Annotated in this window: 53 protein-coding genes, 1 tRNA gene and 2 pseudogenes (2 of these 56 running past the window's edge); 28 read left to right on the top strand and 28 right to left on the bottom strand. The window is 68.7% G+C overall.

Features of this window, described 5'->3' with window-relative positions; all coding sequences use genetic code 11:
- Positions 1-88, top strand: partial view of a TetR family transcriptional regulator gene (locus tag ACGFNP_RS21790; RefSeq protein WP_358339890.1) — the final stretch only. Its footprint begins 509 nt before the window's first position; the window shows 88 of its 597 coding nt (coding positions 510-597); its start codon lies beyond the left edge, outside the window; it ends in the stop codon at positions 86-88.
- Here ACGFNP_RS21790 and ACGFNP_RS21785 read toward each other — a convergent pair.
- Both ACGFNP_RS21785 and ACGFNP_RS21780 read right to left on the bottom strand, forming a co-directional pair.
- Positions 62-604, bottom strand: a complete 543-nt coding sequence (locus tag ACGFNP_RS21785; protein WP_358339889.1) for a hypothetical protein — start codon at positions 602-604, stop codon at positions 62-64. The two genes, ACGFNP_RS21790 and ACGFNP_RS21785, sit on opposite strands and share 27 nt — an antisense overlap.
- A gap of 98 nt (positions 605-702) precedes the next feature.
- On the bottom strand, positions 703-1545 hold the full coding sequence (locus ACGFNP_RS21780) for an NAD(P)H-binding protein (protein WP_393321227.1): 843 nt from the start codon (positions 1543-1545) through the stop codon (positions 703-705).
- Positions 1546-1630: 85 nt separating this feature from the next.
- On the opposite strand from ACGFNP_RS21780, the gene ACGFNP_RS21775 reads away from it, so the two are divergent.
- Positions 1631-2581, top strand: a complete 951-nt coding sequence (locus ACGFNP_RS21775; RefSeq protein WP_393321223.1) for an Lrp/AsnC family transcriptional regulator — start codon at positions 1631-1633, stop codon at positions 2579-2581.
- A gap of 5 nt (positions 2582-2586) precedes the next feature.
- On the opposite strand, the gene ACGFNP_RS21770 is transcribed toward ACGFNP_RS21775, so the two are convergent.
- Complete coding sequence (locus ACGFNP_RS21770) at positions 2587-3942, bottom strand: dipeptidase (protein ID WP_358339886.1); 1356 nt, start codon at positions 3940-3942, stop codon at positions 2587-2589.
- A gap of 248 nt (positions 3943-4190) precedes the next feature.
- Here ACGFNP_RS21770 and ACGFNP_RS21765 point away from each other — a divergent pair, with 248 nt between their 5' ends.
- Positions 4191-5573: an aspartate aminotransferase family protein gene (locus ACGFNP_RS21765; RefSeq protein ID WP_358339885.1), complete on the top strand. Its 1383-nt coding sequence runs from the start codon at positions 4191-4193 to the stop codon at positions 5571-5573.
- Positions 5574-5600: 27 nt separating this feature from the next.
- A complete protein-coding gene (gene ald, locus ACGFNP_RS21760) occupies positions 5601-6716 on the top strand; it encodes an alanine dehydrogenase (protein ID WP_358339884.1) in 1116 nt (371 codons plus the stop codon).
- A 35-nt stretch (positions 6717-6751) separates the two neighbouring features.
- Here the strand turns inward: ald and ACGFNP_RS21755 are convergent, their stop codons facing one another.
- The 6 genes from ACGFNP_RS21755 to ACGFNP_RS21730 form a co-directional block, all read right to left on the bottom strand.
- Positions 6752-8140: a tetratricopeptide repeat protein gene (locus tag ACGFNP_RS21755; protein WP_393321218.1), complete on the bottom strand. Its 1389-nt coding sequence runs from the start codon at positions 8138-8140 to the stop codon at positions 6752-6754.
- A 50-nt stretch (positions 8141-8190) separates the two neighbouring features.
- A complete protein-coding gene (locus ACGFNP_RS21750; protein ID WP_393321215.1) occupies positions 8191-9093 on the bottom strand; it encodes a sulfite exporter TauE/SafE family protein in 903 nt (300 codons plus the stop codon).
- Positions 9094-9227: 134 nt separating this feature from the next.
- Complete coding sequence (locus ACGFNP_RS21745) at positions 9228-9464, bottom strand: SHOCT domain-containing protein (RefSeq protein ID WP_358339881.1); 237 nt, start codon at positions 9462-9464, stop codon at positions 9228-9230.
- 113 nt (positions 9465-9577) lie between these two features.
- Positions 9578-10324 (bottom strand): class I SAM-dependent methyltransferase, encoded by a 747-nt coding sequence (locus tag ACGFNP_RS21740; RefSeq protein WP_393321211.1) that lies wholly within the window; start codon positions 10322-10324, stop codon positions 9578-9580.
- Positions 10325-10385: 61 nt separating this feature from the next.
- Entirely contained in the window at positions 10386-10853 is a 468-nt protein-coding gene (locus tag ACGFNP_RS21735; protein ID WP_393321208.1) for a Clp protease N-terminal domain-containing protein, read from the bottom strand.
- Positions 10854-10860: 7 nt separating this feature from the next.
- A complete protein-coding gene (locus ACGFNP_RS21730; protein WP_214633670.1) occupies positions 10861-11058 on the bottom strand; it encodes a helix-turn-helix domain-containing protein in 198 nt (65 codons plus the stop codon).
- Positions 11059-11115: 57 nt separating this feature from the next.
- On the opposite strand from ACGFNP_RS21730, the gene ACGFNP_RS21725 reads away from it, so the two are divergent.
- Positions 11116-12657, top strand: coding sequence for an FAD-dependent monooxygenase (locus ACGFNP_RS21725; RefSeq protein WP_393321204.1), 1542 nt, complete (start codon positions 11116-11118; stop codon positions 12655-12657).
- Between the two features lie 46 nt (positions 12658-12703).
- Here ACGFNP_RS21725 and ACGFNP_RS21720 read toward each other — a convergent pair whose 3' ends face one another.
- A complete protein-coding gene (locus ACGFNP_RS21720) occupies positions 12704-13333 on the bottom strand; it encodes an NADPH-dependent F420 reductase (protein ID WP_393321201.1) in 630 nt (209 codons plus the stop codon).
- Between the two features lie 116 nt (positions 13334-13449).
- On the opposite strand from ACGFNP_RS21720, the gene ACGFNP_RS21715 reads away from it, so the two are divergent.
- On the top strand, positions 13450-13851 hold the full coding sequence (locus ACGFNP_RS21715; protein WP_393321198.1) for a winged helix-turn-helix transcriptional regulator: 402 nt from the start codon (positions 13450-13452) through the stop codon (positions 13849-13851).
- Between the two features lie 25 nt (positions 13852-13876).
- Here ACGFNP_RS21715 and ACGFNP_RS21710 read toward each other — a convergent pair whose 3' ends face one another.
- Positions 13877-14824 carry a zinc-binding alcohol dehydrogenase family protein gene (locus tag ACGFNP_RS21710; RefSeq protein ID WP_393321195.1) on the bottom strand — a complete coding sequence of 316 codons (948 nt, stop codon included), beginning with the start codon at positions 14822-14824 and terminating at the stop codon, positions 13877-13879.
- A gap of 83 nt (positions 14825-14907) precedes the next feature.
- Between ACGFNP_RS21710 and ACGFNP_RS21705 the strand changes: the two genes are divergently transcribed.
- Positions 14908-15396: a MarR family winged helix-turn-helix transcriptional regulator gene (locus ACGFNP_RS21705; protein ID WP_393321192.1), complete on the top strand. Its 489-nt coding sequence runs from the start codon at positions 14908-14910 to the stop codon at positions 15394-15396.
- Between the two features lie 55 nt (positions 15397-15451).
- Here the strand turns inward: ACGFNP_RS21705 and ACGFNP_RS21700 are convergent, their stop codons facing one another.
- The gene (locus tag ACGFNP_RS21700; protein WP_393321189.1) at positions 15452-15799 is read right to left on the bottom strand and encodes an Lrp/AsnC family transcriptional regulator; all 348 of its coding nucleotides are present in this window, start codon (positions 15797-15799) and stop codon (positions 15452-15454) included.
- 57 nt (positions 15800-15856) lie between these two features.
- Between ACGFNP_RS21700 and ACGFNP_RS21695 the strand changes: the two genes are divergently transcribed.
- From ACGFNP_RS21695 to ACGFNP_RS21685, 3 genes and pseudogenes are all read left to right on the top strand, one after another.
- Positions 15857-16135, top strand: a complete 279-nt coding sequence (locus ACGFNP_RS21695; RefSeq protein WP_393321186.1) for an FAD-dependent monooxygenase — start codon at positions 15857-15859, stop codon at positions 16133-16135.
- A pseudogene (locus ACGFNP_RS21690) lies at positions 16072-16478 on the top strand (hypothetical protein). Before ACGFNP_RS21695 ends, ACGFNP_RS21690 begins: the two are co-directional and overlap by 64 nt.
- A 96-nt stretch (positions 16479-16574) precedes the next feature.
- Positions 16575-17162 (top strand): Uma2 family endonuclease, encoded by a 588-nt coding sequence (locus ACGFNP_RS21685; protein ID WP_393321183.1) that lies wholly within the window; start codon positions 16575-16577, stop codon positions 17160-17162.
- Positions 17163-17185: 23 nt separating this feature from the next.
- Here the strand turns inward: ACGFNP_RS21685 and ACGFNP_RS21680 are convergent, their stop codons facing one another.
- From ACGFNP_RS21680 to ACGFNP_RS21670, 3 genes are all read right to left on the bottom strand, one after another.
- A complete protein-coding gene (locus ACGFNP_RS21680; RefSeq protein WP_393321180.1) occupies positions 17186-17644 on the bottom strand; it encodes a MarR family winged helix-turn-helix transcriptional regulator in 459 nt (152 codons plus the stop codon).
- On the bottom strand, positions 17631-18536 hold the full coding sequence (locus ACGFNP_RS21675; RefSeq protein ID WP_393321177.1) for an N-acyl homoserine lactonase family protein: 906 nt from the start codon (positions 18534-18536) through the stop codon (positions 17631-17633). Before ACGFNP_RS21675 ends, ACGFNP_RS21680 begins: the two co-directional genes overlap by 14 nt.
- Positions 18537-18651: 115 nt before the next feature.
- The gene (locus ACGFNP_RS21670; RefSeq protein ID WP_393321174.1) at positions 18652-20508 is read right to left on the bottom strand and encodes a cellulose binding domain-containing protein; all 1857 of its coding nucleotides are present in this window, start codon (positions 20506-20508) and stop codon (positions 18652-18654) included.
- A 265-nt stretch (positions 20509-20773) separates the two neighbouring features.
- On the opposite strand from ACGFNP_RS21670, the pseudogene ACGFNP_RS21665 reads away from it, so the two are divergent.
- Positions 20774-21142: pseudogene (locus tag ACGFNP_RS21665) on the top strand (hypothetical protein); the annotation flags it as partial.
- Between the two features lie 62 nt (positions 21143-21204).
- Here the strand turns inward: ACGFNP_RS21665 and ACGFNP_RS21660 are convergent.
- Positions 21205-21999 (bottom strand): ArsR/SmtB family transcription factor, encoded by a 795-nt coding sequence (locus ACGFNP_RS21660; RefSeq protein ID WP_393321171.1) that lies wholly within the window; start codon positions 21997-21999, stop codon positions 21205-21207.
- Positions 22000-22286: 287 nt separating this feature from the next.
- Between ACGFNP_RS21660 and ACGFNP_RS21655 the strand changes: the two genes are divergently transcribed.
- Positions 22287-22994: an FAD-dependent monooxygenase gene (locus tag ACGFNP_RS21655; RefSeq protein WP_393321168.1), complete on the top strand. Its 708-nt coding sequence runs from the start codon at positions 22287-22289 to the stop codon at positions 22992-22994.
- Positions 22995-23174: 180 nt separating this feature from the next.
- Here ACGFNP_RS21655 and ACGFNP_RS21650 read toward each other — a convergent pair whose 3' ends face one another.
- Positions 23175-23849, bottom strand: coding sequence for a DUF998 domain-containing protein (locus tag ACGFNP_RS21650; protein ID WP_358339863.1), 675 nt, complete (start codon positions 23847-23849; stop codon positions 23175-23177).
- Between the two features lie 89 nt (positions 23850-23938).
- On the opposite strand from ACGFNP_RS21650, the gene ACGFNP_RS21645 reads away from it, so the two are divergent.
- Positions 23939-24829 (top strand): alpha/beta fold hydrolase, encoded by an 891-nt coding sequence (locus ACGFNP_RS21645; RefSeq protein ID WP_393321164.1) that lies wholly within the window; start codon positions 23939-23941, stop codon positions 24827-24829.
- On the top strand, positions 24826-25479 hold the full coding sequence (locus ACGFNP_RS21640) for a TetR/AcrR family transcriptional regulator C-terminal domain-containing protein (RefSeq protein ID WP_393321161.1): 654 nt from the start codon (positions 24826-24828) through the stop codon (positions 25477-25479). The genes ACGFNP_RS21645 and ACGFNP_RS21640 overlap by 4 nt, the downstream gene beginning before the upstream one ends.
- A gap of 788 nt (positions 25480-26267) precedes the next feature.
- Here ACGFNP_RS21640 and ACGFNP_RS21635 read toward each other — a convergent pair.
- Both ACGFNP_RS21635 and ACGFNP_RS21630 read right to left on the bottom strand, forming a co-directional pair.
- Positions 26268-26915, bottom strand: coding sequence for a response regulator transcription factor (locus ACGFNP_RS21635; protein WP_214633688.1), 648 nt, complete (start codon positions 26913-26915; stop codon positions 26268-26270).
- 46 nt (positions 26916-26961) lie between these two features.
- The gene (locus ACGFNP_RS21630; RefSeq protein WP_393321157.1) at positions 26962-28074 is read right to left on the bottom strand and encodes a sensor histidine kinase; all 1113 of its coding nucleotides are present in this window, start codon (positions 28072-28074) and stop codon (positions 26962-26964) included.
- A 95-nt stretch (positions 28075-28169) separates the two neighbouring features.
- Between ACGFNP_RS21630 and ggt the strand changes: the two genes are divergently transcribed.
- A complete protein-coding gene (gene ggt / locus ACGFNP_RS21625) occupies positions 28170-29900 on the top strand; it encodes a gamma-glutamyltransferase (RefSeq protein ID WP_393321154.1) in 1731 nt (576 codons plus the stop codon).
- Here ggt and ACGFNP_RS21620 read toward each other — a convergent pair.
- Together ACGFNP_RS21620 and ACGFNP_RS21615 are read right to left on the bottom strand one after the other, a co-directional pair.
- Complete coding sequence (locus tag ACGFNP_RS21620; RefSeq protein WP_393321151.1) at positions 29897-31351, bottom strand: flavin-containing monooxygenase; 1455 nt, start codon at positions 31349-31351, stop codon at positions 29897-29899. The genes ggt and ACGFNP_RS21620 overlap by 4 nt on opposite strands.
- A gap of 161 nt (positions 31352-31512) precedes the next feature.
- Positions 31513-31683 (bottom strand): hypothetical protein, encoded by a 171-nt coding sequence (locus tag ACGFNP_RS21615; RefSeq protein WP_358339852.1) that lies wholly within the window; start codon positions 31681-31683, stop codon positions 31513-31515.
- 105 nt (positions 31684-31788) lie between these two features.
- On the opposite strand from ACGFNP_RS21615, the gene ACGFNP_RS21610 reads away from it, so the two are divergent.
- Both ACGFNP_RS21610 and ACGFNP_RS21605 read left to right on the top strand, forming a co-directional pair.
- Entirely contained in the window at positions 31789-32574 is a 786-nt protein-coding gene (locus ACGFNP_RS21610) for an SURF1 family protein (protein ID WP_358339850.1), read from the top strand.
- Positions 32575-32576: 2 nt separating this feature from the next.
- Positions 32577-32888, top strand: a complete 312-nt coding sequence (locus ACGFNP_RS21605; RefSeq protein WP_393321147.1) for a DUF3817 domain-containing protein — start codon at positions 32577-32579, stop codon at positions 32886-32888.
- A gap of 20 nt (positions 32889-32908) precedes the next feature.
- Here ACGFNP_RS21605 and ACGFNP_RS21600 read toward each other — a convergent pair whose 3' ends face one another.
- The 3 genes from ACGFNP_RS21600 to ACGFNP_RS21590 form a co-directional block, all read right to left on the bottom strand.
- Positions 32909-33103, bottom strand: a complete 195-nt coding sequence (locus ACGFNP_RS21600; RefSeq protein ID WP_358339848.1) for a hypothetical protein — start codon at positions 33101-33103, stop codon at positions 32909-32911.
- Between the two features lie 103 nt (positions 33104-33206).
- Complete coding sequence (locus tag ACGFNP_RS21595; protein ID WP_393321143.1) at positions 33207-34310, bottom strand: protein kinase; 1104 nt, start codon at positions 34308-34310, stop codon at positions 33207-33209.
- A gap of 43 nt (positions 34311-34353) precedes the next feature.
- On the bottom strand, positions 34354-35211 hold the full coding sequence (locus tag ACGFNP_RS21590) for an arylamine N-acetyltransferase (protein ID WP_358339844.1): 858 nt from the start codon (positions 35209-35211) through the stop codon (positions 34354-34356).
- A 72-nt stretch (positions 35212-35283) separates the two neighbouring features.
- Here ACGFNP_RS21590 and ACGFNP_RS21585 point away from each other — a divergent pair, with 72 nt between their 5' ends.
- From ACGFNP_RS21585 to ACGFNP_RS21555, 7 genes are all read left to right on the top strand, one after another.
- A complete protein-coding gene (locus ACGFNP_RS21585; protein ID WP_308127352.1) occupies positions 35284-35967 on the top strand; it encodes a response regulator transcription factor in 684 nt (227 codons plus the stop codon).
- Entirely contained in the window at positions 35964-39248 is a 3285-nt protein-coding gene (locus tag ACGFNP_RS21580; RefSeq protein ID WP_393321139.1) for a DUF4153 domain-containing protein, read from the top strand. Before ACGFNP_RS21585 ends, ACGFNP_RS21580 begins: the two co-directional genes overlap by 4 nt.
- Before the next feature lie 349 nt (positions 39249-39597).
- The gene (locus ACGFNP_RS21575) at positions 39598-41172 is read left to right on the top strand and encodes an amidohydrolase family protein (RefSeq protein ID WP_393321136.1); all 1575 of its coding nucleotides are present in this window, start codon (positions 39598-39600) and stop codon (positions 41170-41172) included.
- Between the two features lie 163 nt (positions 41173-41335).
- On the top strand, positions 41336-41977 hold the full coding sequence (locus ACGFNP_RS21570) for a class IV adenylate cyclase (RefSeq protein ID WP_393321133.1): 642 nt from the start codon (positions 41336-41338) through the stop codon (positions 41975-41977).
- 185 nt (positions 41978-42162) lie between these two features.
- Entirely contained in the window at positions 42163-43245 is a 1083-nt protein-coding gene (locus ACGFNP_RS21565; protein WP_393321130.1) for an alanine racemase, read from the top strand.
- A 9-nt stretch (positions 43246-43254) separates the two neighbouring features.
- The gene (locus ACGFNP_RS21560) at positions 43255-43638 is read left to right on the top strand and encodes a Rid family detoxifying hydrolase (protein WP_358339834.1); all 384 of its coding nucleotides are present in this window, start codon (positions 43255-43257) and stop codon (positions 43636-43638) included.
- Between the two features lie 9 nt (positions 43639-43647).
- Entirely contained in the window at positions 43648-44844 is a 1197-nt protein-coding gene (locus tag ACGFNP_RS21555; protein ID WP_358339832.1) for a hypothetical protein, read from the top strand.
- Between the two features lie 66 nt (positions 44845-44910).
- On the opposite strand, the gene ACGFNP_RS21550 is transcribed toward ACGFNP_RS21555, so the two are convergent.
- Both ACGFNP_RS21550 and ACGFNP_RS21545 read right to left on the bottom strand, forming a co-directional pair.
- Complete coding sequence (locus tag ACGFNP_RS21550) at positions 44911-45456, bottom strand: TetR/AcrR family transcriptional regulator (RefSeq protein WP_358339830.1); 546 nt, start codon at positions 45454-45456, stop codon at positions 44911-44913.
- A 4-nt stretch (positions 45457-45460) separates the two neighbouring features.
- On the bottom strand, positions 45461-46078 hold the full coding sequence (locus tag ACGFNP_RS21545) for a LysE family translocator (protein ID WP_358339828.1): 618 nt from the start codon (positions 46076-46078) through the stop codon (positions 45461-45463).
- A gap of 102 nt (positions 46079-46180) precedes the next feature.
- Here ACGFNP_RS21545 and ACGFNP_RS21540 point away from each other — a divergent pair, with 102 nt between their 5' ends.
- Complete coding sequence (locus tag ACGFNP_RS21540; protein ID WP_393321124.1) at positions 46181-48916, top strand: AAA family ATPase; 2736 nt, start codon at positions 46181-46183, stop codon at positions 48914-48916.
- A 230-nt stretch (positions 48917-49146) separates the two neighbouring features.
- Here the strand turns inward: ACGFNP_RS21540 and ACGFNP_RS21535 are convergent, their stop codons facing one another.
- On the bottom strand, positions 49147-49533 hold the full coding sequence (locus ACGFNP_RS21535) for a response regulator transcription factor (RefSeq protein ID WP_393321121.1): 387 nt from the start codon (positions 49531-49533) through the stop codon (positions 49147-49149).
- A gap of 116 nt (positions 49534-49649) precedes the next feature.
- Here ACGFNP_RS21535 and ACGFNP_RS21530 point away from each other — a divergent pair.
- Positions 49650-49721: transfer RNA gene (locus ACGFNP_RS21530), tRNA-Arg, on the top strand.
- A 385-nt stretch (positions 49722-50106) separates the two neighbouring features.
- Here ACGFNP_RS21530 and ACGFNP_RS21525 read toward each other — a convergent pair.
- Positions 50107-51231 (bottom strand): IS30 family transposase, encoded by a 1125-nt coding sequence (locus tag ACGFNP_RS21525; protein WP_393321118.1) that lies wholly within the window; start codon positions 51229-51231, stop codon positions 50107-50109.
- Between the two features lie 710 nt (positions 51232-51941).
- Here ACGFNP_RS21525 and ACGFNP_RS21520 point away from each other — a divergent pair.
- Together ACGFNP_RS21520 and ACGFNP_RS21515 are read left to right on the top strand one after the other, a co-directional pair.
- Positions 51942-55502 (top strand): NB-ARC domain-containing protein, encoded by a 3561-nt coding sequence (locus tag ACGFNP_RS21520; RefSeq protein WP_393321115.1) that lies wholly within the window; start codon positions 51942-51944, stop codon positions 55500-55502.
- A 415-nt stretch (positions 55503-55917) separates the two neighbouring features.
- Positions 55918-56459, top strand: partial view of an HAD family hydrolase gene (locus ACGFNP_RS21515; RefSeq protein WP_393321112.1) — the 5' portion only. It continues 181 nt past the right edge of the window; only the first 542 of its 723 coding nucleotides appear in the window; the start codon lies at positions 55918-55920; the stop codon falls past the right edge of the window.

Here is a 56459-nt window from a genome sequence, read left to right as displayed (position 1 = left end):
GCCCGACCTGGCCGAGGCCGACCTCGACGACGTCCTCCGCCTGGCCGTACCCCTCATCCGCTCACTCCTCGACGCCGACACCGACTGACCGCGGATCCCGGGACAGGTCGGGCCGGTGCCGGCGGATCCGGTCGCCCATCGGACCGTCCTCCCACAGCGGGTCGACGACGCCAAGCGGGATGCCCAGTCTCGGTAGCCCGGTGACCGGATCGACCGGCAGCCGATCCAGATGGGATATCAACCAGCCGGGGGCGCGGGGAGAAATCTCGTATTCGCCCCAGCCGACCACACCGACACATTTCCTGGTTCCGGTCCGGATATGAGTTCCGTCGGCCCTGATGACCGTGCGAGGGCTAGGTACCCGGCTGTCCACGACATCGATGCCCTCAATGTGCCGCCAGGCCAGACGCACGCGTGACCCGTACGCGTCTTCCATCTCCACACCTTGAGCCGAGAAGCGTACGACCGTGTCAGCGGCCAACTGCCAGTATCTGGCCAGCCGCACGCCAACGGCGATCATCGTGGCCGCGGCGGCTATGACCCCCACCTCGATATCAGAGCCCGGGATGGACCTCAGCAGCAGAAATACCGGGATCAGCAGCACGAGAGGGCTGCATAAGCGGGCAGCGGCCGAGAGAGAGAATTCGCGTACTATGCGAAATTCATCCATAAACCCAAAGTGCGGCCTAGGTCATACACCTGTCAATGCGGCAACTGACCGCCCCGGTCCGTGAAGTCGGCCGCGTGGTCGGCGGCCCATTGGCGCAGTGATCGGGCCGGGGCGCCGGTGACGTCCTGGACGGTGGTGGTCAGGGTGGGCGGCGGCCCGGCGAGCATGGCGGCGTAACCGTCGAGCAGCACATCGACGAAGGAGTCGGGGAACGACTCGTCGGCCAGCAGTCGCCGGCGGGCCTCCCCACGGGTGAGCTCCCGCCAGCGCAGCGGCCGGCCCAGCGCCTCGCCGATGACGCGGACCTGGTCGGCCTGAGTGAGCACCTCGGGGCCGGTCAGGGTGTAGGTGGCGCCGTCGTGCCCCGGCTCGGTGAGGGCACGGACCGCGACGGCGGCCAGGTCGGCCTCGTGGATCAGGGACATCGGCAGCGCGCCGTAGGCCCCTTCGACGACGTCGCCCGCCCGGATCTGGTCGGCCCACCACAGCGTGTTCACCGCGAAGGTGCTCGGCCTGATCATGGTGGACTCGATTCCGCAGCCGTGGACGAGCCGCTCCTGCTCGTCGAAACCGAGGTCGGGGACGCCGCCCGTACCCAGGAAGACCACCCGGCGGGCCCGCCGCGCGACGACCTCCAGCACGGCGGGCAACTGCTTGCCGGTGTGCAGCGGCCAGAGCAGGAACACCGCGTCGATGCCGTCCAGGCAGGCCGCGATGGTGTCCGGTTCGGACAGGTCGCCGCGCACCACCTCGACGTCGGCGGGGAAACGGGCGGTGTGCGGATCGCGGGTGACCGCCCGCACGGTGTGGCCGGTCAGCTGGGAGATGATCTGGCCGCCGACGTTGCCGGTGGCGGCGAGGATGAGCATGTTCATGCCATGAGCGTCGTCTACGACCCCGTAGTCCGCCCAACCAGACGGCTAGGATCGCCGGAAACCGTCACTACACCGGGATTCATGGATGGATACTGTCGACCGCGGTCTGGTTCACGCGCTGCAGATCGACGGCCGGGCCTCGTTCAGAGCGATCGCCGACGTGCTCGAGGTCTCGGAGAACACCGTGGCCCGCCGCTATCGGCGGCTGCGCGGCCAGGGCGTGCTGCGGGTGGTGGGCCTGGTCAACGGCGGACGGCTGGGGCACACGCAGTGGACCATCCGGCTGCGCTGCACCCCGGACGCGGCCGGACCGGTCGCCAAGGCGCTGGCCGCCCGTGACGACACCTCGTTCGTGTACCTGCTGTCCGGCGGCACCGAGGTCTCCTGCACCGTGCAGACCCGCGGCACCCAGGACCAGGACGCCCTGCTGCTGGGCAGACTGCCCCGCACCAGCGGGGTCGTCTCGGTCTCCGCCCACCTGCTGCTGCGGGGGTTCGTCCTGCCGGACGGCTGGCAAGGGCTCGCCTGGCTGGCACCCGAGCAGGCCGACCGGCTGCGACCGCCGCCGGTCGAGGCCGGCGACGGCCCGATCGAGCTGGACGAGGGCGACAAGGCGCTGCTCCGGGCGCTCAACCTGGACGGCCGCGCGCCCTACGCCGAGCTGGCCGCCGCGACCGGCTGGTCGGAGACCACGGTGAAACGCCGCCTGTACGCGCTACGCAGCCAGGGAATCGTCAGCTACCAGCTCGACATACCGCCTTCGGCGGTCGGATTCGGCACCCAGGCCCGGCTGTGGATCGCCGCCCGCCCGGCCAAGGCGGTCGAGGTCGGTGAGGCACTGGCGCGGCATCCAGAGATCGCCTTCGCGTCCCTCACCACCGGCCCCACCAACCTGCTCGCGGCCCTGAACTGCCGCGACCCACTGGACCTGGGCCACTACCTCACCGAACGACTCACCCCGCTGGAAGCGATCACCACCATGGAGACCGCTCCCATCATCCGCACCGTCAAACGCGCCGGGCCGCTGCTGCTGTAGCGGAATCAGACACCGAGGGCGGAGGGCAGGCTGAGCTCCCGCAGGAACAGCGCCTCGGCGGTGGCGATGCGGCGCAGCTCCTCGAGGTCCACCCGCTCGTTGGGCGCGTGGATGGCCGCGTCCTCGTCCTCGGCCCCGAACAGCAGGATCTCCGCCGCGGGGAACTGCTTCAGCAGCGTGTTCACCAGCGGAATGGACCCGCCGGCGCCCACGTCACGCGGCGGACGTCCGAAGGCGCGCTCCATCGCCCGGTTGAGCGCCGCGCGGGCCTTGCCGCCCGAGTCGGCCTGGAAGCCCGACCCCACGGTGAAGTCGCCGAACGAGACCTGCGCGCCCCACGGCGTGACCTGCCGGAGGAATTCGACCACCGCGTTCACGGTCGTCTTGGGGTCGCCCGAAGGGGGAATGCGGACGGTGACGCGGGCGCGGGCCACGGGCTGCACGGCGTTGATGGCGCCCGACACCGGAGGCGCGTCGATACCGGTCACGGTGATGGCGTACGACGCCCACAGCCGGTCCGCCAAAGAGCCGGAGCCGACCAGCGAGGCGCCGTCCAGCAACCCGGCGGTCTTGCGGAACTCCTCCTCCGACGGTCCCTGACCGAGGAAGGCGCCCCGGGGCAGGCCCGGCACCCGGATGTCGCCGTTGTCGTCGTGCAGCGAGGTCAGCATCCGCATGAGCGCCGCGAGCGCGTCGGGGGTGGCACCGCCGAAGGAGCCGCTGTGCACCGGCTCGCGCAGGGTACGGACCTCGATGGTGAAGGCGGCCATGCCGCGCAGCGAGGTGGTGACCGCGGGGTCGCCGATCCGCGGGTTGCCGGTGTCGGCCACCACGATGGCGTCGGCCCGCAGCAGGTCGGGGTTGCGCTCGACGAACGCCTCCAGGCGCTCCCCGGCATACTCCTCCTGGCCCTCGATGAGGACCTTCACCCCGACGGGGAACTGCCGCTGGAACACGCGCAGAGCGGTGACGTGCGAGATGATGCCCGACTTGTCGTCCGCGGTGCCCCGGCCGTACAACTGGCCGTCGATCAGGGTCGGCTCGAACGGTGAAGTACGCCAGGCGGCGGGGTCACCGGCGGGCTGCACGTCGTAGTGCGCGTAGAGCAGCACCGTGGGCGCGCCGGGCGGTGCGGCCACCTCCCCGTACACCGCGGGGAAACTGCCCTCGACGGGCACCCGCTGCACGTGCGACAGCCCGGTGCTGCGCAGTAGTTCCTCGGTCAGGGCCGCGGCGGCGAGTACGGGCTCCTCGGGATGCCCGGGGAAAGCCACGGACGGGATGGCGGCGAGCCGCCTGAGGTCCTCGACGGCCTGCGGCATCGCGGCCGCGACGGCGCTCTCGATCTGTTCAGGAGTCACGGACGGTCCCCCGGGGTCTTTCTCGGTAGTTGTCGCTTTCGACAGTTAACGTCTCATTGGATCACAGAAGGCTCCACAGCGCGTGAAACAGGCATGACCCGCGCGCCAATCTACCTGCGGATTTCGTGGCTGTTACATACCGTTCCTGCGGATCTCGGATTTCTTGCATACTGTTGCGACGCTTTCGCTTGGCAAACCCGAGGTGAACATGCAGACTGTGGGGAGATCGGACACGAGGGAAGATAATCATGACGCAGCCGGAAAACGAGATTCTCAAGGCCGCGCAGGACCACCTGTGGTTGCACTTCACGAGGCACAGTGCGTACCAGCAGGCAGAGATCCCGACCATCGTTCGCGGTGAGGGCTCCTATATCTACGACATCCACGGCAAGCGCTACCTGGACGGCCTGGCCGGACTCTTCGTGGTCCAGGCCGGTCACGGCCGGAGCGAGCTGGCCGAGGCGGCCGCCAAGCAGGCGCAGGAGCTGGCCTTCTTCCCGCTGTGGTCCTACGCGCACCCGAAGGCGGCCGAGCTGGCCGAGCGGCTGGCGAGCCTGACCCCGGGCGACCTCAACAGGGTCTTCTTCACCACCGGCGGCGGCGAGGCGGTCGAGTCCGCCTGGAAGCTGGCCAAGCAGTACTACAAGCTGGTCGGCAAGCCGCTCAAGCACAAGGTCATCAGCCGCAACATCGCCTACCACGGCACCCCGCAGGGCGCCCTGTCGATCACCGGCATCCCGGCGTTCAAGCAGATGTTCGAGCCGCTCGTGCCCGGCTCGGTGCGGGTGCCGAACACGAATTACTACCGCGCCGACGAGATCACCGGCGTCAAGGGGATGAGCCCGGAGGAGTACGGCATCTGGGCCGCCGACCGGGTCGCCCGCGCGATCGAGATGGAGGGCCCCGACACGGTGGCCGCCGTCTTCGCCGAGCCGGTGCAGAACGCCGGCGGCTGCTTCCCGCCCCCGGCCGGCTACTGGCAGCGGCTGCGCGAGATCTGCGACGAGTACGACGTGCTGCTCGTCTCCGACGAGGTCATCTGCGCCTTCGGCCGGCTCGGCACGATGTTCGGCGGCCAGAAGTTCGACTACGTGCCCGACATCATCACCTGCGCCAAGGGCCTGACCAGCGGCTACTCGCCCATCGGGGCGATGATCGTGCACGACCGGCTGTTCGAGCCGTTCAAGAGCGGCGACGAGATGTTCGCGCACGGCTACACCTTCGGCGGCCACCCGGTCTCCGCGGCCGTGGCGCTGGCCAACCTCGACATCTTCGAGCGCGAGGACCTGCTCGGCCACGTCACCAAGAACGAGCCGCTCTTCCAGGCCACCCTCGACGGGCTCAAGGACCTGCCGATCGTCGGCGACGTCCGGGGCGCCGGCTACTTCTGGGGCATCGAGCTGGTCAAGGACAAGGCCACCAAGGAGACGTTCACGGCCGAGGAGTCGGAGCGGCTGCTGCGCGGGTTCCTGTCGAAGGCGCTGTTCGACGCCGGGCTCTACTGCCGCGCCGACGACCGCGGCGACCCCGTCATCCAGCTCGCGCCGCCGCTCATCGCGGGGCCGAAGGAGTTCGACGAGATCGGGTCGATCCTCCGCAACGTGCTCACCGAAGCGTGGGCTCGCCTCTAACGCTTTAAAGGAACGAAAGGATTCGCGATGAAGATCGGCGTGCCTGCCGAGGTCAAGAACCACGAATACCGAGTCGCCGTAACCCCGGCAGGCGTGCACGAGCTGGTCCGCCACGGCCACGACGTCACCGTGCAGCGAAGCGCGGGCTTGGGTTCGCACATCCCGGACGAGGAATACCTGGCCGCGGGCGCGAAGATCATCGACAGCGCCGACGCCGTGTGGGGCGAGGCGGAGATGGTGCTCAAGGTCAAGGAGCCGATCGCCGAGGAGTACCACCGGCTGCGCGAGGGCCTGGTGCTGTTCACCTACCTGCACCTGGCCGCCTCCCGGCCGTGCACCGACGCGCTGCTCGGCGCGCGGACGACCGGCATCGCGTACGAGACCGTGCAGGTCGGCAACACGCTGCCGCTGCTCGCCCCGATGTCCGAGGTCGCCGGCCGGCTGGCCCCGCAGGTGGGGGCGTACAACCTGATGCGCTTCAACGGCGGGCGCGGCGTGCTGCCGGGCGGCGTGCCCGGCGTGGCCCCGGCCAAGGTGGTCGTGATCGGCGGCGGCGTCTCCGGGCTGAACGCCGCCCAGATCGCCGTCGGCATGGGCGCGGACGTCACCGTGCTCGACACGAACGTCGACCGCCTGCGCTTCATCGACGCCATCTACCAGGGCCGGCTCAAGACGCTGGTCTCGACGTCGTACGCGATCGAGCAGGAGGTGCTGAACGCCGACCTGGTCATCGGCGCGGTCCTGATCCCGGGCGCCAAGGCTCCGACGCTGGTCTCGAACGAGCTGGTCTCGCGCATGAAGAAGGGTTCGGTGCTCGTCGACATCGCCATCGACCAGGGCGGCTGCTTCGAGGACTCGCGCCCGACCACGCACGCCGCGCCGACCTACACCGTGCACGGCTCGATCTTCTACTGCGTGGCGAACATGCCGGGCTCGGTGGCCAACACCTCCACCTACGCCCTGACCAACGCGACACTCCCGTACGCCGTCAAGCTGGCCGACCAGGGCTGGCGCGAGGCGCTCAAGGCCGACGCGGGCCTGGCGGGCGGGCTCAACACCCACGACGGGCTGCTCACCAACGGCCCGGTCGCGCAGGCGCTCGAACTACCGTTCACGCCGGTGGCCGAAGTCCTCGCCGCCTGAAACCCTGGCTTGGGCGTCCGATAGCGCGAGTGGCGCTATCGGACGCCGAGCCGTTGCCGCAGGTCGCGGGCCGTGGCCAGGACATGGTCGATCTCGCCGGGGCTGGGCCAGGGCGCGCTGCCCGGACGCAGCAGCGTGCCGCGTACCGACGCCAGGTACTCGATCGCGCTGGAGTGCAGGCCGCTACGCCGCACCAGCCAGCCCAGCACGTCCGCGTGGTCGTGCAGCGGCCTGGTCGCCAGGTCCCAGGTGCCGAGGATCTCGGCCAGCTCGGGTACGCCCAGCGAGAGGCCGCCCCTGCGGCCGGTGGCCGCCGCGGCCAGCTCGGCACGCGCGGCCAGCTCGGGCTCGGCCAGCCGGTTCCATGCCGGGGGCGGCGGGGCGGCCAGCCACCGCGCGGCCTCGTCCGTATCCCCGGACGCCGACAGCAGCCCGGCCAGCTCGATGGCCGCCTGGTGATGCCCGGCCAGCGCGGCCTGGCGGAACCAGTGCCGCCCGCCCGCCAGATCACCGAACTCGGCGATGAGCAGCAACCCGAAGTGGAAGGCGGACTCGGCGTCGCCGCTGGCCGCCGCCCGGCCGAACCAGTGTCCGGCCCCCGCGGGGTCGCCGAGCTCGACGCAGACGAACCCGGCCATCCGCTGATCCGCCAACCGGCCCGCGTTGGCGGCCCGCTCGAACCAGGCGCGGGCCGTACGCAGATCCCCGTGGCCCAGCGCGATGCCGCCGAGCTGCGAGGCGGCGCCCGGATGCTCGCTCCTGGCGGCCAGCCGGTAGTACGCCTCGGCACCCTCGGGGTCGCGGCTGGCCTGGAGGAACAGGCCGAGACAGTAGGCCGACTCGGCATGGCCCTCGCGCGCGGCGTACTCCCACCAGTGCAGGGTCTCCTCGTCCTCGCCCGCCGCGTACGCCAGGAAGCCCAGGTCGTGCGCGGAGGCCGCGTCGCCGTCGGCGGCCGCCCTGCGGTGCCACTCGCGCGCCGCCGCGACCTCGCCGCCGTCCTCGCAGATCAGCGCCAGTCGCCGGGCGGCCGTCCTGGAGCCCTCGCGGGCCGCGGTCTCGAACCACCTTCTGGCGGCCTCGACGTCTCCGCGCTGCTCCAGCAGCAGCGTCGCCAGGTTGACCGCGGCCTCGACGTCACCGGTGGCGGCGGCCAGTTTGTACCAGGAGACGGCCTCCTCCAGGCTGCCGTGCTTCTCGTGCCAGACACCCAGGTTGTAGGCGCTGTCGATGTTGCCGCCCGCCGCCGCCCGTTCCCACCACTCCTTGGCCGCCGAGCGATCGCCGCGCTGCGCGCAGAGCCGGCCGAGCCGGTGCGCCGCCTGCGGGTCGCCCGCCTGCGCGGCCATGAGCAGCTCAGGCTCGTCTCCCACGCGTGGCGCCGGAACGGCCGGCGCCGCCACCTCCTCTTGCCACCACGCCATGGGCACAGGGTGCCAGGTAATCGAGAGAATGCGAACAGTAATCGCCGACGCTAGGAGAAGTTGATGTACCCGCTGTACATCCCCATCCCGCATACGTAGCGAAGTGACCCTGGGCGCTGTGGCGGCAGCCGTACCGTCGTGGGCAGGGCGAAGTCCCGTCCGGCGATGGTGACCGTCCGGGTGCAGCCCTGATCGGCCAGCTTGAAGATGATGTCGACGGACACTCCGGCACGCGCGGTCACGATCCCGGGCCGGTAGCCGTCGCGCGTCGCCCAGACGGTGACCGTTTGGGCGCCCTGCCCGGCGGCGGCTGTGGATTCGGCGGCGGCCGATCCCGGTGGCGCGAGCCAGCCGCCCAGGCTGACCCCCGAGCCGACCGTCCACAGGCCGGCCACGAGCGCCGCCACCCCCGCCAGCCTGGCGAGCCTGGTCCGCGAGACCCGCCGCAGGACCCAGCCGAGCAGCGCGAAGGCGGGCGCGGTGCCGAGGACGAACCCGGCCATCACCGCCGCGCCACCCAGCGGCGAGCCACTGGAGACCGCGACCATCTCCATGCCGAGCGTCACTCCACAGGGGATGAGGATGGTCGCCGCGCCCAGCAGAGGCGCGCTGCGGGCCACGCGCCGGGGGATTTCGTCACAGCCGGACCGCCGGTGGAGCAGCCTGATCGCGTACGCGATGACCGTGATGCCCGCCGCCACCAGCAGCAGCGCCCGCACCTCCGGGGGCAGGCTGACGGCCGAACCGGCCAGGCCGAGCAGCACCCCGGCGACCGAGTAGGAGACCATACGGCCCGCGAGGAACCAGGCCACGAGCACCGGATCGCGCGACGGCCGCTCGCAGCCGCCCGAGGTGAGGCCCACGAGCAGGCCACCCTGCACCGCCGTACAGGACGCGGTCCCCGCCACGAGCCCGGCGACGAGTCCACTGGCGAGGAGGGCGAAAGGCTGCACGCTCAGCAGCTGCTCTGGCCGCAGAACCGGGCGATCGACTGCATACGAGCCCCCACTTCTCGACAGTCCCTAGAAGCAACTTAAGGTTGCGAACCGGATGCGGCCAGCAACAGTTTTTTCACCCACCGGGACGGTTAGCTCTTGAGTACCGACATGCGCTCGAAGTACTCGTCGTCGGTCATCTCGCCGCGAGCGTACCGCTCGGCGAGGATCCGCTCCGCCGACCCCGTCGCTCTGACCTCGGTACGCCATCGACCCTTCTGCCAGGCCCGGGCGCCCAGGGCGACGAGGGCCACCCAGAACAGACCCCAGAGAACCGGAATGATCGGCCAGAAGCCAGCGCCCCAGCCCCAATGCGTCATCGTGTTCATGCCTTCCAGGGTCGCCGCCGGATGAGCCCGGCACATCAGACCCTCGGCGCGTCCTGAGCTTCACCCAGGGGAGTGTTCGGCCTCGTTCGTCGTACACCCGAGGTGGTAGCCGGCTAGGCCCTGGCCTCGATCAGGAAACGGGTGGAGTGGGCGACGAACGGCCCGTCCTCCTGGATGCGTTCGTGCAGCTCGCGCAGCTCTTTCCGGTAGCGGTCGACCGAGAAGCCCGGCACGATCCAGATGACCTTGCGCAGGAAGTAGATCACCGCGCCGATGTCCCGGAACTCCATCCGCAGCGACTCGGCCCGGAGGTCGGCCACGGTGAGCCCGGCCTGCTCGGCCGCCGCCCTGGCCTTCTCGGGGTCGCGACTGGAGCCGTCCAGCGGGCCCAGGAAGTATTCGCTCAGCTCGACGACACTGCGCGGGCCGACCTGCTGTGAGAAGTAGGTGCCGCCCGGCCTGAGGATCCGGGCGATCTCCGCCCACCAGGTGTGTACCGGGTGGCGGCTGACGACCAGGTCGAAGGTGTCCGCGCGGAACGGCAGGCGCGGCCGCTCGTCGTCGGCCACCAGCGCGGCGCCGCGGGGGTGCAGCCGCCTGGCGGCCAGGGCGAGGTTGGGTGGCCACGACTCGGTGGCGACGGTGATCGGCGGCAGCTTCGGGACTCCGGCCAGGATCTCGCCGCCGCCGGTCTCGATGTCGAGCGCGGCCTCGGCCGTGGCCATCCGGCCGGCCAGGAGACGGGCGTACCCCCAGGAGGGGCGGGCCTCCGTCGCCCGGCCATCGAGCCAGGAGAAGTCCCAGCCGTCCACGGAGACCGATGCGGCCTCTTCGACCAGGTCGTCGAACGTGCGGTCCATCGTTCGAGCTTGTCAGGGGGGTTGCTCGCGCTCAACTCGATTTCCCCCGACCTGCATGCTTTTAGGCGGCCAGCCGATCACGTACCTCCGTGCGGTCGATGCCGAGGTGGTCGATCAGCTCCGCCACGGGATCGGGTCGTCCCTGGGCGAGCAGGGCCAGCAGGAGCTGCGCCGGTCCGGCGGTGTTCCTGACCTTGCGGGTGGTCGCCTTGATCGACTGGTTGATCGCCGCCCGCGCGCTGGAGGTCAGCGCGGTGCCCGGCACCGCCGGATGCTTGCGCGGCCGGGCCGGCGGCACCTCGCCCACGTCGATCCCGAGCGCCCGCAGCGCCGCCCGGTCGAGCTCATCGAGGGCCGCCCGCGCCCGGTCCAGATCCACGCCGAGCGCCCGGGCGGGGGCCTGACCCGGATCACGCAGCAGCCCGAGCAGCAGATGCTCGGTCCCCAGTCGCCGATCGCCGCGCTGCCTGGCCTCCTCCAGCGCCGCGGTCACGACCACCGCGAACGGGCTCTTCTCTATCCCGAACATACGAACCTCACTTTCCGTACTTCGCGTGCACCGACTGCCGTGACATGCCGAGCGCGTCGCCGATCTGCTCCCACGTCCACCCCTGCTCCCTGGCCAGGGCCACGGAGACGGCCTCGACCTGCTCGGCCAGCCGGTGCAGGGCGCCGACCGCGCGCAGTCCCATGGCGGGGTCGTTCGACTTGATGCGCTCAGAGAGTTCTCCCACGTCCACAACGTCAGGCTAGATTGACAGGGTCTGCTTTGTCAATCTAGCCTGACGGCCATGGAAGAAGTAGTGATCATAGGAGCGGGCCCCGCCGGGCTCATGCTGGCGTGCGAGCTGCGCCTGGCCGGCGTCCGTACGATCGTGCTGGAGAAGCGAGCCGAGCCCGGCGACCTCCCCAAGGCCAACGGCCTGGGCGGGCAGATCATCCGGTTCCTCGACCACCGGGGTCTGCTCGAACGGTTCAGCGCGGGCAGCCCGTTCGCCGGGCGCGCGCCGGGCTTCCCGTTCGGCTCGGTGCCCCTGAACTTCGCCGAACTGGGCGGCGATGCCCCGTTACACCTGCTGATGATCCAGCAGCCGCGCCTGGAGCGGCTGCTGGGTGAGCGCGCGGCCGAGCTCGGCGCCGAGATCAGCTGGGGTCACCGGCTGAGAACGCTCACCCAGGACGACGAAGGCATGACGCTGGAGGGTGACGGCTTCCGGCTCCAGTCCCGGTATGTCGTCGGCTGCGACGGCGGCCACAGCCTGGTGCGCGAACAGGCGGGCATCGGCTTCCCCGGCACGACGGACGACGAGGTGATGCTGCTCGGCCACTTCAAGGCGCCTCATGCGTCCTTCTTCGACAGCCCGCAGGTCAGTGGCCTGCAGCCGGGCTGGAACCGTACCCCGAACGGCCGCCTGCTGCTCACCTCGCTCCGGCCCGGCGTCCACATCGTCGGCGTGCGCGAGAAGATCGTGGGCGTACGCGAAAAGGGTGCGGCGGCTGCGTCGGCCGTCACGCTGGCGGAATTCGAGGAGGCGGTGCGCCGGGTCATCGGCGTCGACCTGCCGCTCGGCGAGCCCATCTGGCTGTCGAGCACGGTCTCGCAGGCCCGCCTCGCCGACCGCTACCGCGAGGGCCGGGTGTTCCTGGCCGGTGACGCCGCCCACCTGTTCCCGGCGGGTGGCTCGGCCCTGAACGTCGGCCTGATGGACACCGCCAACCTCGCCTGGAAACTGGCCGCCCACCTGCACGGCCACGCGCCGACCGGCCTGCTCGACACGTACGAGACCGAACGCCGCCCGGTGGCCGCCCACACCCTGCGCCACACCCGCGCCCAGGCGGCCCTGGAGCGCCTCACCGGCGAGGACGGCACGGCCCTGCGCGACCTCCTCACGGAACTGCTCACCTTCGAGCAGCCCCTGCGCCACCTCGGCGAACTGCTTCAGGGCTCCGACGTCCGCTACGGCACAGCGTCCCACCCACTGACCGGCCGCTTCGCCCCCGACCTGGCACTGACCACCGTGGACGGACCTGTCCGCGTGGCCGAGCTCATGCGACCGGCCGGCTGGCTACTCCTCGACCTACGCCCCACGCCCTCGGACCCGGGCGAACTCGTCAGCCAGCGTCCGGTGGGATCGGACCTGGGCGAATCGGTCAGTCAGCGTCCTGCGGCGTCGGACCTGGGCGACCTGGTCCGCGATGGCCGCCTCCGAGTCGTCGTCGCGCACTGTGCGGCCCCGCCCGCCGACGCCCTGCTCATCCGCCCCGACGGCTACGTGGCCTGGGCGGGCACGGACGGCCTGCCCGAGGCGGTGACCACCTGGCTCACCCCTTGACCTGCTGGTCGCTCGCGACCACCTCGTACACCCCCGCCCTTGGACGTCAATGAGCGACGGCCATGCCGAAGGGCACAGGGCCGAGCGCGCGGACGAGGCCGCCGACCATCAGCAGGAACGCCTCCGGCCCCCGCGCCGTCTCCACCCCACCGAGGTCGATGATCCACTCTGGCGCCCAGCCCAGCTCGGCCAGCAGCCCGCCGACGACCTTCTTGGCGTCGGCGTCGTCCCCGGACAGGAAGGCGGTGGGCGGCATGGCCGGCAGGGCCGGATCGGCCATGACCGACGAGTGCATGGTGTTGAGCGTCTTCACCACGCGTACGTCCGGCAACGCCCGCTGGATCTCCTCGGCGAGACTGCTGCCCGGATAGAGGAGCGCCGACGCGAAGCCGTACGAGTCGGATTCGGTGGCGTTGGCGATGTCGACCAGCACCTTGCCCGCCAACTCCGCCGCTAGCCCGGTCAGCACCTCCACCGACACCTCGCCGGGCAGGGCATTGATCACCACCTCCGCCGACCCCGCCGCCGCACGCAGACCAGCGACTCGCACTCCGAAGTCAGCGGCGACCTTGTCCGGGGCACGAGAGCCCACAATGACCTCGTGCCCCGCGTCGCGCAGCCTGCCGGTAAGGGCCCGGGCCACATTGCCCGAGCCGAGGACGGTGATCGTCGTCATGCTCTCTTCACTCCTTGACCGGGCGGGATTCGCCCTGTTCATGAGCGAAGTTAGGCGGTGCTACGGTCGAACGGCAGTACGCACTTCAAAGTGTCCAGCGCACGCGAAGGGATGCCATGACCACGCGCACCGCCGCCCAGCGGCGCGTCGACGGCCGGGACTCCTATCAGGCCCGCTTCACCGCCTGCCCGGTCAACCGGCTGATCGACCGCATCGGCGACAAGTGGGTAGCCGTCCTGCTCAACGAACTGGCCGACGGCCCACGCCGCTACGGCGACCTGGCCCGGACGATCGCGGGCGCGAGCCAGAAGATGCTCACGGAAACACTGCGCCGCCTCGAACGCGACGGCCTGATCTCACGTACGGTCACCCCCGCGGTGCCGGTACGCGTCGACTACGCGCTCACCGAACTGGGCCGGAGCCTGCTACCGGTGATCGAGGTCATGAAGCAATGGGCCGAGGAGAACATCGACCGGATCGACAGCGCCCGCGAGGCCTACGACACACGCGACCGCTGAAACCCGGAGCAGGCCGGGGCTGACGTCATCCGATCCGGACGATGCTCTTGCCGTGGGTCGCTCCACCGGCGAGATCGGCGATGGCGGTCCCGACGTCGGCCAGCTCGTATTCGGCGGTGATATCGATGCCGACCGTGCCGTCCCCGACCAGTTCCAGCGCGCGGCGTACGCTGTCGGCGAGCCGCTCGGGATGGGTCTGGCTGAGCAGGTTGCTGTTGTAGGTCAGCATCGACCTGCCCTGCATGAGCAGATCGTTGACCGAGACCGAGACCGGCTCGAAGGTGGCGATGTTGCCGTAGACCACGATCCGGCCGTGCGCTGCCAGGCGTTCCAGGTTGGCCAGCCGGGTCTGGCCGCCGATGGGATCGAGAATCACATCGAAGTGCTCCCCGTCCAGAGCCTGGGGGAACTCCTCGCGGCTGAGCACCCGGTCATAACCGAGCTGCCGCGCGTACTCGACCTGTCCCGGATTGCCCACGACACCTACGATCCGCCCCGCGCCGGCGGCCCGGGCGAACTGCCCCGCGAGCGTACCGACCCCGCCGGCTGCCGCGTGGATCAGCACGCTCTGGCCCGGTCGGACTCCCGCGACAGTGTTGATCAGGTCGTAGGCGGTGGAGGTGACCCAGCCGAACGCGGCGGCGGTCCGCGAGTCCACGGTGGGCGCCGCGATCGCCAGCACCGAGGAGACGACGACGACCTCCGCGAAGCCGCCCGAACTGGTCAGCGCGATGACCTGCTCACCGACGCGTGCCGGATCGACACCCTCGCCGACCGCGATGACCTGCCCGGACGCCTCGAAGCCGGGCACGAAGGGACGAGGAGCCGGGAAGTGACCGTCACGGATAAGCACATCCCCCCACTGAACACCCGCATAAGCGACCCGGATCGCCACCTCCCCGCGCTCCGGGACTGGCTCGGCGATCTCGGTCACGCGGAGTTGGTCATCGGTGGCGAGCACTGCAGCCTTCATTGTTCACAACCTTCTTGCTCGACTCAGTATCCTGATACTCGGAAGCTAGCGAGTCTCAGGTAACTGAGTCAAATGAGGAAGCTGTGACGAACGTGGCCGAGGTGTCCGCCGAGGAGTACCTATGCACAAGGATCCGCCGCGCCGAACAGGCGCTGATGGCCCATCACGAAGCCGTCCTGCGTACCTACGGGCTCACCATGACCCAGTACGCGGTGCTGCTCACCCTCTCCCGCGATGACGGCATGTCCGGCGCCCAACTGGCTCGTGCCTGCGGCGTCACCCAGCAGAGCATGGCCACGGTCCTCACCGGCATGCAGGCCAAGGGACTCATCGACCGGCAGCCATCACCCGTGCACGCCAAGGTCATGATCGCCGATCTCACCGACGCCGGCCGGAGCCTCCTCGACAAGGCCTACCAAGAGGTCAACGTGCTCGAGAAAGCCTTCGTCGACAAGTTCACCCCGGCTGAGCACAGGCAATTCTGTGACCTCCTCGATCGAGCCACAGAAACGCTGGTCGAACAGACCCTCCGACCCCCGAAGCCAGCGTCCCCTCGCCCTCCATCGACCTGAGCGAGCCAAGGCGCCTAATGGCGCGACAACACAACGGTGCACGCGTCTTGGAGGTTCAGAAGCGACGCGCCGGCAAATGGGTCAGCGAGCCCCCGTATTTCACGGCGCGCAGCACGGGCGCCGTCTCCAGGTGGTGAATGCCGTGCAATGGCGCCACCCGGCTGGTGAGGTAGTCGTACAACGCTGCCCCGTCCTCGCAGGACACGCTCATGCACAGGCCGGAAGATCCGGTGGTGGCCACGACGAAGGCGGTTCCGCGGTGACCGGCCAACGCCTGCCCTATGGATTGGAGACTTGCGGGCGAGACGGTGAGCCAGATGATGGTCCGCAGTCCGAGCCCGAACAACTGCGGGTCGAACTCCACGTCGAAATACATGGCGCCGCTCAGGCGCAGCGCGGCCATTCTGCGCCGCAGTGTGATCGGGGGCGCGTCACCCCGACGTGGGAGGAGACCAAGCAGGTGTTCGCCAGGGCCGCCGGGTTCGATGTCACCGCCGGCAGGCCCGTGTGGATCAGCCGTTTCGGCAATACCGTTCGCCAGGCCACGGCGTACGGGCAGGGCCGGGTCCTGCTGGCGGGCGACGCCGCGCATACCCTGCTGCCGGCCGGCGGTCAGGGGCTCAACCTGGGTGTGCAGGACGCCGTCATCCTCGGCTGGAAGCTGGCGGTCGAGCTGTGCTGCTGGGCCCCGCCGGTACAGCCATCAGGTACGACGTCGGCCCGGGTGACCATCCGCTGACCGGGTGCCGTCTGCCGTACCGGCCACTGACCGTCGAGGGCGAGCGGACCGACACCATGCGGTTGCTGCACCGGGCCCGGGGCGTGCTGCTCGCGCTCGCTCCTGGGCCGTGGGCGGTGGCGGACGGCTGGACGGACCGGATCGAATCGTGCGCGCCCGCGCACTGGACGCCGATGCGGGGTACGCCTGCGCGCTGATCCGCCCTGACGGCCACGTGGCCTGGGCCGCGGCAGCGGAGGATCCTGACGTGGGCGGCCTCAACACCGCCCGGCACCGCTGGTTCGGTGCGCCACGAGGCGAACGAGCGACGGACAGGATGAGCGAGTGCCCTGTCGAGCTATGATCGACGCAGTTCCCAAGCTGATGCGCGGGTTCGACTTTCGTCACCGTTTCATTGTTCGCCGATCCTCGATGTCCGCCTCAAGCGAGGGAGACCGGCATGGAAACTCCGTCCTGGTTCGAGTCTCTTCCCGAAGTGATGGGTGAGGCCGAATACCGCGCGCTGCCTGAGGACGTCGCCAGAAGCATCGAGGTCGTTCACGGCCATGTGATCAAGTGCGAGTCGCCGGCTCCGCAGCACAACCGGATCGCACGTCGCCTCGCCAGTTCGTTGGAGACCGCGCGTTCCGCCAGCGGTCCATGCATGAGTGTCGAGACCGACATTGATGTAGTGCTCTGGCGGGTTCCCAAGTTCACCTTCCGGCGTCCGGATGTCGTGGTCTATAAATGCCTGGACGATCCCGGCCAGAAGCCCGAGGCATCGGAGACCCTCGCGGTTGTCGAGGTGTCCTCTCCGGGCACAGTCCGTGAAGACCTCACCGACAAGCGCATCCAGTACGCGGCCTCTGGCATCCCGCTCTACCTCCTGATCATGCTCGACGAGAAATACGAGATCGTTGAGGTGAAGGAGTTCCACCTCGACGCCGTCGCTTCGGAGTACCGGCTCCATCAGGTGCACAGGTCTGAACTTGAGCTGGAACTCCCCATCCGGGCCACCATCCCGTTCCTCACCCTGACCGCCCCCTGACGCGCGACTGATGGAGGAGCTCACTATTCAGCGGTGATGCGGCGAGCCAGCGCCTCGCCGGCGGGTCGGCCGGCGACGAAGGCTCGGAGGAACGCGGTGATCGCGTCGAGGTCGTGGCCTTCGGCCGCGGCGTCGATGGATCGGTAGAGGTCGTCTTCGATCTCGATGATCTGCCGGGCGAGGCGCTGTCCCTCTTCGGTGAGGGACAGTTCGATGTGGCGGCGGTCGTGCGCCGACACCTGACGGTCAACCAGGCCCACGGACGTGAGCCGATCGACCAGGCGGCTGGGGCTGTTGCCGCTCTCGCAGACCAGCAGGTCGCCGAGGCCGTTGAGGGTGAGCGATCCGCGATCCCGCAGGATGCGGATCACTTCGGCCTGAGAGGGGGTGATGCCGAGCGGGCGCAGGGCTTGGGCGAGCAGCCGGTTGCCTTCTCGCTGGGCGGCCAGGATCAGGTATCGGAGTTCTTCAGCCGGTCGCACGCGAACGTACCTCCTGATTCCTGGAGAAGGACCCGCTCACGGCGGCCAGACGTGCGGCCGCTCCAGGATCGTGCGCCGGCAATATCACCAGACCCGGGTTCCGCTCCCGCAGGGTGTTGATCGCCTTGGTGGTGTCGCTCAGTTGCCGCTTCTCCCCGACTCCCGGGACCAGGCTCTCCCGCAGCAGGCGAGCGTCGTACGTCAGGTCGCCGACCATGAGCAGCGGCGGATGTCCGGCTCCGCGGACCAGCAGTGACAGCGACCCGGGAGTGTGGCCGGGAGTGGGGAGCAGGACAAGGTCACCGTCGCCGAACAGGTCGTGGCCGGCCGTGAAGGGCGCGAGCCGGGGGTCGTCGACAGGGCCGGGATCGACCCGGCGCCAGCGCAGTCCGGGCAGGTCGATGTGAGAACGCAGGAGTCCGCGCAGTTCGGGCAGGGGCGCTTGGAAGGACCGCCATTCCTCGCCGCTGACCACGATCTCGGCATGGGTGAGCTCGCGCAGGCCCCCGATGTGATCCTGGTGCAGGTGGGAGAGTACGGCCGTGTGCACGTCGGCGATGTCGTAGCCGATGGCGGCAAGTCGGCCCCTGAGGGTGTCGGCGGGGCCGATGTCGAAGCGTGCCAGCCTGTCGTACATCACGCCGGTGATGCCGCCGGGAAAGTAGCCGGGGTCGGTAACCGACGCGCGGTCCTGACCGGTGTCGAACAGCACCAGCCCATCGTCGCGCTCGATCACGTAGACGTTGATCGGCAGCGGCGGGGTCCAGTTGCGCGAGGTGAACAGCCACCAGTACATCGGCTTGCGGGTGGGGCCCACGTGCTCGGGGTGGATCGACACGCTTCCCGTGCTGACCACCGACACCTGCTTGATCGTGCTCGTTTCGTTCCTCATGCAGATTAGATTACACGACATGTATGTCGTGTCAAATGTTTTGCTGTCTGAGGCGCTGGGGCCCCGGTCCACCCGCGCTGCGGAGGGTGGGTGGACCGGGGTAGGGGGGTAGCTGTCAGGCGCAGGTGTAGCCGGACGGAAGTGCGGTGTTGCCGTTCGGGCGGGTCGCCTGGAGGCCGACGCTGGTGGTGCTGGCTCCGGGGGCGAGGGTGCCGTTGTGGCTGACGTTCCTGATCGTCACGGTCTGTCCGCTGACGGTGACGGCGCCGTTCCACGAGCCGGTCAGCGTGTGCCCGGGCGGCAGGGTGAAGGTGGCCGTCCATCCGGTGATCGTCGAGGTGCCGGTGTTGGTGATGGTCAGGGGCTGGATGACGTACCCGGTGCTCCACTGGGTCTGTACGGTCGGAACCGCCGTGCAGGTTCCGGTGGACGGGCCGGTTTGGGTGGTGACCTCCGCGGTGTTCGAGACCGGCGAGGTGTTGCCCGCGGCGTCCCGCGCCCTGACCTGGTAGCGGTAGGTGGTGCTCGGGGTCAGGCCCGTGTCGCTGAACGAGGTGGTGGTCGAGGTGCCGACCTGGGTGAACGTGCCACCGCTCGCGCCGGGCGCGCGCAGGATGTCGTAGCCGGCGACGCCGTTGTCGTCCATCGAGGCCGTCCAGCTCAGGTTCGTGCCGGTGGACGTGGTTCCCGAGGCCGCCAAGCCGGCCGGGGTCGTCGGCGGGGAGGTGTCGCTGGAATTGTTGAGGGTCGGGGTCTGCCAGTTTCTCCACTCGGACAGATTGCCGAGCGCCTTGGCCGAGATCCTGATCGCGCCAGGAGCACTGCCCGTCTTCAGCATGAACTTCTGGATGTTCTGCTGCAACGGGGTCCGCCATTCAGGTCTGTTGGCGCAGTGGTTGCCGTCCTGAATGTCGGACCAGTAGGTGAGGTTGTCTCCCGCACCGAGCGCTTTGTAGACCTCCGCTCCACCCAGGGCCGCGACGCTCGCGGACTTGGGGCCGAGATTAACAATGTGGGGATTATCCATGATGAACAGTCCGCGGGGCGCGACCATGGCCACCATTTCATGTGTGTCCACCGGCAGCCTGTTCGGGTTGCCGGTGAAGGAGCCGAACGCGTCGCCCAGCCACGGCTGCTCTCCATAGGCGCTGCTCAGACTCTGGGCGCCTTCCCCGGGGATCCCGCGGAAGATGGGAACACCGGCGCTACCCGACTCGATCGGCATGGTCAGTGCGATGCGCTGATCGAACGCGCCGATCACGAAGGCGCCCTTTCCGAACCGCGAGCATCCCGTGACGCCGGTCGCATCCGCTTTGAGAATGCTGCCGTCCGACTGCTCGATGACGTCGATGATTCGGCTCACACCCCAGGCCCAGGCGAGCAGCAGTCCGGTGCTGCTTGAGGAGCCGTAGATGCTGTAGAACGCGCCTTGCTTGTTGTTGCGTGGCGTGCCCTCTCGCCCGACCGCGTAGGGGTCGTAGTTGATGACGGCGGCACCGGCCGCGCTGATGGCGGCCGTGTCCGCGCCGAATCCGCCCAGGACGACGACGGCCGGGAAAGGTCCGGAACCGCTCGGTAGTGAGACGCTCGCTGAGAAGCCGGCGCTTCTGCCGTTGTGGTTCACGTTCACGGTGATGCCGGTTCTCGAGACCGTTCCCGTGACGCTCGCCGGCTTTCCGGGCTTCTCGCCGTAGACGAACCGCTCCGCCAGCTTCTTGATCTCTTCCCGTCGGCACCGCCACTCGGACTTGGCGGAGATGCGCGTACCGTCCAGCTTTTTGAAGGGATCAGGAAGCTTGGAGTTGGTCGGTAAGGATCCTTCGTCGGGCAGGCCGGTCACTGCGCAGTCGGCACCTTCGTCCTCAACTCCACCAGCCGCGGCGGCCACGGTGGATGGTGCCGCCACCGCTCCAGCGACCGAGAGCGCCACCGCTACCGCCAGCGCCATGGAGCGGACCGAGCTGATGATCACCAGGGCTCTCCCTTCCGCGTGGGGTGTTGGCGACGAGTCTGGGAATCCGCCCGAAACATGTCAACGTATGTGCCGAAATATTTCGGTGATTGGCATCGTGTCGTTCCTTTGAGCTGGAGATACGTTCGTTCTGGATGTCAACACTTTCGGAAATTAGCTGAAAACGGGCGGGTTCTATGCGGTCAGCCCTGTCATTCCGAAACTTTCGCCGAGACCGGGCCGTAGTAGGCATCGGCCGCTATGACGATTCGCATCATCCCGCTGATTGATCCTCAGCTCTCGTCATCCAGTCGGCGCCTCGCCTGGCTGGCCACGTGATCGCGCAGGCAGAGCCGGATTCGCCGGGAGACGCCTTCCTGTCGGCGCGTGGCTTCCGCAGGGTTTTGACCTTGACCTACACGCGGCTGCCGCCGGCACAGACGGACCTCGTCGAGCTCACGGAGATCGTGCACAGCCCGGATCCCGGCTACCGCCTGGTCGTGACCGGCTCCATACCGTCGCCGCCATCGGTTCCATCGCCGGATTCACCGAGTTGGTCGTCCCGGGAGACGGCCAGCACTACTCCACCGGAGTGCTCCCCGAACATCGCGGGCACGGCCTGGCCCGCTGGATGAAAGCCGAGGCCATCCGGCAGGCACGCGAGCGCTATCAGGACCTCGACGGCCTGCCGACCGAACCTCTGACACATAGGGGAGGTCACGCATCGTCCGGCAGCGGTTCGCCGGTCTCCAGCAGCGACTTCAGGCTCGCCACCACGTTCGGCCAGCCGTGGCTGACCATCTCGGCCATGCTCGATCCGGGCTCGAAGCCGTCGTGCACGACGGTGAGCTTCACGACCTGCGCGGCGGCCTTCTCGATCGTGAAGGTGACCTTCGAGCGGGCCTCGCCGGACAGCCGGGCGAGCAACTCCTCGTCCCAGCCGAAGCGCTTGGCGAGTTCCGGGGTGATGGCGTGCCAGGTGTAGGAGAGCCGGTTGTAGGGATCGGCCTCCAGCACGACCTGCTCCGGGTCGCTGATCAGCACGCCGTGGTTGTCCCAGGTCATCGGCGAGCCGGCGGACCAGTCCGTAATGAGCTCCGTGGCCCAGTAACGGCGGGTGAAGGCGGGCTCGGTCAGCGCCTGCCAGAGCTTCTGCGGGGTGGTGCGGATGTAGGTGGTGTAGACGAAGGTCGGCGCGTCCATCGGGGTCTCCTCCAGGGCGAGTTTCAGGTCCGCCAGGGCTTGGACCCTGGCCCGGTCGTAGCGGCTGATCCACCGGTGGGCGATCTCGTGCACGGGCGCGGCGTTGAGGTAGTGCAGCTTCTCCCGGCCCCGCCGCACGGTGGCGACGAGCCCGGCCTCCTCCAACACCGCGAGGTGCTTGCTGACGGACTGCCTGGCCATGTCGAGTCCGGCGCACAGCTCGCGCAGCGTCTGCCCGTTGCGGGCGTTGAGCGAGTCGAGCAGCGCGCGCCGGCTCGGATCGGCCAGTGCCTTGAACACCTCGTCCATGCCCGTCCTCGTATCCGGGTTGCCGTCTGTTGATATGCAGCCTTGCGGCTGCCTTTAATTTAGGCAGCCAGATGGCTGCATGTCAAGACGCGCGGCCCTGTGGCCCCGCCGCTGAGGTGCGAGATCCGTGCCGGTCTCTTGGAATCAGACCTTGGGAGACGGTCTGTCGCGCCAGGCTGCCCGCCGGTTCGGCGGGCCAGGCGCTGGGGTGGCCGAGTCAAGGCCGCGGTTGGACATGTTCGGCACAGCCGTGCAGCGACGGCAACCCCGTCGCGAGAGCGGACGCCGTGATCGCGGCCGACGGCATCAGCAGCAAGCTGCGCGCACAGCTCTTCCCCGGCCACCCCGGGCTGCGGCGGACCGGCCGGATGGACCTGCGCGGCATGCTGCCCCGTCCTGCCGGCCTGGCTCCAGACCTGTTCACCAGCCAGTTGGTCGACCGCCGCTACGGGGCGATGTTCGGCCTGTTCCCCGTTGGCGAGGACCGCCTGTACTGGTTCAGCGACTCCGTCCTGCCCGCCACGCCGCCTGACCCGAACGAGGCACGCCGGCACATGCTGTCGCTGATGGCCGACTGGCACCCCCTCGTCACCGCGCTGATCGAGGCCACCCCGCCCGACGACATCTACGTCGACCTGATCGCCCGCCTGGCCGAACCTCTGCCCTCGTTCGTGGCCGGCAGGATCGCGCTCCTCGGCGACGCCGCGCATGCCATGCCACCCGACCTCGGCCAGGGCGCCAGCCAGGCCTTCGAGGACGCGGCCGCACTGAGCCGCCACCTGACCGGCGCCGAGCCGGCAGATGTCGCCGGACAGCTCCTGCACTACGACGCCGAGCGCAGACCCAGTGCCAACCGGATGATGCGGGCGGCGCTCCGGCAATCGCGGCTGACCTCCCAGACCGGCGTCGCCGCGTTGCTGCGCGACACGTTGCTGCGTGCCATACCGTCCCGACTGGCCACTCGGCAGCTTGCCGCCCTCTGGCGCGCCCAGTAGGTCGAGCTCTGGGATTGGCGCGCTTTGAGGTACGGGAGATCGCGGCGCACCCGATCGTATTCGGCGCTCGATCGCCGCAGCTCGCGCCACTGCTGCGCGCTGGCCCACGCCATCGACTGTCGCAAGCCGACACCGAAACTCTCAGCCCTACGTCGAGTCGAGGATGTCCTGCCGTTCGGATCAGCCCTGACGCATGGCACGTCTGATGCCGAGGGCGGCGGTGATCAGCCAGACGATGAACGTCACCGCCATGAGGCGCTCTCCGAGTCCGGTGGCTGAGCGGTTGCCGAACAGGCCGCCGAGCTGGTTGTCGAGGATGCCGGTGGCCCAGAAGAGCGCATAGCCCGCCGGCGGAAGGAAGGCCAGTCCGTTCAGTCTCGTGGTGCTCGTGGCCGTGAGGATCGGGCGGGTGAGCAGCGGCCCGGTGAGGGCGAAACAGGTGAACGCCAGGATGCCGGCCGCCGCGTGGATCACGCCCGAGGTGGTCACGAATCGGGGATCGGTCGGGTCGATGGGATCAGTCGGGAACGCCCCGACTACCACCATGCCGAGTCCGGCGGCGGCCAGCAAGGTGAGGCCTGCGCGTGGTCGGGGCGACGGCAAGGTTGCGGCGATCGCGGCGGTGAGGGCGAGCACTCCCAGCCCGAATGCCAGCGCGGCAAAGCTGAGTAACCAGCCGTAGGGCCCCAGCACATACTCGCTGACGGTGATGCTGATCGGATCCCTGCCCGGGTCGATGACGTGCAGGCTCGCGACCAGGCCCACGAATACGAGAATTCCCGCGATGCCGGCCTCCGCCAGCTTCGCGACGTCCGTGCGCCTGCGTTGCTCGGGGATCTCGTCGGTGGTCGTCATGAGCATGGCTCCGTTCGAAGTCTGTCTACGATGTAGACGCAAGCTACAGTGTAGACACGCGCTCTGTGACATCGGCAAGGAGAGCCATGATGATCGACTCGGTTGATGTGCCCGGCGCGCGACTGCACGTCGAACGTGCCGGTGACGGCCCCGCACTGCTGCTGATCTCCGGTGGCGGAGGCGACGCCGGTATGTACGCGGACGTGGTCCCGCTGCTGGCAGGGACGTTCACCGTGATCACCTACGACCGGCGCGGCAACTCCCGCAGCCCGTTCACCGAACCGGATGCCTCGATCGCGATGGCCCGCCAGGCCGACGACGCCGCCGCCATCCTCGATCACTACGGCCTGGAGCGCGTCTACCTCTTCGGCAACAGCGGCGGCGCGACCATCGCCCTGGAGATGGTCGCCAGGCATCCCGACCGCCTGCTGGGCGCGGTCGTGCACGAGCCGCCGCTGGTTCAACTCCTCCCGGCAGACGCTCCCGAGCGGCGGGAGATCGAACGCATCGGCCGACTCGGCCGGGACGGGCACCTGATGCGGGCCTATGCGGCGTTCGGCGCGATGACGCTGCCCAACCCGCCGCGGATGTTCCTGTCACCCACCGGCCAAGCCGTCATCGCCGCCGGAACCCACCTCATGCTCGCCGCCGGCGACCTGGCACGGAAGCTCAACCGACGGGAGCCGGACGCGATGACCCGCCAGCTCCGCAACGCGGAGCTGGCCTTCCGCCGCGAGTTGCCGGCGTGCTGCTTCGACTACCGGCCCGACCTGGCCGCGCTGGCGGCCACCACGGCACCGTGGTGCCTGGCCACCGGGCGCGACAGCGTCGGCAAGCCTTACCACACTCCCGCGCACGTGCTGTCGGAGCGCCTTGGCATACCCTGCCAGGAGTTCCCCGGCGGCCACCTCCCGTTCATGCAGCATCCGGAAGAATTCACCAAGACACTCACCACGATCCTGGAGGGCTTCCCAGCATGACGGCCGACCCCAGCCCGCCGGGCAGGCTGCCGGAGCCACCCAGCCGGCCCACCCTCACCCGCGAATACCTCGCCGTCGCCGCGCTCGCCCTCATCGACAGCCACGGCCTGCGCAAGTTCTCCATGCGCAAGCTCGGCACCGCGGTCGGCTTCGACCCGATGGCCGTCTACCGCTACTACGACGACCAGGAGGCGCTCTTCGACGGCGTCGCCGAGGCGCTGTTCACCGAGATCGACGTCGACACCCTGCCCTGGGACGGCTCCTGGCAGGAGTTGGCGCGCGAATACTGCATGCGGTTGCGCGACACCCTCCTGCGCCACCCCCACGCCGTGCAGGTGTTCGCGACCCGTCCGGTACGCTCACCCACCTCCATCGACACCGGCGTCAAGATGCTCACCAAACTCCACGCCGACGGCATCTCCCCGGCAGACGCCCTCCGCATAGCCCGCTGCCTGCGCGAGTTCACCATCGGCCACGCTCTGGCCATCTCCGTGATCAAGCTCGGCGCAGAACGGCGCAGCCGCAAACCACGGCCCGACAGCCCCGACTACAATCTGCTCGCCGAAGCCGCCGACGCCACCACCCTCGACGACCACTTCGAGATCGGACTCACCGCCATCCTGCACGGCTTCCAGCACTCCGCCGACTGAGAAGGCCGCCTCCACACACGGATGTTCAAGCCCCCAGACCTTCCCAGGGCTGCTCCACCGCCACGCGGGCTGATCACCAAGGTCATGATCACCGGTTCAGGAATAGGCACCAAGGGTTATGGGGATCCCTCGCTAACCTCCACGAAAGCGCCTCAAGCCGCTGGAACTGGCACTCCGCTGGCGCCAAGCCGCTGAACACGGCCAGGGCGGGCGGCTCTACGGCGCGTAGTCGGGTTTGGAGCCCTCATTCGAGGTTGTTTCGGGGCCTGGTGGTGGTGTGCGGAGTTGTCTGTCTTGTGTCCGCTTATCGGGGGCCCGCAGTACGATCCGCAGCACTTGGACAGCGCGGTTCTGGCGCTTGGCGGAGGGGGCCCACAGGGCGGTCAGACCTGCTGCTACAACGATGATCGCCAAGGCGAGTGGCAGTACCGAGGCACTTAAGCCCACTGTCTTGAAGAAGTCGAGCACTGACGGCCTCCTGGCAGCGCGAAGCTTGCCAGAGGTCTCTCCCGCCCGGTTCAGGTGAGGATCAGCAGCCCTGGGGCACCGTTGTCAACGGTCAAGTGCGTTTTTTGCCTGGCCACGGGCATGCTTCGTCGGCGGAATCCAATGGTTCCTATGCCGAGGGCCCGACGGGTCAGGGCGGTAGCCCGGGCGAAGCGTCTCGGGAGGGCGCCCGAGCGGAGCGAGGTCCATGCTTTTGTGGGGGTGTGGGGGGCGCGGAGCCCCCCACTGAACACAGTCTGAGTCCCATTGCGCGAAGCGCCGACCAGGCGAAGGCCTTGCGTTCAGAGCCACCCGGGTTTCACCAGGCCGGATTCGTAGGCGATGACGACGAGTTGGGCGCGGTCTCGGGCGTGGAGTTTCATCATGGCTCGGCTGACGTGGGTTTTTGCCGTCGCGGGGGACATGAAGAGGTTCGCGGCTATTTCGTCGTTCGTTTTGCCGGTGCCCACCAGGGACAGGACCTCGCGTTCGCGGTCCGTCAGTTGGTCCAGGTGGTTGGTGGCGGAGGGTTCCTTGGCGCGGGTGGCGTACTCGGCGATCAAGCGGCGGGTGACGCTGGGGGACAGGAGGGCTTCGCCGGCCGCGACCACGCGGACCGCCTGGATGAGTTCGGCCGGTTCCGTGTCCTTGACGAGGAAGCCGCTGGCGCCGCCGCGCAGGGCCTCGAAGACGTACTCGTCCAGCTCGAAGGTGGTCAGGATGATGACGCGCGGGCCCGGTGGCATCTGGCGGGTGGCGGCCAGGCCGTCGGTGCCGGGCATGCGGATGTCCATGAGCACCACGTCCGGCGCGTGCTCGCGCGAGAGGCGTACCGCCTCGGCGCCGTCGGCGGCCTCCGCGACGACCGTCATGTCGGGCTGGGCGTCGAGCAGGGCTTTGAAGCCGGCCCGTACCAGTGCCTGGTCGTCGGCGAGCAGGAGCTTGATCATGAGGTCTCCTCTGCGACGGCTGTCATGTTGAGCGGGGCCAGGTTGATCACGAGGTCTCCTCGGGGAAGGGCAGTTTGGCCTCGACCTGGAAGCCGTTGCCGACCGGGCCGGCGGTCAGGGTGCCGCCGAGGGCTGAGGCGCGTTCGCGCATGCCGGGGATGCCGTTGCCGCTGCCTGATTCGGCCAGTACGGCCGGCTTCGTCGCGCCGGTGTCCGCGATCAGGACGCCCAGCTCGCTCGTGCCGTACTCGAGCCGGACCGTCACCCGGGAGCCGGGCGCGTGGCGGGCGGCGTTCGTGAGGGCTTCCTGGATGATCCGGTACGCGGCGCGTTCGAGTTGCGGCGGTAGCGGCCGGGAGCCGACGTGTTTGAGCGTCACGTCCAGGCCGGAGCGAGTCACGAGCTCGTCGAGGCGGTCGAGGCCGGCCGTGGGGGAGCGGGGGGCGCCTTCGCGTAGGACGTTCAGGACTGAGCGCATCTCGCCGAGAACCTCCTTGGAGGCGGACTTGATGGTGGTCAGGGCGGTACGTGCTTGCTCGGGCTGTTCGTCCATGAGGTGCAGGGCGGTGGACGCCTGAACGTGGATCAGCGAGATGTTGTGCGCGAGTACGTCGTGCAGCTCCTGCGCCATAGTCAGCCGCTCCTCGCTGGCCTGCCGTCTGGACTCCTCCTCGACGACCCGCTGGTGCTCAGCACGCCGCTCCTGCCGGATCCTGAACAGCTCGGCAATCACCATGAACAGCAGGATGAACGCGGTGATCGCCAGGTTGTGGAAGTCCCAGAGACTGCGACCGTTCCCCAAATAGCCATAAATCAGGAAAACGGAGAGCGTTACCCCCGACAGAATCCACGCGATCAGCCGCCGCCCGCCCAGGACGAGCGACGAGACCATGAACACCGGCGCCAGAAAAATCGGCCCATACGGATATCCGCCCACCACATAGGCAAATGTCGCCAAAAGCGTGACAACAGCTGAGAGGGCGGGAAATTTGCGGCGGCCCAGTATCGCCACCGGCCCCACCAGCAGCAATACGTACGCCAGCGAATCCAGCGGCTCCCTGAAATCCCGCTGCCCCCAGGCCGCCCCCTGCGACAGCACCACCTGGACCACCGCGATGATCAACGCGACATAGACGTCGTTCCCGGGCTTCTTACGCACCCCCCCAACGCTAGGCCACCTGCCTGACCCGCACATCACCCTCCAGCCGCAGGGGGCCCTACCGCGATGGGCGTACCTGGTCCATCGTGGAACACATGCGCCGAATGATCGTTCCCGCAGCAGCAGTCCTCCTCTCGCTGGTGTCCGCCCCAGCGCTGGCTGCCACACCCACGCCGCCACAGAAGGCCCCCGTAGCCGAGGGGTACGGCGGCGCGGCCGCCACGGTGGACTTCGACGCCAGCAAGGCCGCCATCGCCGTACTCAAGCAGGGCGGCAACGCCATCGACGCGGCCGTCGCCGCGGGTGCGGTGCTCGGCGTGACCGAGCCCTACTCCGCGGGCCTGGCCGGCGGCGGCTTCATGGTCTACTACGACGCCCGCAGCCGAAAGGTGGTCACGCTGGACGGCCGCGAGACCGCCCCGCAGGCCATGACCGCCACCACGCTGGAAGGCATCCCGTTCGACGAGGGCGTCACCAGTGGCCTGTCGGCCGGCATCCCCGGCACGCTCGCGCAGTGGGACCTGGCCCTGCGCAGGTACGGCACGCTCTCGCTGAAGCAGGCGCTCCAGCCGGCCATCGAGGTGGCGTCCAAGGGCTTCGTCGTCGACCAGACCTTCTACGACCAGACCGCCGCGAACGCCGCCCGCTTCAAGGACATCACCTCCACCGCCAAGCTCTACCTCCCGGGCGGCGCGCCGCCGCCCGTCGGCTCCGTCTTCAAGAACCCCGAACTCGCCGCCACCTACCGCGAGCTGGGAAAACGCGGAATCGGCTGGCTGTACGACGGGCAGCTCGGCAGGGAGGTCGTCGCCACGGTCAAGCAGCCGCCCGTCACCCCCGGCGCCACCCGCAACGTGCGGCCGGGCCTGATGGAGCTGTCCGACCTGCGCGCCTACCGCGTGCTCCAGCGCGAGCCCACGCGCGTGGACTACAACGGCATGCAGGTGTACGGCATGGCGCCCCCGTCCTCCGGCGGTTCGACCGTGGGGGAGGCGCTCAACATCCTGGAATCCCTGCCGAGCGTGGGCCTGCACGAGTATCTGGAGGCGTCCCGCCTGGCCTTCGCCGACCGCAACAAGTACGTCGGCGACCTCCCGAACGTACCGCTGAAGGAGCTGCTGTCCGACGGCTTCGCCAAGGAGCGCGCCTGCCTGATCGGCGAGAAGGCGATGGCCCACCCGGCCTTGCCCGGCAGTCCGGACGGCGCCTATGAGGCGTGCGCCACCCCGGCGGGCACCGCGACGGCGACCACCGACGAAGGCCCCGAGACGACGCATATGACCATCACCGACCGGTGGGGCAACGTCGTCGCCTACAACCTGACGATCGAGTCGACCGGCGGCAACGGCATCGTGGTCCCGGGGCGCGGCGTGCTGCTCAACAACGAGCTCACGGACTTCACCTTCGGCCCCGCCCCCGGTGACCCGAACCTGCCGGCCCCCGGCAAGCGGCCGCGCTCGTCGATGGCGCCCACGCTGGTGTTCGACCACGGCAGGCCGGTGCTGGCGGCCGGGTCGCCGGGCGGCTCGACGATCATCACGACCGTGCTGCAGATCCTGGTCAACCGCTACGAGTTCGGGATGAGCCTGCCCGAGGCGGTCGCCGCGCCGCGGGCCACGCAGCGCAACACCGAGCAGACGCTGGCCGAGCAGGCGTTCCTCGACAAGTACCGAACCGAACTCGAGGCACGCGGGCACAAGCTCGCGCTGACCACGGAGATCGGCGCGGCCACCGCGCTGGAGTTCCTGGGCCACGGCAAGGTGCAGGCGGTCGCCGAGCCGGTCAGGAGGGGTGGCGGCAGCGCTCTGGTGGTGCGGCCGGGCTAGTAGATCAGTTCGTACGCGCCGGGCTTCATCTTGCGGGTACGCGCCCAGTACTCGAAGGTGAAGCCCGGCCAGATCGTCCGGTTCACGCCGTGCTCGTCCAGATACCAGGACGTACAGCCACCCGCGTTCCACACCAGCGGGTCGAGCCGTTCGCGCAGCCGCCGGTTGAACTCCCGCTGCCGTCCCGGTTTGACGTCGATGGCCCTGGCCTGGGTCTTCGAGAGCAGCCGGAGGCAGTCCATGACGTACCGCACCTGTGATTCGATCATGAAGACGACCGAGTTGTGGCCGAGGCCGGTGTTCGGGCCGAGGAGGAAGAACAGGTTCGGGAACCCGGCGGTGGAGATGCCGTAGTAGGTCTCGATGCCGTCCTGCCAGGCGTCCTGGATCTTGAGCCCGCCGCGGCCCACGATCCGCTGCCGCTGGAGCGCCTCGGTCACCTTGAACCCGGTGCCGTAGATGATCACGTCGGCCTCGTGCTCCACTCCGGCGGCGTCGACGATCGAGTGCTCCCTGATCTCGGTGATTCCGTCGGTGACCAGCGCGACGTTCGGCCGGGTCAGCGCGGGATAGTAGTCGCTGGACAGCAGGGTGCGCTTGCAGCCGATCGTGTAGTCGGGCGTCAGTCTCCTGCGCAGCTCCGGGTCGGGGATCTGGTTCTCCAGGTGCTTGAGCGCCACCTTCTCGTGTGCCTTCATCAGCCTCGGGTCGACGGTGAAGCCCAGCGCCCTGGTCTCCAGCAGCCAGTAGAGGGCGGTGCGTACCGTCCTGGCGGCGCCCGGCAGCTTCATGAACCGCCGGGTCCGGGGTGAGAAGGCGACGTCCGGCTTGGGGTGGATCCAGGGCGGGGTGCGCTGGAACACGGTGAGCCGCGCCACGCGGTCCGCGATCCGCGGCACGAACTGGATGGCCGAGGCCCCGGTGCCGATGACCGCGACGCGCTTGCCGGTCAGGTCGACCGAGTGGTCCCACTCGGCGGAGTGGAAGGCCGGACCGGCAAAAGCCTCACACCCCGAAATTTCGGGGAACGACGGGATGTGCAGGGCGCCGATGCCCGACACGACGGCGTTCGCGCGCAGGGTCTCGCCGTCGTCCGTGGTCACCGTCCACTGGCGGTCGGCGTCGTCGTACTCGAGTGAGACGACCCGTTTGCCGTACCGGAGATGCGGGGTGATGCCGTACTTCTCACCGCACACCCGCATGTAGTCCCAGATCTCCTGCTGTGGGGAGAACAGCCGCGACCAGCCGGGATTGAGGTCGAACGAGTAGGAGTACAGGGGCGACGGCACGTCGCACGCGCAGCCGGGGTAGGTGTTGTCGCGCCAGGTGCCGCCCAGGTCGGCGGCCTTCTCCAGGATCACGAAGTCGTGGTATCCGGCGGCCTTGAGCTTGATCGCCATGCCGATCCCGGCGAAGCCGGAGCCGATGATCACTATCCCTGGCTCGTCCACTGCTCCTCCGCATTATTAGACGCAATGTCCAATGTAGTGAGAGATGGCGAGGTCCGTCCAGAGTGACGCGAATCACACCGACTGGTCGGTATGTTATCCGCCCTCAGGACGCACGAAAAGCGCCGAGGGCGGTTTGCCGTCGGCGCCCTGGTGCGCGTGGGTCAGCGCAGGATCAGGAAGGCCGCCACGCCGATGATCACGACGACGGCGATCACCGCGATGATCGGGATAAGAGGCGACTTCTTGCTCGGCGCCGCCTCCTGCTCAGACCGCTGCGCGAACGCGCGGAACTGCTGAGTATTGCCGGCAGGGTCGATATGCTGGTCAGACATGCCCAGCAGCTTAGCGTGATCGTCTGGTGTGTTTGCGGCTTTTGGTGTGATCTGTGGGCATGGGCTGATTAGGGGACCGGCCTGGTGGGCGGATAGCTTTGAAGCATGCTCCGGACCCTGTTCTCTCCACGCGTGGTGGGGTTGCACCTGCTGACGATCGGGGTCCTCATCGCCTTCATCCTGCTCGGGCGCTGGCAGCTCGGCGTGTTCCAGGACTCGGGCAAGCCGCACGCGGTCACCGATCCCGCCCCGGTCGGCGTCACCACGCTGTCCCAGGTGGGCGCGCAGCTGACGGGGGCCGCCGTGGGCCGCAAGGTCTCGGCGGAGGGCGTCTACGACGCCTCGCGCCAGTTGCTCGTCGCCGACCGCCCGGCGGACGTCGACGCGCCGGGTGGCAACGTCTCGCGCGGCGAGGGCTACTGGGTGCTCACACCGCTCCGGCTCGATGACGGCACGCTGATCCCGGTCGTACGCGGCTGGGTGGCCAAGGCCGGCGACCCGGCGGCGGCCGTGCCCGGCGGCAAGGTGGCGGTGACCGGACGGCTGCGCCCGCAGCAGAGCACCGACAGCGTGCAGCGCCGCACCGAGGAGCTGCCCGCGGGGCAGGTGCAGACGGTGTCCACCGGTGAGCTGATCAACCTGTGGAGCGGGCAGAAGGTACGCAACGGTTATGTCGTCGCCCAGCCGCCCTCGGGGCCGCTGGTTCAGGTGAAGGTTCAGCCGCCGGTCGTCGGTGGCGAGCTGACCTGGCGTAATCTCGCTTATGCCGCCAACTGGTGGATCTTCGCTGGGTTCGCCGTGTTCATGTGGTTCCACTTCGTACGCGATGCCGTACGAGCGGATCGTGATCGGGACCGTGGCAAGTCCCCCGAAATTGTTCTGGAAGGTTAACGGTGGAATCGGCTCTGAAGCCCTTCCGGGTGCTCGCCTACATCGTCGGCGTGATGCTGCTCGTGCTCTGCGTGGCCATGGTGCTCCGCTACGGCTACGGCATCGTGGGCATATCGAAGATCGTGGCGCCCATCCACGGCTTCCTCTACATGATCTACCTGGTCACGGTCATGAACCTGGGCATGAAGGCCCGCTGGAGCTGGCCGTACATGCTGGGCATCATGCTCGGCGGCACGGTGCCGTTCCTGTCGTTCTACATCGAACGGCGGGTGACGAGCCGGGTGCACGCGGCCCTGGCCGCGGCGGCGGCCTGAGGCCGCGCCGCGAACTCGGGTCAGCTGCCGATGCCGCGTCTGCGGGCTCGCTTGAGCCGCTCGCGCTGCGACGGGTCCAGCATCAGGTAACCGACGACCGGGGCGGCGACCACGCCGAGGACGACCAGCATGGTGATAAAGCCGGGCCCGAAGAAGATCAGCGAGAGCAGGACCGCGGCGCCTGCGGCGATGGCGTACTTCTGGACTGGTGACATCCTCAACTTCCTCCGAACGCGGAGCGCGCGCCCCGCCTCTCCCACATTGTGCGTCGTGTGTTCAACGCATGGACCACCCTGGTGGTTCCAATCGCGATGTATCTCAAAATAGGTCGGCGACGGCTTTCAGGTCCTTGCGGAGCGCGTCCGGCCCCGGGCGGTGCGCGGGGAACCCCGACAGCAGCCGGAACAGCACCGGCGCCAGCGCGCCTGCCCTGGACAGCGGGGCGCCGGGCACGGGCGGATGCCCCTCGACGGCCGCGAACAGCGTGGCGCCCAGCGACCACAGATCAGCCGCCGGACCTGGCACCCGCTCGGGTGCCGTGTAGGCGGGGATCGTCGCCGGCATCACGGGGGCGAGTGACATCGGCGCGGGCAGCGGCGTCGTGGCCAGCGTTGCCCGGTCGTCCATGTCGATCAGGACGTTGCCCGGCTGTACGCCGCCGTGATGCGCTCCCCGGGAGTGCAGTTCGGCGAGCTGGTCGAGGACGGCCAGCCCGATCTCGGCCACCCGGGCCGGAGGCAGCGGGCCGCCCGTGGCCAGCACGTGGCCGAGCGTCTGCGACACGGCGAGCCGGTCGAGCATCTCGGCCACCACCTCGACCGGCGGCGGCCCGGCGGGATCCAGCATGGCCCGGACCAGCCACCGGAACGCGTCGGTGCTCTCAGCGGGCGCCCGCCCCGGCGGGCGGCCCTCGACGGCGAAGTGCAGCGTCGCGGCCATCGACCACATGTCGGCGGACGGCCGCATGCCGAGCCCCGGCAGCCCGAACCCGGTGAGCACGGCCCGGCCCGTCGAGGTGAGCAGCACATTGCCCGGATTGACCCGTCCGTGGATGATTCCCGCGTCGTGCGCGGTCCGCAACGCCGACAGCAGGCACACGCCCACCCTGGCGGCCTGCTGGACGGGTAAGGGGTGCCGCGAGTCCACGGTCTTCTCCAGCGAGGTGCCGGAGACGAACTCCATGACCAGCCACGGCTCGCCGTCCTCCACCACCACGTCGAGAACCGGCACGACGGAGGCATGGCGGAGCCCCGCGGCCCGCTGCGCGTCCTGCAGCGCGGCTCCGCGTAGCTCGGCGGGCACGCGTAGCTCCCTGACCGCGACGTCACGATGCTCTGTCTCGTCGAAGGCCAGTCGTACCGAACCCGCGCCCAAAGGATTCAGCAGCCGGTAGCGACCGACGAGCTTCCTGAACTCTCCCATTCCGAGGTGCACGATAGCGCTCCGGATCAGACCAAAGCCATGGCTAGGCCTGGGTTCCCGCCAGCCACTTCTCGTGGGCGTCAAAAACCTTCCCGAACAGGGCGTCCTTCTCCTCTTCGCTCACATCATCCAGCTGCAATCCGAACACGTCGGACAACGCGGAGTAGTAGTCACGAGCCGTGTGCAGAGTGATGGAATGAGCGCCGTTGCCCAGGCGTGACAGGGCGAGCCCGCGGAGGAGATCGACGCCGGAGGCGTCCCGCCGGGCGACCGACGCGACCCGCACGAAACCCGACTCCTTCGACGTCGACAGGTGATGATGCATCGCGGTAAAGGCCGACATGTCGGTTGGGGCAGGGTCGAAGTCCATGCCCAGGAACGAGCCGCTCGGGTCGTGGTCGAGCCGCCAGCCTCCTGGCGCTACCTCCGAGTGCCGCAGACCGTACGAGAAAGGGCCCTGCCGGTAGACGCCCGCGACCAGCGGGAGCGGCTCGTGCAGCGCGTCGCCCAGCCCCAGATCGGCCAGCCACTCCCCGCCTGGATTGTCCTCCGACGGCAGCCCGCGCACGGTGAGCACCAGGTGGTTGGCGGTGATGGCGGGCGGGCCGTCGTTGCGGCCCTGCACGCCGCCCACGTGCCTGGTCACGGCGTAGCCGAGCTCCTTGAGCAGCAGGGAGAACGCGCCGTTCAGGTGGTAGCAGTAGCCGCCGCGGCCACGGATGATCCGCTCGGCCGACTCGGCGGGATCGACCGTGGTGGGGCGGCCGAGCCAGATCTCCAGCGCCTCGTACGGGACCCGCTCGATGTGCGCGACGTGCAGCCGGCGGAGGTTCTCGGCGGTGAGTGGTGCGTCCAGCAGGTCGGGCAGCCCGAGGCGGCGCAGGTATGCGACGGTGTTCACCGGCCAAGTCTGCACCGGATGTGCACATATTGGGGAGTGCCGTCTGCACAGTGCCCTTCTAGGCTTTCGTCCGTGGCAGAGCAGCGACGCATCCTCCTGGTCGAGGACGACGAGACCATCGCCTTGGCGGTACGCAACCGGCTGGCGGCCGAGGGTTTCGACGTCCGGGTGGCCGGTGACGGGGAGACCGCCCTGGTCGAGTACGGCAGGGCCGAACCCGATCTGGTGATCCTTGACCGGCTGCTGCCGGGACTCGACGGGCTGGAGGTGTGCCGCCGGATGCAGCTGGCCCGGCCGGTGCCGGTACTCATGCTGACCGCGCTCGGCGAGGAGACCGACGTCCTGGTCGGGCTCGGCGTGGGCGCGGACGACTACCTGGCCAAGCCGTTCAGCATGCGCGAGCTGGTGGCCAGGATCCACGCGCTGCTGCGCAGGGTCGAGCGGGCCGTCCAGCTCGCCTCGGAGGACACGGTGATCAGGGTGGGCGAGGTGGAGATCGACACCGCGGCCCGCCGGGTGTTCGTCCGCGGCGCCGAGGCGCAGCTCACCAGGACCGAGTTCGACCTGCTGCGCCGCCTGGCCGAGCGGCCCGGCCAGGTCTTCGAGCGCGACCGGCTGCTGTCCGACGTGTGGGGCTTCTCCGAGGCCGCCGCGACCAGAACCGTCGACAGTCACGTACGGGCGTTACGCCGCAAGCTCGGCTCCGGCGTCGTGCGCACGGTGCACGGCGTGGGCTATGCCCTGGTGCGCCGATGAAACAGCCGCTCGACTTCCTCGGCCGGATCAAGGTCAAGCTCGGCCTGGTGATCGTGCTGGCCGTGGGCACCGCCTTCGTGGTGAACGAGGTCGGCATCAACTCCGGCCTGTCCCGAGGCGTCAGGATCGCGGTCGCGCTGGTCCTCGCCCTGATCATGGTGCAGGTGCTCGCCATGGGCATGACCAAGCCACTGCGCCAGATGGCCAGGGCCGCCCAGACCATCGCCAAGGGCCGCTACACGCTGCGGGTCCGCGCCACCTCGCGCGACGAGGTCGGGGAGCTGGCCAGGGCGTTCAACGCGATGGCGGCCGACCTCGGCGAGGTCGACCGGCAACGGCGCGAGCTCGTCGCGAACGTCAGCCACGAGCTCCGCACGCCGATCACCGGCCTGCGCGCCGTCCTGGAGAACGTCGTGGACGGCGTCTCCCCGGCCGACCCGGTCACGATGAAGACCGCGCTCGCCCAGACCGAACGGCTCGGCCGGCTCGTCGCGCAACTGCTCGACCTGTCACGGCTCGACTCGGGCGTACGCCTCATCGAACCCGACGCGGTCGAACTCGCACCCCTGCTGGAGCAGGCCGTGCGCGAGGCCGCACTGGCGCGCGAGGACGTCCGCCTCGACCCTTCGGTCCCCGCCGACCTCGCCGTCCGCGCCGACCCCGACCTGCTGGCCCAGGTCCTGGCGAACCTGCTCGACAACGCGGTACGCCACAGCCCGCCCGGCGGCTCGGTCACCGTGACGGCCGCTCCCGACGGCGACGGGGTCCGCATCGCCATCACCGACCAGGGGCCGGGGATTCCCGCCTCGGCGCACGGGCGGGTGTTCGAGCGCTTCTCCCGGCTGGACACCGGGCGGACGGCGGACGCGGGGGGTGCCGGGCTGGGGCTGGCGATCGTGAAAGAGATCGTCGAACTGCATGGCGGTTCGATCCGTATCGGCGACTGCGCGGGGTGCCGCATGATCGTCGATTTACCAGGGAGGACGACTATGGCGGATACGCCGTTAGAACCTGAGCAGGCCGCGGGGGCGGGCGAACGGGTCCCGGCCGGGCCCGGTCCTGTTGCGGCGGGTAAGACGGTTCTGCCGGCCGGCGGGGCCGCGCATGTTGAGGAGGAAGGGGAGGACCCGCTGTCGGTCCGGCCGGTGTCCCCGGCTCAGCCGGACTCCTTGCCTCAGCCGGACTGTCAGCCAGCGTCCTTGGCGCAGCCGACGTCTTTGGCACAGTTGGAGTCTTTGGCGCATTTCCCGTCTTTGGCTCAGCCGGTCGCTGGGGTGCAGCCGGTCGCGGCGGGGGAGCCGGTGTCTTCTGGTCAGCCGGTCGCTGTGGGGCAGCCGATCTCCTCGGCTCAGCAGGTCGGGCTGGGTACGTCCTCAGGTCAGCCGGTCGCTGTGGCCCCATCCGCCTCGTCGGCGGCGCCGATGCAGGCGGTCACGCAGCCTACGCCGATGGCCGATGGGCGGCGGCTCGCGCGGATGGTCGCGGGGGGAGTCATCGGCCTGCTTCTGGGGTTCCTGATGGGGCTGTTCGCCGCCGTGTTCGTCAGCGTGGTCATGAACAGCGATGGGGCCGCGCTCATCACACTCGTGCTGGTCACCGCGCTTGTCGGGGCCGTCGGGGTGTCTCTGGGGGCGGGCACCGGGCGACGACCCGCCGGTGCCCTGCCGTACCAGCCCGCTCAGGGCCGCCCGCCGGGCCAGCCGTACGCAGGGCAGCCGTACCAGGGACCGGCATTCCAGGGGCAAGGGCAGCCCGGCCCGCAGGTTCACGGGCCGCAGGTTCATGGGCCGCAGTCGCCGCCACCGCCGTACGTCCCGCCGCCGCTGTTCCCGCGCCCCGAACTGCCTGAGACGCCGCGCTGGCTGCTGCCGGCGGCGGCGGGGGCCGGCGTGTTCTCGGCCGTGGCGTTGCCGGACGCGCAGGTGGGGCTGGGCGTCGTGCTGGTCGCGATGGTGCTGGGCGCCGCGGCGCTGCCCGCGGTGCTGCGGCGGATCACGCCATGGACGGTGATGTTCGGCCTGACCGCCTACTGGCTGATCGCGATGGCCGCCGTGCGGGACGCCGACTGGCTGGTGGGGATCCTGTTCCTCGCCGGGTGCGGGCTGCTGGCGCTGGCCGTCTCCGGTGCCGGGTTCGGCTGGCTGGGCGTGATCAGGGGCGGCGCGTCGGTGCTGCTCGCGCTGGGGCCGGTGCCGTGGTTCCTGGCCAAGCCGTTGAAAAAGCTGACCGCGAAGCGGCGCATCCTGCCCATGCTCACCGCGCTGGGCATCACGGCCGTGTTGCTGCTGGTGTTCGGCCTGCTGTTCGCCTCGGCCGACGCGGTGTTCGCCAGCTATCTGGAGCGCCTGACCACGACCCCGGACTGGGCCGAGTCGGTGCCGCTGCGGATCTTCCTGTTCGTGGTCGGAGCCGTACTCCTCGCCGCCGTGGTGCTGGTCGCGCTGCGGCCCGTGGTGGATCCGGTTGGGCCCGAGGTCAAGTTCGGGGTGACCAGGAGCATCTGGCTGGTGCCGCTGACCGCGGTGAACCTGCTGTTCGCGGCGTTCGTGGCGGTCCAGATCACCGCGCTGTTCGGCGGCAACGCCTTGGTGCTGAAGACCGTCGGCCTCACCTACGCCGAGTACGCCAGGCAGGGCTTCTTCCAGCTCGTCATCGTCAGCCTGTTCGTGCTGGGCATCGTCGCCGTCGCAGCCGGGCTGCTCCGGACCGAGCGGCGCGAACGCTGGCTGCTGGCCGGACAGCTCGGCGTCCTCTGCGCCCTCACGATGGTCGTACTGGCCTCCGCGCTGCACCGTATGGACCTCTACACCGACGCGTACGGCCTGTCGCGGCTGCGCCTGTCGGTGCAGGCCACGGTCTGGTGGCTGGGCGCGCTGTTCGCGCTGGTCATGCTGGCGGGCACGGTTCGGCTGCTCGGCCGCGGTTCCGGCTGGCTGCCACGTACGATCGTGCTGGTCACCGGGCTCGGGCTGGGCGCGTTCGCGATCGTCAATCCGGATCTCCAGGTGGCCCAGACACAACTGGAGGTACGCGGCGTGGCCAAGCTGGACGCCGACTACCTGGGCGACCTCGGCGCGGAGGCCGTACCGGCCCTGGACCGGCTCCCCGAACCGCAACGCAGCTGCGTACTGGCCGACGTGGTCGCCGCCAACGGCCTGAACCGGGCCGACGCGTGGAACGGCTGGAACCTGGCCAGATCCCAGGCCCGCGAACTACTCGCCAAACGCCCGGTCGCCAATCCGCTCACCGGCTGCGACCGCCCGGTAGGCCGAAGCGACTGAGGGATCCGCCGCCTGGCTGGTCTCCGGCCGGTCACTTGGTTGGCCGGACGCCTGGCCGGACGCCTGGCCGGTCGGCGGCTGGTTGGCGGCTGGTTGGCGGCCGGCAGCTCGGCCACGCGGCTTATGGTCGGCCACCCGGCTTACGGCCGGTCCGCGGCTGTCGATTGGTGGCCAGTTGACGGTCGGCCGCAGGGCCGCTCGGCCTATGGCTGGTCTGTCGGCTGCCGACTGGGTCGGTCGCTCGGCCGATGGGCGGTCCGCAGCCGTCGGTCGGTCGGTGGTCGGTCGCCTCGATGGTGGTCGGCGGCCGGGCGACCGCGGTGCCGCTCGGATCAGGTTTAATCCTTGAGTGGCTTTCGATGTGATCATCAGCGGCGGACGTGTGCTCGACGGGACAGGAGCGCCGCCATACCGGGCCGACGTGGCGGTCACCGGCGACAGGGTCGCGGCGGTGGGCCGCCTCGACGGTGCGGAAGCCGCCTCCGTCATCGACGCGAACGGCCGGTTCGTCGCACCGGGGTTCATCGACTGCCACGCCCACGGCGACGCGGCCATCTTCGACCCCGCCGTACAGCTGGCGGCGCTTCGCCAGGGGGTGACCACGTTCGTGCTGGGCCAGGACGGCCTGTCCTTCGCCCCCGGCTCCGCAGCCACCGTCGCCTACGCCGCCCGCTACTTCGCGGCCGTGAACGGCCCGCTTTCCGGTCACAGCCGCGCGGGCGGCGGGCCTTCGGGCGGCGCGCCTTCCGATGGCGCGCTGACGGTCGCTGAGCTGCTCCAGGGCTATGACCGTACGGTCGCGCTCAACGCCGCCTACCTCCTCCCGCACGGCACGATCCGCTACGACGTCATGGGCCCCTCCTCAGGCACACCCGCACGTGACGAGCTGGCCCGCATGCTCGCCCACGTCGAACGCGGCCTGTCGGACGGCGCGGTCGGCCTGTCGAGCGGCCTGGAGTACCTGCCAGGCCGCTACGCCTCCGCCGAAGAACTGGCCGCCCTGTGCGCGCCGCTCGCCGGCCTCCCGTACGTCACCCACATGAGGGCATACGGGACACGAGCCGGAGTCGGCATGTCAGAGGTCGTCGAGATAGCCCAGCGCTCCGGTACCGCCGTACACGTCTCCCACCTGCACGGACCCGCGGACGTCCTGCTCCCGCTCGTGGAGGAGGCGCTCGCCGAGGGCGTCGACCTGACCTACGACTCCTACCCCTACCTGCGCGGCAACACCATCCTGGCGATGGTCGTACTGCCGCCCGAGGTCCCGGCCGCCGAGCCGGAGCGCGCCCTGGAGATGCTGTCGTCCGGAGAGCTCGACGACTGGTGGCCGGGGCTGGCGCAGACCTGGCCGCGCCTGACCATCTCCCATGCCCCGGGCCTGGAGTGGGCGGAGGGCTTGGGCATGGTCGAGGCGGCCGAGCGGGCGGGCTTGGCGCCGCACGAGTTCTGCCGCCGCCTGCTCATCGAGACCCGCCTGGAGGCCGGCTGCGTGACGGCCCGCCCCGACGAGGGTCCGGAGGGGGAGGAGTCGGTACGCCGCATCCTGCGCCACCCCGCGCAGACGGGCGGCTCGGACGGCATCTACGTGGGCGGCCACCCGCATCCGCGCGGCTTCGGCGCGTTCGCCCGCTTCCTGGGACGGCACGTACGCGAGCTGGGGGACTGGACCTGGGAGCAGGCCACCGTCCACCTGTCGTCACACCCGGCACGCCGCTTCGGCCTGACGGACCGCGGCCTGCTCCGACGCGGCTTCGCGGCCGACCTGGTGGTGATCGACCCGGCGACGGTCACGGACCTGGCGACGTACGAGACTCCCCGCACACCGGCGACCGGGGTGAACGACGTGCTCGTGTCAGGGGTGCCGGTGCTGGCGAACGGCGCCCTGACCGGCAAGACTCCGGGACGAGCCCTGCGCCCGAACTAGCCGGATGACCTGCTTCAGGCGGGCCGTCCTGTCGGCCGTGTGAGGAGCTTCAGGCTGGTCATGGAGCTGGACCGGGCAGCGTGGGCAGCTCATAGCTGGTCGTCGGGCTGGGCCGCGTCGGGTTCGTCATGCCGGTCGCCGGGTCGGTCGCGTAAGGAGCATCATGCCGATAGAGGCCGAGATCAAGGCGCGGGTCCGCCGGCCGGAAGCGGTACGTGAGGCCATGCGCGGACGTGCGGCCGCCGAGATCCTCGTCTACACCGACACCTACTACGACGCCCCCGGCCGCCCGCTCACCACCTCCGGCAGCGAGCTACGCATCCGCACTGTGACCACGCCGACCGCCGACCGGGGTCACGACCCCAACCCGCCCACGACGCCCTCCAGCCGGGCGTACAGGGCGGACACCACCACAACAGCCTCAAGCCGCACGATCCTCACCTACAAAGCGCCCAGCGTGCACGAGGCCACGGGCTCGAAGCCGGAATCCGAGACGGAGGTGGCCGATCCCGAGGCGCTGGACGCGATCCTGCGCGGTCTGGGCTACGAGCAGGTCATCTCCTACGAGAAGCACTGCGTGAACTGGAGCTACACCACCTCCGGCCGCCGCCTGCTGGCCACCCTCGTGACGATTCCAGACCTGGACGGGACCTTCCTGGAGATCGAGACCCTGACCGACGACCTCGAAGACCTGCCGGCGGCCCTGGCGGTGGTACGAGCGGAAATGCTCGACTTGGGAGTCGAAGAACACGACTTCACCACCGAGCTCTACACCGAGGCAGTGGCCCGGAGCCGCACGGGCTGAGCGCTCGACCACGGACGAGGCCAAGAAGACGCACGTCACGGCGCCCAGCCGGCTCCACCGGAGGAGCGTGTCCCTGGACAGGGCCCGGCCACGTGTGGCGGGTGGGGCCCACCGGGCTGGCCGTACAAGATCGAAAAAATATGATGCCCATGAGATAGGGTCAGACGCGGACAAATGGGGGTGTTGTGCAGGGTTTCCATGAACACGACAGGTCCGTCTTCGACGGGGCGTCCCTTCCGCTGATGGTCGTGCATCGGGAGGCGTTGGAGCACAACATCGCGACCATGGCCGCCTTCGCGCGTGATCACGGCATGGAGCTGGCGCCGCACGCGAAGACCCACATGTCCGGAGAGATCGCCATTATGCAGCTCGAAGCGGGCGCATGGGGGCTCACCGTGGCGACGCCGAGGCAGGCGATGGCCGCGCGAGAGTTCGGGGCGGCCAGGGTCATGGTGGCCAACCAGGTCGTGGACCCGGTCGGGCTGGAGTGGGCGGCGGCGGAGCTGGCCGCGGACCCGGGCTTCGACTTCCTGTCCTTCGTGGACTCGGTGGCCGGGGTGGACATCCTGGCCCGGCACGCATCGTCACGGCCGTTCAGCGTGCTGGTCGAGCTCGGGCACGAGGGCGGGCGGGCCGGTTGCCGGACCCTGGACCAGTTGCTCGAGGTGGCCGCCCATGTGCAGCGGACCGACGGGGTGGAGCTGGCCGGGATCGCCGGGTACGAAGGGGCGCTGAAGACCGCTCCAGAAGTCCGGAAATATCTATACCTGTTGCAGGATGCGGTCGAGCACCTCCGCGTCAAGAATCCGATCCTGACGGTCGGCGGCAGCCAGTGGTTCGACGTGATCGGGCGCGAGCTCGTCACCACCCAGGCCAGGGTCATACTGCGCGCCGGAGCGTACGTCACCCACGACGACGGCTACTACCGCGAGCGCACGCCCTTCAACCGCGTCCCCGGCGAGCTGTGGCCCGCGCTGGAGGTGTGGGCGTACGTGCTGTCCACGCCCGAGCCGGGGCTGGCGATCGTCGGCATGGGCAAGCGTGACGCGCCCTACGACGAGGGCCTGCCCGTCCCGAGGCGCGGTGGCGTCACGATCGTGAAGATGCAGGACCAGCACACGGTCGTACGCGCCGACGGGCTCAAGCCGGGTGACCTGCTCGCCTTCGGCATCTCGCACCCGTGCACGGCCTTCGACAAGTGGCGGACGCTTCCGGTGGTCGACCGGGACTACCGCCGCGTCGGCACGATCAACACCCATTTTGGTTAAGGAGCGGTTGTGAAGAAGGAATTGAAGACCACCGAAGGCGCACCCCCCGTCGGCGCGTACTCCCAGGGCCTGGTCGTGGGCGACTTCGTCTACACCTCGGGCGCGGGACCGCTCGACCCGGAGACCGGTGAGGTCGTCGGCGGCGACGACGTGGCCGCCCAGACCCACCAGGTCATGCGGAACCTCGGCGCCATTCTCGCCGCCCACGGCCTCGGGTTCGACGACGTGATCAAGGCCACGGTCCATCTGCAGCACCTCAAGCGCGACTTCGCCGCCTACAACGAGGTGTACAAGTCGTACTTCAGCCAGCCGTACCCGGTCCGTACGACCGTCGGCTCGGACCTGCTGGACATCCTGGTGGAGATCGACTTCGTCGCGTACAAGAGCGCGTAAGGTCGGTCCGTGGACAGTTCGGTGTACGTTTTCGTCGAGGATCTGCGCGGCGAGGGCGTCGAGCGGGTGCTCGACAGGATCAGCGGCTACGGCGTGGCGGGCGTCACCATCGGCGCCGTGCACCACGCCTCCCGCGACGTCACCCCGCACGGACTGTCCAGGCTCACCCTCCGCCACGACGGCGCGCACTTCGTCCCGCCGTCGGACCTGTTCTCCGGTCTGCGGCTCAGGCCGACGGCCGGATATCAGAACGCCCTCGACGGCCTTCGCGAAGCATGCTCGGAGCGGGGGCTGAAGCTCCACGGCTGGACGGTTTTCCTGCGCAATGCCACGATCGGCACCCAACATCCGGACGTGACCGTACGTGACTGCTTCGGCGACCGCGGCTCGCTCACCGACCTGTGCCCGGCGCATCCCGATGTGCGGCAGTACGCCGTCGCGCTGTCCAGGGCGGTCGCCCGGCTCGGCGTCGACAGTGTCGTGGCCGAGTCGCTGCACTTCAGGCCGCTCAAGCCGCAGCGTTCTTTCGTACCGCTCGGGCCGATGGACACCTACCTGTTCGGCCTGTGCTTCTGCGACTACTGCATGCGCCGGGCCACCGACCTGGGCGTCAACGCCGAGGTGGCGCGCGAGGAGTGCGCCAGGATCGTGGGCGGGGTGTTCGACGGCGACCCGCCCGCGCAGGGCGAGGTGACCCGGGCCGCGCTGACGGCGTACGCGGGGCCCGAGGTGGTCGCCTACGCCCGCGCCCGGTCGGAGACCGTCACCACGCTGGTCTCCGAGGTGGCGTCCGCGGTGGCGGAAGAGGGCTCCAAGCTGGTGTTCATCGACTCCACCGGCGCGGTCAAGGGCTACACCGACGGGCTGCCGTCGCCCGGACTGGCCGCGCACGACGCGTGGCAGCTCGGGGTGGATCTGGTGGCGCTCGGGGATCTCGTGCCCGCGTTCGGGGTGCTCGCGTACGCGCGGGACGCCGCTCGGGTGGCCGACGACGTGGGCGCCTACCTGCGGTCGGTGGGTAAGGATCGTGAGGTACGCGCGGTGCTGCGGCCTGGTTACCCCGACAGCGACTCGGCCGATCGGCTGGTCGCGAAGGCTCGGGGGGCGAAGGCCGCGGGGGCGTTGGCGGTGGATTTCTACGCGTATGGGCTGATGCAGTATCCGGTGCTGGACCGGATCCCCGCCGCCCTGGCTGAGGCCCTCTGAGACGTCGCGGACGGGTGGGCGGCGCGGTGCGCCGCAGGACGTCGGCGGGCGGCCGGATTTATCCCGCTAAGTCGCAACACCACCCAGCACAGCGGACACCGCCTGATTCGCGAAGTCGTCCGTGAGCGGCAACCCCCGGAACACCGCCCTGACCCACACCGCCCCGGCCAGCAGATCGATCACGAGCATCGGGTCCACCGACCGCTTCAGCTCGCCCCGCCGTACCGCCCGCTCGAAGACCTGCCGCTCCCGTACGAACCGGTCCGCGAAGAACCTCCGCGCGTCCAGCTCGGGATGGCGTACGGCGGCGCCGAGCGCGGCCACCGCGATGTCCCTGGCCGGCGGCTCGGTGAGCAGCCGCCTGATCCCCTCCACGAGCGCCACGAGATCGCCGCGGAGGCTCCCCGTGTCCGGCGGCTCGAACTCCAGCAGGTCCGCCTCCACCAACGCGGCCCCCAGCAGCGCGGCCTTCGACGGCCACCAGCGGTAGATCGTCGTCTTGTTGACGCCGGAACGCTCGGCCACCCCCTCGACGGTCAGACCGTCATAGCCCTTCTCCGCGACCAGCCGCAGCGTCGCGTCGAAGATCTCCTGCTGCTTCCTCGGCGCCATGCGGTCATTTTCTCCCGGCGAACGCCGTGAGCACGCCCAGCCCCAGGTACACCACGCCGCTGAAATGACGCAGCGCCCTGGCCCGGCCGGCGAGTCGGGCGCCGAGCGCCCCGGCGGTGAACACGTACACCATGTCGGAGATCAGCCCCAGCAACAGAAGCGTGGCGCCGAGCACCACGATCTGGAGCGCCGGCGACCCCGCCGACGGCTTCACGAACTGCGGCAGCAACGCCAGGAAGAACAGCGTGACCTTGGGGTTCAGTACGTTCACCACGAGGCCTTCGAGGAACACCTTGCCGAGCGGCTGCCGCGGCGGCGCCTCCGTGCCGGCCTGCTCCTTGCTGGTGAAAGCGCGTATCCCCATATAGACGAGATAGCCGACCCCCGCCCACTTGACGATCGCGAACAGCGTCGCCGACTTGGTGATCAGGTACGAGAGCCCGGCCGCGGCGGCCGCGATGTGCACCAGCGTTCCGGTCTCGACGCCGAACGCGCTGGCCAGCCCGGCGGCCCGGCCCTGAGCGAGGCCCCTGGCGGTGATGTAGAGGTGGTTGGGACCCGGAATGAGCACCAGTGCGAGGGACGCGCCCACGAAGAGCACGTACGTAGACCAAGGGATCATGAAATATCAGCGTAAAGCGGCGTTGGTCCGCTGTTAAGGGCCAATCGGGTACCCCGTTCCTGGGCCAATCGGATGTCGGCCGAGCGTGGCATAGTTGCTGCCGTGAAGGGTCTCCTGGTCGGGCGCGCTGCTGAGCTGGCGAGACTCGCCCGCGTGCTCGAATCCGCCGCCGACGGCACCGCCGAGGTGGCGCTCGTCGGCGGTGACGCCGGCATCGGCAAGACCCGGCTGGTCACCGAGCTGGTCGCCGAGGCCCGCTCCCGTGGCTTCAACGTGCTGGTCGGACAGTGCGCCGAGCTCGGCGACACGCTGCCGTACCTCCCGCTCGCCGACGCCCTGCGCGGTGCCGAGCCGGCCGTGCGCGACGCGGTCGCCGCCCACCCCCTGCTCGGCCAACTGCTGCCGGGAGTGGAGAGCGCGCCTTCGGCGGGGCTCACGCAGCAGCGGCTGTTCGGCTCGCTGCTGGGGCTGCTGGCCGAGGTGCAGCCGGTGCTGTTCGTGATCGAGGACCTGCACTGGGCCGACCGCTCGACGCGTGACCTGCTGGTGTTCCTGAGTCGCATGGTGCAGACCGAGCGCGTGTGCGTCGTCGGCACCTACCGCACCGACGATCTCCATCGCCGCCATCCCCTGCGTTCGGTGCTGGCCGAGCTGAAGCGCCTGCCCAGCGTCACCCACCTGGAGCTGGGCCCACTCGACTCCGGCGAAATGTCCGACTACGTAACAACCTTGGGTGATCTGGACGCCCAGGAGCTCGGCGTGATCATCGCTCGGGCGGGTGGTAACCCGTTCTATGCCGAGGAGCTGTTCGCCGCCGTGGCCGAGGGCGACAGCCTGCCCGACGGGCTGGCCAGCCTGCTGATGTCCCGGGTCGAGGTGCTGTCCGAGCCCGGCCAGCGCGTGCTGCGCGCCGCCGCGGTCGCCGGTCGCCGCGTCGAGGACCAACTGCTGCGCGAGGTCTCCGAGCTCCCGCTCGCCGACTTCGAAGAGGCCGTACGCGAGATCGTCTCGCGCGGCCTGCTCCGCGTCGACGGCTACGGTTACGCCTTCCGGCACGCTCTGCTGCAGGAAGCCGTCTACACCGACCTGCTGCCGGGAGAGCGCACCAGGCTGCACGCCGACTTCGCTCGGCTGCTCACCTCGCCCGCGGAGCTCGCCCACCACCACCTGGCCGGCCACGATCTCGCGGGAGCCCTGGCCGCCTCGGCGGAGGCCGGCAGGGTGGCCGAGCGCCTCGGCGCGCCCGCCGAAGCCCACAGCCACTACGACCGGGCGCTGAGCCTGTGGGATCGAGTTCCCGAGGCCGCCGAGCTCGCCGGTGAGAGCCGGGCCGCGCTGGCCTTCCGCAGCGCGGTCATGGCGGCCGACAGCGGCGACAACCACCGTGCCGTTCAGCAGCTCCGCGCCCTGCCCCCGACCTCCGAGGTCAGCGAGCGGCTCGCCTACTACCTGACCGAGCTCGACGACCAGGACGGCGCCATCGCCGCCGCCGATCGCGCCGTCGAAGACGCCCCCGACCAGGCCACTCTCGCCCGAGCCCTGGCCACCTACGCCCGTACGATCACCTGGACCGCCCGCCACACCGAAGCCCAGGACATGGCCCGCCGCGCCATCGAGACGGCCAGAGCCGTCGGCGCCCGCGACGCCGAAGTAGGCGCCCTGCTCATCCTGGCCCTGCACGCCGAGCACGAAGGAGACATGGCCAGAGCTCACTCGCTCGCGCAGACCGCCACCACCGAAGACACCAGCGACCTGGCCATGAATCTGCGCGCCCGCTTCCACCATGGCCGCCTCCTCTACGAGCAGGGCCTGCTCGCCGAGGCGGCCGAGGTCGCCGACGACGGCATCCAACTCGCTGTCGAGACCGGCCTCAACTGGAGCACCTACGGCACCGACCTGCGCTTCCTCCGCTTCCTGATCCACTACGTGGCCGGCGAGTGGGACCAGGCCGAGGCCATGGCCGCCGGCTTCGGCGCCCGCGTCGGCACGTTGCCGGAGGCGGTCCTGTCGTCGTTCGCGCTGTTCATCGAGGTAGCCCGCGGTCTGCCCGCCGTCGAAGGGCGCCTCAACTGGCTGCGACCGTTCTGGTCAGATCTGCTCGTCGCCTACATGTCCCGCGGGCTGGCGGCCGAGCACGCCCTCTGGCAGGGCGAGCCCACCGTAGCCCTCGAACACGTAGAGGCCGCCCTGGCCACCTGCGAACCCGGCGACCCGGGCACCCTACGCCTCGCCACCGTCGCCCTGTGGGCACTCGCCGACCTCGGCCAGGTGGAAGGCGCCGACGACCTCCTGGCCCGCGTCCGCTTCGCCGTCGAAACCGGCCCGGTGGGCCAACGCGGCCAGATGGGCCCGGAAGGCCAGGCCTGGGCCCTGCGCGCCGAGGCCGAATGGCATCGCGTACACGGCCGGCTCGACGTGGACCTGTGGCGGCGAGTGGTGGCGGCGTTCGACTACGGCTTCGTCTACGAGGCGGCCCGCGCCCGCTGGCGCCTGGCGGAGGCCCTGCTGGCAGCAGGAGACCGGCCAGGAGCCCAGTCCGAGTGGGAGCAGGCCCGCGAGACGGCGGGCAAGCTACGGGCCGCACCGCTGGACAACGCCTTGAGCGACTTCGGCCGCCGAGCCCGCTTCACCGGCGGACAGGCGGACGGGGGTCTGACGGCGCGGGAGAACGAGGTGCTCCGGCTGGTGGCGGAGGGCCTGACCAACCGAGAGATCGCGGAGCGGCTCTTCATCGCACAGAAGACGGTCAGCGTGCACGTGTCCAACATCCTGGGAAAGCTGGAGGTCTCCACCCGCACCCAGGCGGCTGCGGCGGGGCGGGAGCGCGGGTTGCTCTGACAAGCGTGGGCCTCCCACTATGGGCGCTTCGCGCTTGGGAGTCGGGCTGTGTTTCCCAGGGGGCTCGCGCCCCCTTCGACCCCCCGAAAGGCGTGGTCCTCGCTCTCGCTCGGGCGCTTTATCCAGGGCTTCGCCTCTGGGCGAGGGGCTTTCCAGCCCCTCGGGCTCCCCGGCGTCGACCGATTCACCCTCGTCGCTGACCGAGCGACCGATCGCGGACGGTGAACCCGTCAGGCCCTGGGGCCCGACGCGAGATCACGTACCACCTCAATGAGCTCCGCCGGATCAAACGGCTTGGTGAGGTAGGCGTCAACGCCGATGCCACGTCCGCGCCGCTTGTCATCATCCTGCGCTCTAGCAGTGATCAACACGACCTTGATGTGACTGGTCGCCTCCTCGGTACGCAGCTTCTGCGCCGTCACCCAGCCGTCAAGCAACGGCATCATCACGTCAAGCGTGATGACATCGGGCATGACGTCGAGCACGCGCTCCAAACAGTCCTGCCCATCGGTGGCGGTGGCGACCTCGAAGCCTTCCAGGCTCAAGTTCACCGCGATCAACTGACGGATGACCTCGTCATCGTCCACGACCAATACCCTGCCAAGAACCTCGCCCACGGCCGCAAAGCTACCCGTAGTGGCGCGGTCACGTGCGGTTTTCCTTGGATGTGTGGCTGGACCTTTATCGTGGTGCGGAGTGGTGGCCTGATGCTGGTAGCCTTATCACTCGTTGAGCCCCCTTAGCTCAGGGGATAGAGCACCGGCCTCCGGAGCCGGGTGCGTAGGTTCGAATCCTACAGGGGGCACACGATCTTGACCGGCGGTTTTGGCCGCTGACCAGGGCGAACAGCGTACGAACGGGCGGGCCTCCAGTCTCACGGAGTCCCGCCCGTTGTCGTTGACGCCCACTGGCTGTGGGCCAGCCGTGGGCTACCAGTCTGGAGTCTTGGTATATCGCTCGACATCCTGTCCAGCTCAGAGGTTGGCGGTCAGCGATCAGAAAGTGTTGGCGATGGTCATCCCTCGCCGCGCCTGCAGTCGATCCGTACGTGGGTGCGCCGGGATGATCTGGATGACGGCCGCCGCCAGGACGGCCTGTCAAGTGCCGAGAAGGTGGAGCCGGCCTGGTTGCGGCGTGAGAACAAGATTCTCCGCGAGGAGAAGGAGATCTTGCGCAAGGCCGCCTTAGATTCAAGGAGTCAAGGCAACACATTGGGCCGGGGTTCGGTAGCCGAGGCACTTGCGGGGGCGGTTGTTCAGTCGGGCGGCCAGGGCGTCAAGGTCGGCCTGGCTGTACAGGCTCAGATCGATGCCTTTTGGTAGGTATTGCCGGATCAGTTTGTTCGTGTTCTCGTTTGTGCCTCGCTGCCATGGGCTGCGCGGTGCCGCGAAGAAGACGTCGACGCCGGTCGCTTCGGTCAGCAGCCGGTGGCCGGCGAGTTCCATACCGCGGTCCCAGGTCAGAGTGCTGAGCAGGCGAGCATCCATCATCGATAACGCCTGCTGCAGGGCGGGGATGACCGTCGTGGTGTGACGGCTGGGTAGCGCGACCATGGTCAGGTAGCGGGACTTGCGGTCGACCAGGGTCGCGACCTGGCTGTTCTTGGCTCCGACGATGAGATCGCCTTCGAGGTGGCCGAGTTCGGTTCGGGCGTTGGCTGCGTCAGGCCGTTCCTCGATCGGCCGCGCCCCGGTGATCTGGGATCGCCACTGGCCCTTGACCGTGTTCTTCTTGTTTTTGCGGATGGGACGGCGCGTGCGCAGCTTGGTGCACAGCTCCCGCGGGATCACTTTCCACCGGGTCGTGTAGATCGCGCGGTAGATGCTTTCGTGGCTGATCCGCATGAGCGGGTTGCCGGCGTGCATCAGCCGCAGATGCCCCACGATCTGCTCCGGGGACCACTCGTTGTCGAGCAGTTCGATCACCAGCTGGCGCAGCACCGGGTTGTCCTGCAGGGCGGACGGTTTTGGGCGACGTGCCTGCTCTTGAGCGCGTTGCTCGGCGGCGACCGCACGGTACTTCACTCGGCCGCCGTTGCGGGCGACCTCCCGGCTCACCGTCGATGCCGGACGGCCGATCGACACGGCGATCGAACGTAGTGAGGCTCCAGCCTCGAGGCCGCGAGAGATCGATTCCCGGTCCTCGGCGCTCAAACGGTCGGCCCGGCGAACCCGCTCGGCTGGCGCGATGCCGCCATGGTGCTTCAGCACCGTGAAAACCGACCCCGGGGGCTTGCCCAGTGCCCGGGAGATCACGCTGATGGAGTCACCGGCGCGCCACTGCCGCCACAAGTCTTCTTTCATCACGTCCGACATTCCCGGCCGACCCATCCGAGCCACGATCCACCCATCCACTAGCAGCGTTGCGTTGATCGTTTGAATCTAAGGCGGCTTTCTTCGCGCGGGAGACGGAGCACATACGCACCGAACTGGTGACTGACGCACTGACGATGGCCATCCACCAGCGCCGCCCCAGCACCGGAGTGATCCATCACAGTGACAAGGGCAGTCAGGCAGTACACTTCGATCGCCTTCGCGTCCCTAGAGTGCGAACTAATTCGACCGGCGCACATTCCGGACCAGGCCAGAGGCCGAACGGGCGATGTTCGGCTACATCGAGGGGCTGTACAACCCACTCCGCCGTCACTCCGCCGTCACTCCACCAACGGCAAACTCAGCCCCGCCGAATACGAACGCCGACATGCGCTCAAGAACACCCAAGAAGGCGACTATGCTGCCACCTATCCGCCAGCCCTGCCGTGTCCACCAAACCGAGGGAACTCCAGCGGAACCTCAAAGCCTGATCAAGTTCGAAGAGCCGGCATAGGCCAGATGCACGGGTTTCATGCCATTATCGATGCATGAGTACAGCGCTACTCGTATAACCAGCTTTAGCCCAACTAGGATCCTGTATGTAACCTCACGTTGGTGTTGCGTACCTACGTGATCTGGCGCAGCGGATAACCTGATACAGAGGGTGCTGTGGTGTTATGGTCGGTCGGGTTCAACATCAACCGAGGTGATGGATGGCGCGCAGAAGGTTTGCGTCCGCTGTGGTGGCAGGGCTGCTGGGCGTGGTGGCGATTGGGGTAGGGCTGCCGGTCAATGTAGTAAGTGAATATATTCCGGCCGAGGTCCAAAACAACCGACCCCTATGGATTGGCGCCTTGGCGGTCGCTGCCCTGGTAACTATGGGGTTGACCTGGCTTGCGCCTGGCTTAGCGGAGCAGCGGTTTCGCGGCGAGCTGTTTCAGATACCGCCACTGTCTCGGGGATGGGTCGTGCGCCCAGAACTAGCTGACTTGGTGCAGCAGCTGCGGATCAAGGGCAGCGGGATGGTCGGCATCACCACTGGGCTGGTCGGAGCGGGAGGGTTCGGCAAGACGTCATTAGCGGCGGCGGCCTGCCATAACAACCAGATACGTCGCCACTTCTCAGGTGGGATCGTGTGGATAACAGTGGGACAAGAACGATCCAATGCCGACGTGGCCACACTCCTGATCGACATTATTACGGCGATCGAAGGCAACCGGCCACCGATGTCCGACCCCGAACTACTGTCGCATCATTTGGCCGCTGTACTCGCCAGACGTGGCCGAGTACTGCTCGTGGTCGACGACATTTGGAATTCCAGCCAATTGAAGCCGTTCCTGCCAGCCGCTAACAAGTCGCGCTTGCTGGTCACTACACGATTGCCGCGCACGTTACCGCACGGGTCTGACTTGGTGAAAGTTGACGCAATGCCAACACCGGCAGCCCGAAATCTGCTGACGCGTGACCTGCCTCCCCTTCGGCGTGACGCCGAGGCGGAGTTGCTGCGACTGACCGGTTGCTGGCCGTTGCTGCTGGCGCTGGTGAACACACGCCTCCTCCATGACGTGGGGAACGGCGCTCAGGTCGCCGCCGCCGCCGATCGGGCGACCACACGACTGCGGGATGCCGGGCCAATGGCCTTGGACATCGGCGAAGTGGAACAGCGAGAAACTGCTGTTCAGGCCACCGTGGAATACAGTCTCGGAGCTCTTTCGGGTGATGCTCGGGCACGATTCATGGAACTAGCTATCTTTCCAGAAGATGCCGATATTCCGATAGACTTGATCGCGATGCTGTGGTGCAATATCGGACTAAACGCTGCCCAGGCGCAGCAATTGTGCGATGAGTTCGCCGGACTGTCGCTGGTGAGTATCGGATGGGTAGATGGGTCGACTGCAGCGGTTCGCATGCATGATGTCATCCGCGCCTACATATTGGCTAGCGAGGGGATGGGCAAGGAATGGGCGCAGTGTCATTTGCGGTTGATAGATGCAGTACGCGCGAGCACACCTACCGATGGCGCCGGAAGAACATTGTGGTGGGAGCTCTCTTTCGAAGCGGACTACCTATGGCGTCATCTCGTCTACCATTTAAACTCCACCGGATGTCAGCAGGAAGTGAATGACCTAGCCTGCGATATTCGGTGGATTGTATCTCGGATCTTGCAGTCGGGGCCGTGGGCAATGGAAGGTGATCTAAGATATTCCACAACAAAACAAGCGGCCCAATGTCGTCGGCTTATCGCACGATCTGGCTATCTGCTTGAGAATCTGGAATCTCGCGATCTGAGCACCGGAAATATCCTATCTCATCTAAATTCTCTACCCATCTTAAATGAACAAATCCAGCGCTATTACCGCGACAAGATTCCTTACCTGGCTCCGACCTGGCTAATGCCGGAGAGTGTAATCAACGGCCTGATACGCACCCTTCCCCACCACGCTGGCGAGGTACACGCGGCGGCGATGTCTCCCGATGGTGCGTGGCTGGCCAGCGCCTCGGAGGACGGCACAGTCCGTCTATGCGAGGCCGACGGCAGCGAACGCGCCACCCTCAGCCACAAAACTGCAGTGCTCGCGGTAGCGATCTCGCCAGATAGCACCTGGCTGGCCAGCGGATCCTACGACGGCACCGTCCGCCTGTGGGAGGCCGACGGCAGTGAACGCGCCACCCTCGCCGGTCACACCGACTGGGTCAGTGCTTTGGTGATATCTCCCGATGGCGCGTGGCTGGCCAGCGCCTCGGAGGACGGCACAGTCCGCTTGTGGGGAGTCGATGGCAGCGAACGCATCGCTCTCGACCACAATATGGCGGTTTGCGGCCTGGCCATCTCGCCGGATGGCGCGTGGCTGGCCAGCGCCTCAGTCGACGGCACTGTCCGCTTGTGGGGGGCGGACGGCAGTGAACGCGCCACCCTCGCCGGTCACACCGACTGGGTTCGCGCTTTGGTGATATCTCCCGATGGCGCGTGGCTGGCCAGCGCCTCGGAGGACGGCACAGTCCGCTTGTGGGGAGTCGATGGCAGCGAACGCATCGCTCTCGACCACAATATGGCGGTTTGCGGCCTGGCCATCTCGCCGGATGGCGCCTGGCTCGCCAGCGGTTCCCGCGACGGCACTGTCCGCCTGTGGGAGGCTGACGGCAGTGAGCGCGCCACCCTCGCCGGCCACACTGGGCCGGTTTATGCGTTAGCGATCTCGTCCGATGGCACCTGGCTGGCCAGCGGATCCTTCGACAGCACTGTCCGTTTGTGGGAGGCCGACGGCAGTGAGCGCGCCACTCTCACTGGCCACACCGCCCCGATGGACGCATTAATGATCTCGTCCGATGGCACCTGGCTGGCCAGCGCCTCAGATGACGGCACCGTCCGCCTATGGGAGAGCCATAAGAAGGGAGACAGCTCTCCTGCTGGCCACGGCACATCGGTAACCGCATTAGCAATCTCGCCGGATGGCACGTGGCTGGCTAGCGCCTCCGAGGAAGGACCCGTCCGTCTGTGGGAGGCCGACGGCAGTGAACGTGCCACCCTCGCTGGCCACACCAAGCGTGTCAATGCTTTAGCGATCTCGCCGAATGGCGCCTGGCTGGCCAGCGCCTCAGTCGACGGCACCGTCCGCCTGTGGCAAGCGGACGGCAGCAAGTCGACTGTTCTCGCACGCCATGGCCACGTAGTAACCGCCTTAGCGATCTCACCGGACGGCACCTGGGTTGCAAGCTGCTCCTATGATCAGACCCTACAAATGGTGCGGTGGCGAGAGGACGAGATCTCACGTACCGAACTTTTCGCCCACCGCGCCCCAGTGCTTGCCTTAGCGATCTCGCCGGATGGCACGTGGCTGGCTAGCGCCTCAGGCGGCGGCACTGTCCGCCTGTGGGAGGCTGACGGCAGTGAACGCGCCATCCTCACCGGTCACACCAGTTCGGTGAACACGGTCACGATCTCGCCGGATGGCACGTGGCTGGCTAGCGCCTCAGACGACGGCACTGTCCGCCTGTGGGAGGCTGATGGCAGTGAACGCGCCATCCTCACCGGCCACACCGACTGGGTTCATGCGGTAGCGATCTCGCCGGATGGCACCTGGCTGGCCAGCGCCTCAGACGACGGCACCGTCCGCCTATGGGAAGCCGCTGAGGATAGCCTTTGTCGAATCGTTGTCTGCACCAGCGGTTGGCTGCGTTGCCTCGCGTGGCTACCGGATGGGGAGAATCTTGCTGCCGCTGGCGCGGGCGGCCTCTACCTTTTCGCCGTCAACGATCCAAGGTCCAAACTCTAACTACGCCGACTGGCCAGTGAGTGTGCTCATACTCGCTCGGGGCTCGTACTCGATATCTCGATCAACTCGGCAAGCTCTGGGGCCTTCACACTGATCGGGGTTCGACTGGCACATCTCAAGCCAGCACCGATCAGCGCCGTCGATGTAGTCCTGCCCGACTCACCTGATGCTTGACGCTTAGGTATCGAATGATGCTAGTCCCGCGCTGCTTAGTACGCTCCTTCACTTGTTCCGAGTGATCTCCTGCGTGGTGGTTCGGTTCGCCGTTGTCATGCACGGGGGTGACGTGGGTGTCGTCGATCAGAAGGCCACCCAGCCCGCCGTCACCGAAGTCCTCGACTGAGGCTTCGCACCGCGGCCGTGGGATGCTCGGCGCGCGGGAACCAGCTACACCAGGACTAGAAGGGACAACCTCATGCCGATCCAGGGTGTGCTTTTCGATGTGGACGACACCCTGTTCGACTACTCGACTTCGGAAGAGGTCGGCGTGCTCGCCCACTTGCAGGCCGAAGGACTGCTTGAGAAGTTCCCCGACCCCACCACAGCACTCGCGCTCTGGCGGAACATCATGGAGAGGCAGTACGCCCGCTTCCTGAACGGCGAGCTCACGTTCACCGAACAGCAGCGCGAACGCACCCGGGAATTCCTCTCCCACGTTGGGCAGAGCCCGCACGCCAGCGTGCCGGACCAGGAAGCCTCCGCCTGGTTCGCCGGATACCAGGCTCACCGTAACGCCGCCTGGGCGGCATTCCCCGACGCCGAGCCCGTCCTCAGGAAACTCGCACCCAACTACCGCCTCGGCATCGTTTCCAATTCATCCGCCGACCACCAGCGTCACAAGCTCGACGTCATCGGCCTCCTGCCCTACTTCGGCGACACGCTTGTGTGCTCTGACCAGCACGGTGCGGCCAAGCCCGCGTCGAGCATCTTCGTCGCCGGCTGCACCTCCCTCGGCCT

It is taken from the genome of Nonomuraea sp. NPDC049269, from assembly GCF_043197155.1.
Lineage (GTDB): Bacteria > Actinomycetota > Actinomycetes > Streptosporangiales > Streptosporangiaceae > Nonomuraea.
This window is presented reverse-complemented; position numbering and strand designations above follow the sequence as displayed.

Coding starts and splice junctions, on each gene's coding strand:
- ggt (WP_393321154.1), top strand. CDS start 28,170: ATGCGCCGAATGATCGTTCCCGCAGCAGCAGTCCTCCTCTCGCTGGTG.
- ACGFNP_RS21715 (WP_393321198.1), top strand. CDS start 13,450: ATGACCACGCGCACCGCCGCCCAGCGGCGCGTCGACGGCCGGGACTCC.
- ACGFNP_RS21710 (WP_393321195.1), bottom strand. CDS start 14,824: ATGAAGGCTGCAGTGCTCGCCACCGATGACCAACTCCGCGTGACCGAG.
- ACGFNP_RS21635 (WP_214633688.1), bottom strand. CDS start 26,915: ATGATCAAGCTCCTGCTCGCCGACGACCAGGCACTGGTACGGGCCGGC.
- ACGFNP_RS21650 (WP_358339863.1), bottom strand. CDS start 23,849: ATGACGACCACCGACGAGATCCCCGAGCAACGCAGGCGCACGGACGTC.
- ACGFNP_RS21600 (WP_358339848.1), bottom strand. CDS start 33,103: ATGTCACCAGTCCAGAAGTACGCCATCGCCGCAGGCGCCGCGGTCCTG.
- ald (WP_358339884.1), top strand. CDS start 5,601: ATGAAGATCGGCGTGCCTGCCGAGGTCAAGAACCACGAATACCGAGTC.
- ACGFNP_RS21595 (WP_393321143.1), bottom strand. CDS start 34,310: ATGGGAGAGTTCAGGAAGCTCGTCGGTCGCTACCGGCTGCTGAATCCT.
- ACGFNP_RS21685 (WP_393321183.1), top strand. CDS start 16,575: ATGGAAACTCCGTCCTGGTTCGAGTCTCTTCCCGAAGTGATGGGTGAG.
- ACGFNP_RS21525 (WP_393321118.1), bottom strand. CDS start 51,231: ATGTCGGACGTGATGAAAGAAGACTTGTGGCGGCAGTGGCGCGCCGGT.
- ACGFNP_RS21640 (WP_393321161.1), top strand. CDS start 24,826: ATGACGGCCGACCCCAGCCCGCCGGGCAGGCTGCCGGAGCCACCCAGC.
- ACGFNP_RS21520 (WP_393321115.1), top strand. CDS start 51,942: ATGGCGCGCAGAAGGTTTGCGTCCGCTGTGGTGGCAGGGCTGCTGGGC.
- ACGFNP_RS21580 (WP_393321139.1), top strand. CDS start 35,964: ATGAAACAGCCGCTCGACTTCCTCGGCCGGATCAAGGTCAAGCTCGGC.
- ACGFNP_RS21755 (WP_393321218.1), bottom strand. CDS start 8,140: ATGGCGTGGTGGCAAGAGGAGGTGGCGGCGCCGGCCGTTCCGGCGCCA.
- ACGFNP_RS21740 (WP_393321211.1), bottom strand. CDS start 10,324: ATGGACCGCACGTTCGACGACCTGGTCGAAGAGGCCGCATCGGTCTCC.
- ACGFNP_RS21610 (WP_358339850.1), top strand. CDS start 31,789: ATGCTCCGGACCCTGTTCTCTCCACGCGTGGTGGGGTTGCACCTGCTG.
- ACGFNP_RS21765 (WP_358339885.1), top strand. CDS start 4,191: ATGACGCAGCCGGAAAACGAGATTCTCAAGGCCGCGCAGGACCACCTG.
- ACGFNP_RS21545 (WP_358339828.1), bottom strand. CDS start 46,078: ATGATCCCTTGGTCTACGTACGTGCTCTTCGTGGGCGCGTCCCTCGCA.
- ACGFNP_RS21745 (WP_358339881.1), bottom strand. CDS start 9,464: ATGAACACGATGACGCATTGGGGCTGGGGCGCTGGCTTCTGGCCGATC.
- ACGFNP_RS21775 (WP_393321223.1), top strand. CDS start 1,631: ATGGATACTGTCGACCGCGGTCTGGTTCACGCGCTGCAGATCGACGGC.
- ACGFNP_RS21780 (WP_393321227.1), bottom strand. CDS start 1,545: ATGAACATGCTCATCCTCGCCGCCACCGGCAACGTCGGCGGCCAGATC.
- ACGFNP_RS21735 (WP_393321208.1), bottom strand. CDS start 10,853: ATGTTCGGGATAGAGAAGAGCCCGTTCGCGGTGGTCGTGACCGCGGCG.
- ACGFNP_RS21720 (WP_393321201.1), bottom strand. CDS start 13,333: ATGACGACGATCACCGTCCTCGGCTCGGGCAATGTGGCCCGGGCCCTT.
- ACGFNP_RS21645 (WP_393321164.1), top strand. CDS start 23,939: ATGATCGACTCGGTTGATGTGCCCGGCGCGCGACTGCACGTCGAACGT.
- ACGFNP_RS21550 (WP_358339830.1), bottom strand. CDS start 45,456: ATGGCGCCGAGGAAGCAGCAGGAGATCTTCGACGCGACGCTGCGGCTG.
- ACGFNP_RS21700 (WP_393321189.1), bottom strand. CDS start 15,799: ATGGCCGCGCTGCGCCTGAGCGGCGCCATGTATTTCGACGTGGAGTTC.
- ACGFNP_RS21570 (WP_393321133.1), top strand. CDS start 41,336: ATGCCGATAGAGGCCGAGATCAAGGCGCGGGTCCGCCGGCCGGAAGCG.
- ACGFNP_RS21660 (WP_393321171.1), bottom strand. CDS start 21,999: ATGGACGAGGTGTTCAAGGCACTGGCCGATCCGAGCCGGCGCGCGCTG.
- ACGFNP_RS21615 (WP_358339852.1), bottom strand. CDS start 31,683: ATGTCTGACCAGCATATCGACCCTGCCGGCAATACTCAGCAGTTCCGC.
- ACGFNP_RS21725 (WP_393321204.1), top strand. CDS start 11,116: ATGGAAGAAGTAGTGATCATAGGAGCGGGCCCCGCCGGGCTCATGCTG.
- ACGFNP_RS21675 (WP_393321177.1), bottom strand. CDS start 18,536: ATGAGGAACGAAACGAGCACGATCAAGCAGGTGTCGGTGGTCAGCACG.